Source organism: Amycolatopsis sp. NPDC049868, assembly GCF_044461365.1.
GTDB lineage: Bacteria > Actinomycetota > Actinomycetes > Mycobacteriales > Pseudonocardiaceae > Amycolatopsis.
In genome coordinates, this window is sequence record NZ_JBITKV010000001.1 from 355471 (window position 1) to 409841 (window position 54371).

Genomic DNA, 54371 nt, shown 5'->3' on the forward strand with positions numbered 1-54371 from the left:
TTGCACATAACATGCCGCTGTCTCCCCCCCCCGGCGCGCGCCCCGGCCAGCAGGCGGCGGCGGGGGGGCGGGGGGGGGGGCCCCCCCCCACCCCCCCCCCCCCCCCCCCCCACGACCAGCTCAGCCCACCAGCTTCCGCAGCTCTCCCACCAACGCCCGCAACGCCTTCCCCCGGTGCGAAGCTTCGTCCTTTTCGGACGGTTCCAGCTCCGCCGAAGTCCGCGTCTCCCCCTCCGGCACGAAGATCGGGTCATACCCGAATCCGTTGGCGCCACGGCGTTCCCGGATCAGCGAACCGCGCCATTCCCCGCGCACCACGGTTTCGTCGCCGCCGGGGACGACCAACGCGGCCGCGCAGACGAAAGCGGCACCCATACGCTCGTCGGGGGTGTCGGACAGCTGCGCCAGCACGAGATCCAGGTTCGCCTCGTCGTCGCCGTGCTTTCCCGACCAGCGTGCCGAGAGCACGCCCGGCATGCCGTTGAGCGCGTCGACGGTGATGCCCGAATCGTCGGCGATCGCCGGGAGACCGGTCGCGGCGGCCGCGTCCTGAGCCTTCGCGAGCGCGTTGCCTTCGAAGTCCGGGGCGGTTTCGGGTGCTTCGGGGAACTCGGGGACGTCGGCGAGGCCGATGACCTCGACGCCCTCGATCCCCTCCGCCACCAAGATGCGCCGGAGCTCACCGAGCTTCTTCGCGTTACGGGTGGCGAGGAGCAGCTTGGTCACTTGGCACCCTTCTTCTTGTCGGGGCGCGGCTCGGGCAGTTCGCCGGGATACGGCAGCGCGAGCGCTTCGGTCTGCAGCCGGGTCAGTTCCTCACAGCCCGCCAGCGCCACGTCCAGCATGGTGTCCAAAGTGGACCGCGCGAAGGTGGCGCCCTCGCCGGTGCCCTGCACCTCGATCAGGGTGCCCGCGTCGGTGGCGACGACGTTCATGTCGACCTCCGCGCGCGAGTCCTCTTCGTAGGGCAGGTCGAGGCGCACCCGGCCGTCGACGACGCCCACGCTCACCGCGGCCACCGAAGACGAAAGCGGCTGCGGATCGGCGAGGCGGCCCGCCGCGCCGAGCCAGGTGACGGCGTCGGCGAGGGCGACGTAGCCGCCGGTCACCGCGGCGGTGCGGGTGCCGCCGTCGGCCTGGATGACGTCGCAGTCGATGACGATCGTGTTCTCCCCCAACGCCGCCAGGTCGATGCAGGCGCGCAGGGACCGGCCGATCAGCCGGGAGATCTCGTGCGTGCGGCCGCCGACGCGGCCCTTGATGGATTCGCGGTCGCTGCGGGTGTTGGTCGCCGACGGCAGCATCGCGTACTCGGCAGTGACCCAGCCGAGGCCGGAACCGGCCCGCCAGCGGGGGACGCCTTCGGTGACGCTCGCCGCGCACAGCACCCGGGTGTCGCCGAATTCGATCAACACCGATCCCGCGGGCCACCGCTGAAAGCCGCGGGTGATCTTGATGTCGCGAAGCTGGTCGTCGTTCCTGCCGTCTTTTCTCGCCACGGCCGCCACTCTAGAACCCCGCGTCAGAGGTCGTAGACGGCGCCCTGCTCGACCAGCTCGGCCGCGGGGAACGCGACGGCCGCCTCGGCGAGGACGGCGTCGCGGTCGGTCCATGGCGCGACATGGGTGAGCAGCAGCCGCCCCGCCCCGGCCTTGCGTCCCAGCTCGCCCGCTTCCTTGCCGGACAGGTGGACGCCGGACGGCCGGTCGGGCGAGTCGGTCCACGACGCTTCGGAGAGCAGGACGTCGACGCCGCCGGCGAGATCGGTCAGGGTGTCGCAGACGCCCGTGTCACCGGTGTAGGCGAGGGTTTTGCCGCCGTACGCGAACCGCAGGCCGAACGCCGGGGTCGGGTGGTCGACGGGGACCGCGGTGACTTCGAACGGCCCGATCTCCATGGGCTCCGGACGCAGCGCCGCGAAGGCGAAGACGTCGGAAAGATCGGTGGTCGCCCGCTCCTCCTCGTTCGCGGCATACGCGTGGGCGAGCCGCTCGTGCACATCCGACGGCCCGTACACCGGGAGCCGCCGCGGCCTCGCCGGATACGGCAACGCCGGATGGTAGCGGCGCAGCACGGTGAGCGCGCTGACGTCGGCGCAATGATCGGGGTGGAGGTGCGAAAGGATCAGCGCGTCCAGGTCGAACGGGTCGCGCATGGCCTGCAGCCTGGCGAGCGTCCCGTTGCCGAGTTCGAGCCCCAGGACGAACCCGTCCGCCTCCAGCAGGTAGCCGGACGCGGCGGCGTCGGGCCCGGGGATGCTGCCGGAGCAGCCGAGGATCGTGAGACGCACTGTGACACCTTAAGCACGGAATCGGCGATTTTAGGCGCTGGTGGGAGCCAGCACACCCGGAGCGAAGCCCATGAACCGCTGAGCGAGTCTGGTGAACGGCTCGGCGGATCCGGTGGCGACGAACTCGTGCCGCGGCGGGGTGTCGCGCTCGGCGAGGAGATCGGTCTCGGTGAGGACGCGCACGAGGTCACGCGCGGTCTCCTCGGCGCTGGACACCAGCGTGACGTCCTGGCCCATGACGATCTGCAGCACTCCGGACAGCAACGGGTAGTGCGTGCAGCCCATGACCAGCGTGTCGACCTGCGCGTCCAGCAGTGGTTCCAGATAGCCCTGCGCGAGCCCGAGCACCTGGCGCCCGGTGGTGATCCCGCGTTCGACGAAGTCCACGAACCGCGGGCACGCGACGCTGGTGATCTCGACGTCCTGCGCGGCGTTGAAGGCGTCGTCGTAGGCGCGGGACCGGACGGTGCCCTCGGTGCCGATCACACCGATGCGCCCGGAACGCGTGGCGGACACGGCCCGTCGCGCGGCCGGGAGCACGACTTCGATCACGGGGACGTCGTAGCGCTCCCTCGCGTCGCGGAGACAGGCGGCGGAGGCGGTGTTGCAGGCGATGACCAGCGCCTTCACCCCGCCTTCGACGATGTCGTCCAGCGCTTCCAGCGCGTACCGGCGTGCCGTCGCGATGGGAAGCGGACCGTACGGGTTGCGGGCGGTGTCACCGACGTAGCGCAGCTGCTCACCGGGCAACTGCTCCAGGATCGCCCTGGCGACGGTGAGCCCGCCCACTCCGGAATCGAAGACGCCGATCGGGGCGTCGGCGCTCGGCTTGGTCACACGGCGAGGCTACCGGGGCCGGTCGCTTTCCTGGCCTGGGACCTGTCGGCCCGCGCCATCAGCCAGGCGGCGAAGACACCGGACAACGCACCGAACAGGTGCCCCTGCCAGGAGACGTTCGGATCACCCGGCAGCAGGCCCCAGAGCATCCCGCTCCAGATGCCCAGCAGCACCACGGCCACCAGGATCTGCCCGAGTGCACGGTTGAAGATGCCCCTGACCAGCAGGAACGCGAGCCAGCCGAAGGCGACGCCGGACGCTCCGACGGTCACCGTGCCGCTCGGTGCGATCAGCCAGACGCCGAGTCCGGAGAGCACCCAGATGATCGCGGTGACCAGCACCCACCGGCCGATGCCCGCGGACATGGCGAGGAAGGCGAACACCAGTACCGGAACGGTGTTGGAGAACAGGTGCCCCCAGCCCGCGTGCAGCAAGGGCGCCCAGAGCACTCCGTCGAGATCGGAGACGTCACGAGCGACGATGCCCCCGCTCTGGTCGAGGTCGGCGGGCAGCACGACGTCGACCAGCTCGACCAGATAGAGCAGCGCGGTGAAGGCGAGCGCCACGATCGCGGCGGCCCTCGGGTTCGGCGGCAGGACGCGTTTGGCCGGATCCGTACCGGACGACTCGCTCGCCGGGACCGGCTGGGGAGGCAATGTGGTCACCTCCCCAGGCTACGACGCGGATCGGCGAGATCGCCTCCGTGAGAAACCCTGATTTGTCGGTGGTGCCCGCTACGGTCGATCACATGGGGTTCCCTTCTTCCGAGCACGTGGACGTGCCCGCCTACCTCGCGCGACTCGGCCTCGAACACGAGCCGCCGAGCCTCGACGCCCTTTTCCGCCTGCACGCGGCCCATGTGGAACGCGTGCCCTACGAAGATTTCGAAGTCCAGCTCGGCCGGGTGACCTCGCTGGATCCGGCGGTGTCGTTCGCCCGGATCGCCGCCGGCCGCGGTGGCTACTGCTATCACCTCAACGGCGCGTTCTCGGCCCTGCTGCGGGCGCTCGGCTACCAGGTCACCCGCCATCCGAGCGGAGCGCAGATGGCGGACACGGAGGCCGGGATCCACCTCAACCACCTGGCGCTGACGGTGACCGGGCTGCCGGAAGCACCTGACGTCGCCTGGTTGGTCGACGTCGGGCTCGGGGACGGCATCCACGAGCCGCTCCCGCTGCGTGAGGGCGAGTACAAACAGGGCTCGCTGGTGTTCCGGATACGGCCCTCGGAGATCACCCCCGGCGGCTGGCGGTTCGACCACGACCCGCAGGGCAGTTTCGTCGGGATGGATTTCGCGCCGGAGGCGGCCGTGATGGCCGACTTCGCCGAAAAACACGTCGAGCTGTCGACCGCGGAGGACTCCGGATTCGTCCGCACGCTGGTGGTGCAGCGGCGCGACGCCGACGGCGTGGACTCGCTGCGCGCCCTGACCCTGACCGGTCTGCCGGGCGGCAGAACGGTGCTGGAATCACCGGCCGAGTGGTGGACGGCCATCGAGGACGTCTTCGGTGTGCCTCGCGGCGGATTCACCGGTGAAGAACAGGACAGGCTGTGGCGGCAGGCCGTCGGCCAGCACGAACGTCACACCGCGGGAGGGAGTGAGGTGTCGCCCAGCGCGTAGTCCACGGCCGCTTCGGCGTGCAGCCTCGTCGTGGGGAAGGTGGGCACCGCGCTGTCTCCGGGCCCGACGAGCAGTTCGATCTCGGTGCAGCCGTAGATCACGCCTTCCGCGCCTGCCTCGACGAGCCTCGCGATGACCTCGCGGTACCGCTCGCGGGAGTCCTCGGTGACCACGCCATGGACGAGCTCGTCGTAGATGACCCGGTGCACCGTCTCGCGGTCGTTCTCGTCCGGCACGAGCACGTCGAGGCCGTGTGCGGCGAGGCGTTCGCGATAGAACGGCTGGGCCATGGTGAAACCGGTGCCCAGGAGCCCGACGCGCTTGATGCCGTCGGCCTTGATCGCGACGGCCGTGGTGTCGGCGAGATGCAGGAGCGGGACACCCAGACCGTCGGTGAGCCGGTCGGCGACCTTGTGCATCGTGTTGGTGCAGAGGACGACGAAGTCCGCTCCGGCGGCTTCGAGAGCGCGTGCGGCGCGGTTCAGCTCCTGTCCGGCGTCGTCCCAGCGGCCCTCGGCCTGCATCGCTTCGATTTCGGCGAAGTCCACGGAGTACAGCACGGTGCGCGCGGAGTGATACCCGCCGCGCAGCTCACGGACGCGCTCGTTCACCAGCCGGTAGTACTCGGCCGACGATTCCCAGCTCATCCCGCCCAGCAACCCGATGGTCTTCATGCCCGCCATCGTGCCAGCGCCGGACCGCCTCGGTTTTGAGGTACTCCCCGAATGTCATGAAAGGGTCGTTCAGGACGTTTTTCGTCCTGAACGACCCTTTCATGACATCCGGCTGGACCCGCCCGAACGCTATGAACGGTCCGTTCCTTGCAAAATTTGCAAGGAACGGACCGTTCATAGCGCGCGAAAGGGGGGTCAGGCCCAGAGCTGCCCGTCGAGCCGCTGAGCCGCTTCGTCGAGCGAGCCGGAGTACGCGCCCGTCGAGAGGTACTTCCACCCAGCGTCGGCGACCACGAAAGCCACATCGGCCGGCTTCCCCGCGGCGGCGGCCTTCTCGGCGACGGCCAGCGCGGCGTGCAGCACGGCACCGGTCGAGATCCCCGCGAAGATTCCTTCGTGCTCCAGCAGCTCACGTGTCCGGCGAAGCGCGTCGTACGCGCCGACGGAGTACCGGCCGTTGAGCACACTCGCGTCGTAAAGCTCCGGGACGAAGCCTTCGTCGAGGTTCCGCAGGCCGTAAACCAGCTCGCCGTAGCGCGGTTCGGCCGCGATGATCTGCACGTCCGGCTTCGCCTCGTGCAGGTAGCGCCCGACGCCGACCAGCGTGCCGGTGGTGCCGAGACCACCGACGAAATGCGTCAGCGTCGGCAGGTCCTTGAGCAGTTCGGGCCCGGTGCCGCGGTAGTGCGCGTCGACGTTCGCCGGGTTGCCGTACTGGTAGAGCATGACCCAGTCCGGGTTGGCCTCGGCGAGCTCCTTCGCCCGGCGCACGGCCTCGTTGGACCCGCCGGCGGCCGAGGAGAAGACGATCCGCGCGCCGTACGCCTGCAGCAGCTGCTTGCGCTCGGAGGAGGTGTTCTCCGGCATCACGCACACCAGGCCGTAGCCCTTGAGCTTCGCGGCCATCGCGAGCGCGATCCCGGTGTTGCCCGACGTCGGCTCCAGGATCGTGGAGCCACGCCGGAGGGTGCCGTCACGCTCGGCGGCCTCGATCATCGCCAGCGCGGGACGATCCTTGATCGAACCGGTCGGGTTGCGGTCCTCCAGCTTCGCCCACAACCGCACGTCGTGGGTGGGCGAAAGCCGGGGAAGGCCGACCAGCGGGGTGCCGCCGAGCGCGTCGAGCAGCGACTCGAAGCGAGCCATCGATCAGCCACCGGCCACGGCGGGCAGGATGGTCAAGGTGTCGCCGTCCTTGACCTCGGCTTCGAGACCACCGGAGAAACGGACGTCCTCGTCGTTGACGTAGACGTTGACGAAGCGGTGCAGCTTCTCTTCCTTGACCAGGCGGGCCTTCAGGCCGCCGTGGCGGGACTCGATGTCGTCGATCACCTCGAGCACGGTCTTGCCGGTCGCCTCGACGGACTTCTCGCCGCCGGTGTGCGTACGCAGGATGGTCGGGATGGACACGGTCACGGCCATGGTTTCTACCTCCGGTGGGTTCTCTGCAACGCAGACGTTCGGGCCGGTCCGGGTTATTCCCGGACGGGCGGGTTCAGCCGATGATCTCGACGCGCTCCTCGGTGATCTCCCCGTCCACGATCCGGTACGACCGGAACTGATGCGAATCGGGGTCCTTGGTGGAAACGAGCACGTAGTGCGCGTCGGGTTCCGAGGCGTACGAGACATCGGTGCGGGACGGATAGGCGTCGGTCGCGGTGTGCGAGTGGTAGATGACCACCGGCACCTCGTCGTTGGCGTCCATCTCGCGGTAGAGCTTGAGCAGATCACCCGAGTCGAATTCGTAGAACGTGGGCGAGCGCGCCGCGTTCAGCATCGGGATGTACCGCTCGGGGCTGTCCGATCCCTCGGGACCGGCAATCACCCCGCACGCCTCATCGGGATGGTCACGACGGGCATGGGCGACGATCTCGTCGACGAGTTCACGGCGGATCCGGAGCACGTCGCCCATCTTAGGTGCTGGACAGAGCCGGTCCATACTCTGAGATTGCCGCCACTCGGCACCTCGGCCGGTCAGGAGAAGGCTTCGGGCCAGACATCCCGGTACGCGCGCATGTCCCCCGCCGAAGTGGCGGAGAGCACACCGTGCACCATCGCCCGCCCGAACACCCGCGCGGCCGCCGAGCACAACGTGTCCAGCACCATCGCGCGCCGCGCCGCCGCGACGGGACCCGCGCCGCCGGGAAGCTCCCGGTCGCCGGTCGCCAGCGCGAACACCGTGTCGCCGTCGAACATCGTGTGCGCGGGCCGCACCGCCCTGGCGAGGCCGTCCTGAGCGGCCACCGCGAGCCGTCGCGCCTCCGCCTTGGACAGCGCCGCGTCGACCGCGACCACGCCGATGGTCGTGTTGAGCCCCGAGGCCTTCGCCTCGACGTCACCGGGCCGGTCGGGCCAGCGGACGCCGAACTCGCCGTCGACCTCGTGATCCGCCGCGTAAGCGCGGCCGGTCGAGAGATCGACGGCCTCGCCGGCGGCGTTCACGGCGGCGACGACGCCGACGGTGAACTCCCCGACCTTCTCCGAGGCCGTCCCGATCCCGCCTTTGAGTGATCCCGCCTTCGCCCCGGCGCCCGCGCCGACGGTCCCCGACGGCACTGGGCCGTCCTTGGCCGCTTGGCACGCCGCGTAGCCGAAGGAGGCGTCCGGACGGTTGCCCCAGTCACCGCGCGGCAGGTCGAACAACACCGCGGCCGGCACGATCGGCACCACCTCGTACGGCTGGGTTCCCACCGGGATGCCCTGGTTCCGCTCGGCGAGCCAGCGCATGACGCCGTCCGCGGCGGCCAGGCCGTACGCGCTCCCGCCGGACAGGCAGATCGCGTTGACGTGCTGGACCAGGTTCTCCGGCTCCAGCAGGTTGGTCTCCCGCGTGCCGGGTGCGCCGCCGCGCTGGTCGACGGCCCCGACCGCACCGCCGGGCACCAGCACGACCGTCGTCCCGGTCGCCCAGCCGTCGCCGACCCGCTCGTGGTGCCCGACCAGCACGCCGGGAACGTCGGTGATCATGAGGTCAGCGACTGGATGAGAGTCTCCTGGACCCAGGTCAGCCAGTGGTAGACGCCGAGATGCGGCGCGCGCGGATCGTCCTCGGGCAGTTCGTCGGGCATGTCCTCGGTGACGTCGAGCGCGGTGCCCAGAGCCAGCCGGACGTCGTTGAGCGCGCCCAGCCACGCGTCGGCCTGCTCGAAGGTCAGCCGCACGTTCCCGCCGTCACGCGGCAGGGTGTCCAGCACGATCTTCGCGACGCCGACCTTCTTGTCCAGCAGCTCGGGCTCGTGGATCGACCGCATCGCGGCGGCCGAGTCGATGTCCTCGCGGGTCGGGTTGTCCGGGTCGAGCTTGTGGAAGTCCGGCAGCAGCCGCGAAAGGACCGGGTCGTCCGGCGATTCGGTCGGGCCGGTGCGGATCCCGGTCAGCTCGGCGAGCTCGTCCTGCGGCGCCTCCTCGGCGCGCGCGGTGAGCATGTCCTCCAGCTGGCTGACCAGGCCGCGCAGCACCGCGGCCTCCTGCTGCTCGAACCCGGCGACGATGGTCTCGCCCTTGCGGCGCCATCCGTTCATGAAGGCTGCTCCATGGTCGCCCAGAGGCCGGCGGCGTGGAGTTTCGCGACGTCGGTCTCCACTTTCTCCTTGGAACCTGAGGACACGATCGCCTTGCCCTTCTGGTGCACGTCGAGCATCAGTTTCGTCGCGTGATCCCGGCTGTAACCGAACAGCTTCTGGAACACGTACGTCACGTACGACATGAGGTTCACCGGATCGTTCCAGACGACCGTCCGCCAGGGTTTGTCCTCAGAGACGATTTCTACTCCCTGTGGATCAACCTGCGTCTGCTCGGATGCGACAGGCGTGGACATGCACTCCATGGTGTCACGGGCCCGATCCGGTACGGGCTGGCAGGTCCGGCCATGTGGGTGAATAGGCTGGTGCCATGGGTTTCCCCGAGGCGGCCTCTGGCGCCAGCACCGCGCTGCTCACCGACCATTACGAGCTGACCATGCTGGCCAGCGCCCTGTCCGACGGGACGGCGGACCGCCCGTGCGTCTTCGAGGTCTTCGCGCGTCGCCTGCCCGACGGCCGCCGCTACGGCGTCGTCGCGGGCACCGGCCGGGTCCTCGACGCGATCGCGGACTTCCGGTTCACCGACGCCGAGCTGAGCCAGCTGGAAGCAACGGCCGTGGTCGACGACGCCACCCTTTCGTGGCTCGCGGACTACTCCTTCTCGGGGAACATCCACGGTTACCCCGAGGGCGAGCTGTACTTCCCCGGCTCACCGATCCTGACCGTCACCGGTTCCTTCGGCGAGGCCGTCGTGCTGGAGACGCTGATCCTCTCGATCCTCAACCACGACAGCGCGATCGCGTCCGCGGCGGCGCGGATGTCGGGCGCCGCGCACGGCAGGCCGATCATCGAGATGGGCGGCCGCCGCACGCACGAGTACGCCGCCGTCGCCGCCGCGCGGGCCGCGTACCTCGCCGGGTTCGCCACGACCTCCAACCTCGAAGCCGGGCGCCGCTACGGCATCCCGACGCGGGGCACGGTCGCCCACGCGTTCATGTTGCTGCACGACAGCGAAGAGCAGGCGTTCCGCGCGCAGGTGGACAAGATGGGCGCCGACACGACGCTCCTGGTGGACACCTACGACATCACCAAGGGCATCGAGACGGCCGTCCGGGTGGCGGGCATTGAGCTCGGCGCGATCCGCATCGACTCCGGCGACGTGGGCCCGCTGGCGCGCAAGGCCCGCGAGCAGCTGGACGCCCTCGGCGCCAAGGACACCCGCATCGTGGTGTCGGGCGACCTCGACGAACACGCGATCGCGGCGCTGCGCGCGGAACCCGTCGACGCGTATGGCGTCGGGACCTCGGTCGTCACCGGTTCCGGCGCGCCGACCGCGGGAATGGTCTACAAGCTCGTCGAGGTCGACGGCAAACCGGTCGCCAAGCGCAGCGCGCACAAGGAATCCCGCGGCGGACGGAAATCCGCGCTGCGACGGCACCGCGAGACCGGCACCGCCGTCGAAGAGGTGATCTGGACGGCCGCCTCGGCGTCTTCGCAGGTCCCAGAACAGGGACCGAACGACCACGAATTGCAGATTCCGCTGGTCCGGGACGGCCGGACGGTGGATGATTTGCCCACGCTGGACGACGCGCGCCAGCGGCTTCGGCGGGCGCTGGTGAGCCTTCCGTGGGAAGGCCTCAAGCTCTCGCACGGGGAGCCCGCCATCCCGACCGTATTCGTCTAAAGAGAACTCAGGAGCAATCACATGGGGACCGCTTTGATCGTGGTCGATGTGCAGAACGACTTCTGCGAGGGCGGGTCGCTCGGCCTGCCCGGTGGCGCCGCCGCCGCCGAAGCGATCTCCAAGCAGGCCGCGGAGGGTGGCTACGCGCACGTCGTCGCCACTCGCGACTACCACATCGACCCGGGCGCCCACTTCAGCGAGACGCCGGACTTCAAGGACAGCTGGCCGCGTCACTGCGTCGCGGGCACCTCCGGCGCGTCGTTCCACCCCGCGCTCGACGTGGTCCCGATCAGCGAGGTCTTCTCCAAGGGCGAGTACAGCGCCGCGTACTCCGGCTTCGAGGGCAACGCGCGCGACGGCAAAACGCTCGACGCGTGGCTGAAGGAGCATGACGTCACCGAGGTCGACGTCGTCGGCATCGCGACCGACTTCTGCGTCCGCGCGACGGCGCTCGACGCGGCGAAGGCGGGCTTCACCGTGCGGGTGCTGCTCGACCTCACGGTCGGCGGTTCGCAGCCGACGGTCGACGCCGCGCTCAAGGATTTCGACGAGGCGGGCGTGACCTACACCGGGAAGGCGCCGGTCCCCGCCGCATGATCCAGCACGACCTCCAGGACACCTTGATCGAAAACCGGCTCGTCGCGATCCTGCGGGCCGCGGACGCGAGCCGGTTCGCCGATGCCGCGACGGTGCTGCACGCGGCGGGCGTGCGGGTACTCGAAGCGGCGTTGACCACGCCGGGCGCCACGGACGCCATCGCGACCATCCGGAAGAAGCTCGGCGACGACGCGCACGTCGGCGCCGGGAGCGTGCGCGAGGTGTCCGATGTGGACAAGGCGGCGGACGCCGGTGCGACGTTCCTGGTCACGCCGACGGTGAATCCGCTGGTCATGGAGCGCTCGCACGAACGCGGGCTGCCGGTGATCTGCGGCGCGCTGACCCCGACCGAGATCGACCAGGCGTGGCGTCTCGGCGCGGCGGCGGTGAAGGTGTTCCCGATCGCGGCCGTCGGCGGGATCGCCTACCTGCGGGCGATCCGGGCGCCGATGCCGGACATCCCGCTCGTCCCCACGGGCGGCGTTCACCTGGCCGAAGTCTCGAAGTACCTCGAGTCGGGCTCGATCGCCGTCGCGGCCGCCACGCCGCTGGTCGGTGACGCGCTCGTTTCGGGCGGCTCGCTGACGGATCTGGCGACCCGGGCGAGCGAGTTCGTCGCTGCGGCCGCGAAGTACGTCTCGCGCACCTGACGCATTTAGTCCTCTGAATGCGGTACTTGCGTGTGCAAGGACCGCATTCAGAGGACGAAACGCGGGTCAGGGCTTCTTCTTGCCGTACGGGTCGCAGCGCGCGGTCCCGAGGTAGATGTCGCCCTTCGCCGGTCCGCCGCCCTGCGGGAACAGCTTGATGTGCAGCATGTGCGTCACGAGGCTCCCGTCGGGCGGCGTCGGCGTGACGGTCTCGTTGACCGTGAGCGACGCCAGCGCCGTCCCGCCCTTGCCGCCGGCGATGGTCAGCCGGTAGTTCTGCGGGATGTTCTCCGGCAGCGTGAACCCGCTGACGTCGCCGAACTCGATGTAGCCGAGGCTGCCGTCCTCGGTGGTGCTGCATTTCGCCATGAACGTGCGGACCTTGATCACCGGGCCGCCGAACCGTTTGAGCAGGGTGGTCTCGAAGCGCCGCCCGGCCGCCTCGCCGATGGCCGCCTCGCCGTTCCGGCCGCAGCGCGACTCACCGCCGCCGAACCTGGCGAAATCGCCGGTGGCCCCGCCCTGGGTCTTCGCGCTCAACGGGCCGTCGACGTCGCACGGCGCCAGCTCGCCGGTGACCACGTGTTCGTCGCCGATCTCCACGTCGAGCGAACCGACCGACGCGGACGCCGTCGCGGGCGCGGGATCGGCCGACGCGATCGCCGGTCCCCCCGTCACCAGCGCCCCGGTCAGCATCGTCACCGACAACAGCCTCGAAACGGGTTTCTTCATATCCGGCAGCCTCCACCAACCCTCTGTCCCGTGCAGGGTCATGCCACCCGGTCGAGTGGATCGTGAGGTGCCCGACATTCGGTCCGCGTCCCGTCTTCTGACGTTAACCTCGGTTCACATTCGTGTACTCATAGGAGGTCTGAGTGTCTTCGCTATCCGTGACCGGCACCCGTCCGGTTCTCGCCGACCTCGTTCCCGGCGCACTGGTCCGTGACGCGGTCCTGGTCGCCGGTGGTGCCGCCCTGACCGGCGCGGCCGCGCAGATCCTGATCCCGGTGCCCGGCTCGCCGGTGCCGATGACCGGCCAGACGTTCGCCGCCCTGCTGGTCGGCGCCGCGCTCGGCTGGAAGCGCGGCGCGCTGTCGATGGCGCTGTACCTCGCCGTCGGCGCGGCCGGGTTCGGCTGGTTCCAGAACGGTTCTTCGGGCCTGTTCGGCGCCAGCGCCGGCTACATCGTCGGCTTCGTGCTCGCGGGCGCCCTGGTGGGCGCGCTCGCCGGGCGCGGCGGGGATCGCACGCCGCTGCGCACGGCGGGGACGATGGTGCTCGGCAACCTGGCCATCTACTCGGTCGGTGTGCCGTGGCTGATGGCGTCGACCGGTTTCGGCCTGTCGACCGCGCTCGAAAAGGGTGTCGTGCCGTTCCTGATCGGGGACGCGCTGAAGATCGCCGTCGCCGCGGCGCTGCTTCCGGGCACCTGGGCGCTGGTCTCTCGCTTCCGCAAGGAGTCGTGACCGGTCCTTTCACTGCCCCACGAGCCGCCATGAACGGTCCGTTCCTTGCAAATTCTGCAAGGAACGGACCGTTCATGGCACGGGGCGGACGATCTTGACGGTGCCCCCGGCTATCGTCTTGTCCCGTGCCCTCCCGTGCTGATTTCCCCGGTGTCCTCGAACTCCTGACCCACGCGGTCGAGTCCGTCGGCGGTGCCGAGCGCGAGGGCCAGGTCAAGATGGCGGACGCCGTCGGCCGCGCCATCCGCACCGGCGAGCACCTGGCCGTCCAGGCGGGCACCGGCACCGGGAAGTCGTTGGCCTATCTCGTTCCCGCGATCCGGCACGCGGTCGAGAAGGAGGCCACGGTCGTGGTCTCCACGGCCACCATCGCGCTGCAGCGCCAGCTCGTCGACAGGGATCTCCCCCGGCTGGCGAAGGCGCTCAAGAAGCCCCTCGGCCGCGAGCCCACCTTCGCGATCCTCAAGGGCCGCCGTAACTACCTCTGCCTCCACCGGCTCGATTCCGGCGCCCCGGACGAGCCGGAAGACCAGCAGCTGTTCGACCCGTTCGCCGTCTCCCGGCTGGGCAAGGAGGTCACGCGGCTGCGGGAATGGTCGTCCGACACCGAAACCGGTGATCGCGACGAGCTGGTCCCCGGCGTTTCGGACCAGGCGTGGCGCCAGGTGTCCGTCACCGCCAAGGAATGCCTGGGCGCGTCGCGCTGCCCCATCGGCACGGACTGCTTCGCCGAGCGGTCCCGCGCCGAGGCGGGCAAGGCCGACGTCGTGATCACCAACCACGCCCTGCTGGCGATCGACGCGCTGCAGGGTTATCAGGTGCTGCCCGAGCACGATCTGGTGATCATCGACGAGGCACACGACCTGGTGGACCGCGTGACCTCCGTGGCGACCGGGGAGCTGACCAGCGGCATGGTCTCCGCCGCCGCCCGGCGCTGCGGGAAACTGGTCGACGACGAGGTGGCCGATCAGCTGCTGGAGGCGAGCGACGGCCTGGCCCTCATCCTCGACGACATGCCCTCGGGCCGCATGGACTCGCTGCCGCAGGCCCTCACCGGCGCGATCCCCGCGGTCCGCGACGCCGCGCACCGCTGCCTCACCTCGCTCGGCAAGGACCGCAAGGAAGACGTCGACGAGGCCACGGCCCGCAAGCTGGCGCGGTCGCTGCTCGAAGAGGTCCACGACACCGCCGTCCGGCTGATCGAGGCCTTCGACGACGATCAGGCGCATCAGCGTGACGTCGTCTGGCTGACCGGGGACCGCTTCTCCACGAACCCGCGCCCGCCCGCGCTGAAGGTCGCTCCGCTGGGGGTGGCCGGTCTGCTGCGGGAGCGCGTCTTCAACCAGCACACGACCGTCCTCACCTCGGCGACGCTGACCTTGGGCGGCACGTTCGACACCATGGCCCGGCAGTGGGGTCTCCCGCCCGGCGGGGCCAGGGTCGAGAAGGCACCGGGCGCGGCGACGGACAAGGCCGCCCCCACCGACAGTGACGACGCCGACGGCCCGAAGTGGACCGGCCTCGACGTCGGCTCCCCGTTCGACCACAAACGCAACGGCATCCTCTACCTGGCCAAACACCTGCCGCCGCCGGGAAGGGACGGGTTGCAGCCCTCGACCATGGACGAGCTGGCCGAGCTGATCGAGGCCGCGGGCGGGCGCACGCTCGGCCTGTTCTCCTCGATGCGCGCGGCGAAGCAGGCCACCGAGGAGATGCGGGAGCGGCTCGACCTGCCGATCCTCTGCCAGGGAGACGACGCCACCGGCCTGCTCGTGCAGAAGTTCTCCGAGGACGCCCGCACCTGTCTGTTCGGCACGCTGTCGCTGTGGCAGGGCGTCGACGTGCCCGGTCCGTCGCTCCAGCTCGTCGTGGTCGACCGGATCCCGTTCCCCCGCCCGGACGATCCGGTCTCGTCGGCGCGGCAGCGGGCCGTGGAAGCCAGGGGCGGCAACGGGTTCCTCACCGTCGCGGCCACGCACGCCGCGCTGCTGCTCGCGCAGGGCACCGGACGGCTGCACCGTTCGGTCACCGATCGCGGTGTCGTGGCGATCCTGGATTCGCGGCTGGCCACCGCCCGCTACGGCGGATTCCTGCGCGCCTCGCTGCCGCCGTTCTGGCCGACCATGGACCCGAAGGTCGCCCGCGACGCGCTGCGCCGCCTCGACGCGGCCGCCCCGGCCTGAGTGGCCTGGAACACGGCCGAGTACCGTTAACGGAACGCCGAAGACAGGGAGAACCGGTTGTCCCAGGAGTCGCCCAACGCACAATCCCGGACCGTCAGCGTCGATGACACCGGAGTGCGGCGCCAGCTCGCGGACGGCAGCGAGGAAGCCGTCACGTGGTCCGAGCTGTCCGCGGTGGTGGTCAGAGTGATCCCTGAAGGCCCGTGGAAGGAAGACGTCTTCTTCATGCTCGCCGGCGCCGACGGGAAGGGCACCGCGATCCCCAGCGGCGACCCGGCCGCCGACGCGCTGATCGAGCGGCTGCAGACGCTGCCCGGCTTCGACAACGAGAAGTTCATCGAGGCCATGACCACCGACGCCGACGAGGCGTACGTGGTCTGGAGCGCCGAAGGCCACGCCGCCAAACACTGAGCCAAGTGCTATGAACGGTCCGTTCCTTGCAAAATTTGCAAGGAACGGACCGTTCATAGCATCCGGGGGGGGGCTACTCGACCGGGAAGCTTTCCGTGACCGGGATGCCCTTCTTCAGCGTCCGGCTCACCGTGCACAGCCGCTCGATGGCGCGATCCACAGCCGCCGCGAGCGCCTCTCGATCCTCAGCGGGCAGAGACGACACGTCGACGTCGAAAGCCACGTGGACGGCGTCGAGCTCCGAAGCACCTTCGCGCCGGTCCGCGGTCACGCCGACCCGGAACTTCGAGTCCTCCCCGATCCGGCGCGTGATGAGGTTCTCGGCGGTGACGGCCGAACAGCCCGCCGCCGCGATCTGCAGCAGTTCGGCGGGTGAGAAAGCGCCCTCGGCGCCCTTGCGGCCGATCACGACCTCGGCACCGCGTTCGTTGCGGCCGATGAAGCGGTGCTCGCCGTCGCGCTGGACTTCCAAAGACACGGTTTTCCCTTTCAGAGTGGCGGCAGCCTCGGGGCGATCCCGCCGGCGAGCCGTTCCGCGGCCGGGCACATCTCCTCCGGCCGCTTGACCTTGTCCGCGACGTAGATCTCCACCGTCTCGATCATGGCACGACCGTCGCCGGTGAAGCCCCGATGCGGGATCTCGGCCTGACAAGCCTTCCATTCGGGCGAGACCTCGACGAAGGCTTCCCGCGATCCGAGAACGACGCGCCTCCCGTCGTCTTCGAACGGCGCCCGCTCCCGTTCGAACCGGATCGTCACCTCCGTCTCGCGGTGATTCCAGTAGCACTCCCAGTTGCCGAACACCGGATCCGCCGTCGCCGGGCCGCCCACGATCGCTCGCGGCAGGTCCCCGCCCAGCGTGCAGGCGTCGAGACTCCCGAGCGAACCGGCGGGGAAGGGGGCGGGACGCCGCTCGACCGGCTCCCGGTTCAGCACACTCACCGCGTGCGTGGCCACCGGATCGACGTAGTCGCACAGATGCGCGTGCCAGTTCTTGACATGCCGGGCGTGCACCCACACCTGGTTGCCGTCCGGCAGCGGGATACCCCGCGCGCATTTGTCTTCGGAGTCGCTCGGCACCTCGCGCACGATCAGCTGCCCCGGCAACGGCTTGTCCAGCAACGGTGACGTCGGCGTCGTCAGTTCGAGCCGGATGTCGACGATGTCCTCGTCGTCGGGGCTCAGGCGCAGCCGGACACCGCACGCGTTGAAGTTGCCGCCGGCGCTGTCCAATTCCGGGGTCCCGAGATGGTTCAGCACGGACGGATCCATCAGCGCACACGGATCTGCCGTCCGCCGGTCCCCGATCAGCTCGGACGGCGGGCCCGCCGCGATCGACGCGGGCTCCCTGGTGGCGAAGAGCAGTCCCCCGATCAGCACCAGCACCGCCGCGACGGCACCGATCGCCACCGCGCGCCTGGTCACGCGGAACCGCCGTGTCCGTACGGGACCATCGACGTCCGCGACCGCGGACAGCAGTTCGGCGGCGCGGACGGCGTTCGGCCGTCCGGCGGGTTTGCGCCGCAGCAGTTCCGTCAGCGCGGGCGCCAGCTGTCCGGCCCGGCGGATCGGCTCCAAGCTGTACGACGACGCGCGCCGGAGCTGGACGAACGGTCCCACGCTCGCGTCTCCCCATACCGACGTGCCTTCGACGGCGGCGAACAGGGTCGCGCCGAGCGAGAACACGTCCGCCGCGGCGCCCGCCTGCCGCCCTTCGGCCATCTCGGGCGCGACATAGCCGGGAGTGCCGACGTCGAGGCCGCCGCCGGTGCGGGTCACCTCCGCCCATTGCGCGATGCCCAGGTCGGTGAGTTTGGCGGTGCCGTCGTCGGCCACCAGGACGTTGCCCGGTTTGAGGTCGCGGTGGACCATGCCCTTCTCGTGCATCGCCGCGAGCGCCGCGGCGAGCTGGACACCGATCTTGGCCACCTTGCCGGGCGGCAGCGGCCCGTCGGAGTCGATGACGTCGGCGAGGCTGCGCGAGGGCAGGTACTCCATCACGAGCCAGCGATCGTCACCGTCGATCACGGCATCGAAGACGGTGACCACGTTCGGATGATGCAGGCCCGCGCCGATCCGCGCCTCGCGCCGGATTTGACCGCTGTCCCCGGCCTGCGAACGTTTGAGGGCGACGACCCGCCCGAGGTCCAGATCGGTGGCACGCCAGACCACGCCCATACCCCCGGCGCCTATCCGCTCCTCCAAGCGATAGCGCCCGGCGATCAGCCGGTCACCCATGCGGGGAGTATAGGAGGCTAACCCCTTTGGGCTATGACCGTGACGGTTCCGGGATCCACTTCGGTGAACCCGGCGTCCCGGACCGCGACGACCCCGTCACGGCGCCACGAGCCTTCGGGATCCTCGACCGGGCAGAGTGCCTTCCAGGTCGCGACCGGCGGAGTCCGCACCGAACACCGGAACCCGGTCCCGGCCCACGCGGCCAGTTCGGTTTCGTCCAGCAATGAGGCCAGGATCATCGTCGCGTGCCCGACCTGGGCCGCGCCCTTGCCGACGGTCATCGAGACCTCGGGATTCAGCAGCAACCGCGGGAGGCCGTCCGGCGCGGGCCCCGGCTCGTCGGCGGGGAGCTCGCTCCCGGAGATCTGCAGCCGCGAGACCTCTTTCGGAGCCTCCACGACACGGCCGGGCAGCAACGCCCGCGCCTCGGCTCCGTCGACCTCGATCGTGATCCCCGGCAGCTCCTGGACCGCTTGCCAGTGCGCACCGCGCGCCCGCCGGGCGACCTTGCGGATCCGGCCGTCGACCCATGCCTTGAGCGGGTCGTGCCAGTCGCCTCCCGGCAGCGCGCGTTCATCGAGACAGACCGCCACCGCGGCCGCCGCGGCGGCCTCCAGCAACGCGGTCCGGGACGGCGGTTCGGCCCGTTCCATCCGCAGGATCACCGGCATGGCGCGGACCTCGGCGGGATCCTCGTCAGAGGTGTCCACCGTGTCTTCGGCGGGCAGCCCCAGCCAGTACGCATAGCGCGCGGCCAGCGGCTCCAGCACGCTCATGGCCGGGAAAGCTCGAGACCGTCGGCCGCGTCGGCCGCCTCGATCTCGGCCCTGGTGACACCGAGCAGGAACAGCACGGCGTCGAGGTACGGGTGGGAAAGCGCGGTATCGGCGACCTCACGCAGCGCGGGCTTGGCGTTGAAGGCGACACCCATCCCGGCGACCGACAGCATGTCGATGTCGTTCGCCCCGTCACCGACCGCGACGCACTGCTCCAGCGAGATCTCGTACTCCTCGGCGAAGCGGCGCAGCGCCGTCGCCTTGCCCGCCCGATCGACGATGTCGCCGACCACCCGGCCGGTGAGCTTGCCGTCGATCACTTCGAGTTCGTTCGCCGCCGCGAAGTCGAGGCCGAGGTCGTCCACGAGGGACTCGATGATCTTGGTGAACCCGCCCGAGACGACCCCGCAGCGGAAGCCCATCCGCTTAAGCGTGCGGATGGTCGTGCGCGCGCCCGGGGTGAGCTCGATGGACGCGGCGACCTCGTCGAGCACCGTTTCCGGCAGCCCTTCCAGCAGCGCGACGCGGCGCTCCAAAGACTCGCCGAAGTTCAGCTCGCCGCGCATCGCGGCCTCGGTGATCTCGCGGACCTGCGGTTCGACCCCGGCGTGCGCGCCGAGCATCTCGATGACCTCGCCCTGGATGAGCGTGGAATCGACGTCGAAGACGACCAGGCGCTTGGCGCGGCGGGCAAGCCCGGCCCGCTCGACCGAGATGTCGATCCCGGCCTCGACGGCGGCGTCCGCGAGCGCGGTGCGCAGCGCGGCGTCGGCCTCCGGGGTGTCCTGGGCGAGCGAGGCGTACAGCTCCAGCCCGGTCACCGGGTAGTCGGCGACGCTGCGGATCGAGTCGATGTTGACGTCCAGCGCGGCGAGCCGGCGCGCGACGTCGGAGAAGGCCCGCGCGGTCACCGGACGGCCGAGCATCAGCAGGACATGCGTCGAGTCCTTCTGGCCGATGGCGAACGGGTCGGCGCCGATGGCCGAGCCGATCTTCACCTCGACCTCCATCCCGACCGACGCCATCGCCTGCTCGACGTACTCCTGCAGGCCCTCGGGGTCGCGGTAGACCCCGGCGAGCACGCCGAGCACCAGCTGGCCGCGGATGACGACCTGCTCGACGTCCAGGACGTCCACGTCGTGGCGCGACAGCACGGCGAACAGCACCGAGGACACACCCGGTTTGTCGGGTCCGGTGGTGGTGATGAGAACTGGTGTCTGCGTCACGGGGGTCAGTCTCCCTCAGCCGGACATAAAAAAGGCGCGTGCCTTGCCCCTGTGTGAGGCAAGGCACGCGCCATTTCCGCTTATCGGGTCACTTCTCGCTGGAGTTGTCCTCGGAGTGGTCACCCGGCATGGCCGCCTCGGTGAGCACCTGGGACGGCGCCCGGTGGGTGTTGACCTTCTGCTTCCCGAAGAAGCCGATCTCACCCTCCTTGTGGATGCGCTCCATCATGTGCGGGTAGTGCAGCTCGAACGCCGGACGCTCGGACCGGATCCGCGGCAGCTCGGTGAAGTTGTGCCGCGGCGGCGGGCAGGAGGTCGCCCATTCGAGCGAGTTGCCGTAGCCCCACGGGTCGTCCACCGTGACGATCTCGCCGTACCGGTAGCTCTTGAAGACGTTCCAGATGAACGGCAGCGTCGAGGCACCGAGGATGTACGCGCCGATCGTGGAGATCGTGTTCAGCGTCGTGAACCCGTCGGACTGCAGGTAGTCCGCGTACCGGCGCGGCATGCCTTCGGCGCCGAGCCAGTGCTGCACCAGGAACGTGGCGTGGAAGCCGATGAACGTGGTCCAGAAGTGCCACTTGCCGAGCTTCTCGTCCATCATGCGGCCGGTGATCTTCGGGAACCAGAAGTAGATCCCGGCGAACGTGGCGAACACGATCGTGCCGTAGAGCACGTAGTGGAAGTGCGCGACGACGAAGTAGCTGTCGGACACGTGGAAGTCGATCGCCGGCGCGGCCAGCATGATGCCGGTCAGACCGCCGAAGAGGAACGTGACGATGAAGCCCATCGAGAAGATCATCGGCGTCTCGAAGGACAGCTGGCCCTTCCACATCGTGCCGATCCAGTTGAAGAACTTCACGCCGGTCGGGACCGCGATCAGGAAGGTCATGAAGGAGAAGAACGGCAGCAGCACGGCGCCGGTCGCGTACATGTGGTGCGCCCACACGGCCACCGACAGCGCGGCGATCGCCAGCGTCGCCCAGACCAGGCCCTTGTAGCCGAAGATCGGCTTGCGGCTGAAGACCGGGAAGATCTCCGACACGATCCCGAAGAACGGTAGCGCGACGATATAGACCTCTGGATGGCCGAAGAACCAGAACAGGTGCTGCCAGAGGATCACGCCGCCGTTCGCGGGGTCGAACACGTGCGCCCCGAGATGCCGGTCCGCCAGCAGCCCCATCAGGGCCGCGGTCAGGATCGGGAACGCCAGCAGGATCAGGATGCTGGTGACCAGGATGTTCCAGGTGAAGATCGGCATCCGGTACATCGTCATACCGGGGGCGCGCAGGCAGACCACCGTGGTGATCATGTTGACGCCACCGAGGATGGTGCCGAGACCGGACACGACCAGACCGGAGATCCACAGGTCGGCGCCGACGCCGGGCGAGTGGATGGCGTCCGACAGCGGGGTGTAGGCGAACCAGCCGAAGTCGGCGGCGCCACCCGGGGTCAGGAAGCCGGACAGCACGATCAGGCCGCCGAACAGGTACAGCCAGTACGAGAACGCGTTCAGCCGGGGGAACGCGACGTCGGGCGAACCGATCTGCAGCGGCAGGATGAAGTTCGCGAAGCCGAAGAGGATCGGCGTCGCGTACAGCAGCAGCATGATCGTGCCGTGCATGGTGAACAGCTGGTTGTACTGCTCCTGCGAAAGGAACTGCTGCCCGGGACGCGCCAGCTCGGAGCGGATCAGCATCGCCATCGCGCCGCCCACCATGAAGAAGGCGAACGACGTGACCAGGTACATGATGCCGATTTGCTTGTGGTCCGTCGTGCGGAACAACCGCAGCAGGTACGAACCCTTAACCGACTCGCGCGCGGGATACGGGCGCGTGGCGATCGGCTTGGGGGCTACGGCCGTCACTCCTGCCTCCAACACTCAAACCTTGTGGTGGTCAATGTTCTGCCGTCGGCCGGGTTCTGCGACCCAATCCGGCGGCTAGTGGGGATCGTAGCCCTCACTACCGACAGTCGCGCGCACCGGCTGGCAAGATCGCGCCGTGACCGACGAACACACGCGGGCGGGAGTGGCCGCGGCGATCGCCGTCGGTGACCGGTACGGGCTCCCGACCGGCCACCCCGAGGTCCTGCATTTCAAGTCGAACGTGCTGGTGAGGCTGGGTCCGGTGGTGGCGAGGGTGCCCGGTACGACACGGCTCGCCCGGTCCTCGCCCGAGGACTGGCTCGCGCGCGACGTCGAGCTGTCGAGGTACCTCACGGAACGTGATGTGCTCGTCGTCTCACCGACCACGGATCCCCCGGCGGGACCGCATTTCGCCGACGGGCTCCCGGTCACTCTCTGGCACTACACGCCGCATGAACCGGGGCACACGCTCTCGCCGCGCGAGGTCGCGCTTTCCCTCTCCCGGGTGCACGCCGCGCTCGCGGACTATCCCGGTGAGCTACCCGAACTCGGACCCGTCCGTGAACTCCGGACGCTGCTCGACCGGCACGGCGCCGTCATGGGCCCCGCGCTGCCCCGGTTGTACGACGAACTAGAACGGGTCGCGGCGGCGCTTCCGGACGGCGAAGCCCGGCCGCTGCACGGAGACGCCCATCGGGGGAACGTCGTCGCGACCGCGGCCGGGCCGTGCTGGCTCGACTTCGAGGACACCTGGCGCGGGCCGCTCGGCTGGGACCTCGGCGTGCTTTACGCCCAGGCCGGGCGCGCGACTCTGGACGCGTACCCGCTGGACGTGACGCCTTCGTCGCTGGAGCCCTTCGTCGCGTTGCGGCGGTTGTTCGAGGTCCCGTGGCGCTTCGTGATCGCACGGCGGTTCCCGGAGCGGCTCGGCGAGGCGGAAGCGGCGCTGGAGCGCTACTTCTCCTCCCGCGTTCAGTCCTCTTGATGCGGCGGTTCGCGTTGGCCGGGGTGGTACCTACTGGCCGTGTTGCGTGATCAGATGGACGACACACGTGATCGGAGGGACGACACGCGTGATTGGCGGGCTTGGCCGTGTGCCGTCCATCCAGTCACGCGAGGTCACTCACGACCCACCGGGCTCAGACGGCCTCCATCAGGAGCTGAGCCGCCACGTCGACGCCGTCCGTCCGCACCTCACCGCCGACCCGCGCGGCCCGCGAGGCGACTTCGGGGCGAAGCACCTCGCCGAGAGCGAGTGTCAGCGCTTCGGCGGAGGGCTCCCCCGTGATCGACGTCCCCACCCCGAGATCCCGGACGCGCTGCGCGAAGTAGGGCTGGTCGAACGTCTGCGGGACGAGCACCTGCGGCACCCCGGCCCTGGTCGCCGCCGTGGTCGTGCCGGCGCCGCCGTGCTGCACGACGGCCGCGACCCGCGGGAACAGCGCCTGCTGGTTGACGTCCCCGATCGCGATGCAGTCGGGTTCGTCGTCGATCAGCGCCAGTTCGGTCCAGCCGCGGAACACGATCGCCCGCCGCCCGTGCGCCCTCGCCGCTTCGATCATCGCCTTCGCGATCTCCTCCGGGGCGCGGATGCTCCCGAATCCGAAGTAGACCGGCGGTTCCCCGTCGTCGAGGAACGCCTCCAGTTCCGGCGACAGCGGGCTGTGGTCCGGCAGGAGCCAGGCGCCGGTCTGGTGGACGTCCAGCGCAGACGGACCCCGCCACGGCGCCAGCACCGGATCGGCGGCCAGCCATGGGCGCTCGGTGAAGATATGCCCGCGCACGTCGTCGACCGGTGACAGGCCCAGCAGTTTCCGCTGCGCGTCGAGTACGCCGCCCCATTGCCCGTTCCACCGTTCCGCGTCGTCGGCCCACAAGGCCGGGATGTCGGCGTCGGGATTCTTCGGCGCCCATCCCGGGAAAACGGGCGGACGATGGTGCAGCGAAGGCAGCGTTATCGGGCAGTAAGCGGTGAAGAAATAAGGAATTCCTTTCCGCTCGGCCACCGAATGGGCGGCGATGTTCAACGCCATTCCCGCGACGACGGCGTCGCAGCCCTCGGCCGCCTCCGGCATCGTCTCGAACTGGTTCACCACCATCGCCTCGGCCATCGCGCGCCGCCCTTCCGGCGTGGCCATCGCCTTGGTCATGGCGGAATCCGGCTTCGCCGTCGACCGCAGCTCCGGCCCCAACGGCGCGAAGGAGATCCCGAGACCTTCGGCCCAGTCACGGAAATCCGGCGGCGCGCAAAGCCGGACTTCCTGGCCGAGTTCCCGCAATCGCACCGCCAGTGCCACCAGCGGCTGCACCTCGCCCCTCGTCCCGATAGTGGACAGGAGTACACGCATGGGAATCCCCCTTCGGCAAAAAACGTGAAGGCACGAATTGTGGACCGGGAATGGGGGCTTGCCGCAAGCCCCGGGGTCCGCTATACCTTTGAAGGGGCGAGGGGAACCTTTTCTTACGCGGGATACCAGCCCAAGATCGCTTCGACGACTCCGGCCGGATCCTCCAGCGGCGTCAGATGTCCCGCCTCCGGCAGCACCACCAATGTCGCTTCCGGCAGCGTTTCCACCAGGGTGTTCGCCGCTTCCAACGGGGTCAGGCCGTCCTCTTCGCCGACCACGACCAGCGCCGGGACGTCCGCCGAGCGCAGCGTTTCGAGCGAATCGGGCCGGGCCGCCATCGCGCGCGCCGCCCACGCGATCCCGGACGGCGGCTGGGTCGTGATCAGCTCGCGAAGCCGTTCGACCACTTCAGGGCGCGCCTTCTCGGCGAGCAATCCCGGCGTGACGGCTTCGGGCATCCAGCCGGTGCCTTCCGATTCGACCCGGGCCGCGACGTCGTATCGGGCCTGCACGGCCTCGGGGGTGTCGGCGGTCGCCTTCGTGTCGATGAACACGAGCCCGCCCACGCGTTCCGGCGCGAGGCGCAGCACGGCCATCGTCAGGTAGCCGCCCATCGAGCAGCCGCCGAGGACGACCTTGTCGAGCCCGAGCCGGTCGAGCAGCGCGACCACGTCGCGGGCGGCGTCGTCCAGATCCGGCTCCCGGTCCGTTTCCGGCAGCGGGCTGCGACCGAGACCACGCTGGTCGGGGGTGATCAGCCGCAGGCGTTCCGAGAGCGGCGCGCGGACCGCGTCCCACATGCGGGCGTCGACGGGGAAAGCGTGCAGCAGTACCAGCGGGAGAGCGTTCATGGCGATAATTCTGTCGCACCCGGACGCTACCGTCGGATCCGTGCTGACAGAGATCAAGACGGAGAGGCTGCTGCTGCGGAGGCTGCGCGAGGCGGATCGCGAGAACATCGTCGCGCTGCAGGCCGATCCGGAGACGAACAGGTTCAACCCGGAGCCGCACACCGTCGAGGGTGCGAACGAGCTTTACGACGCCTGGCTGAAGCAGTGGGCCGAGCACGGGTTCGGTTATCTCATCGTGTCCGCTTCGGACGATCCGGAGACGATCCTCGGTTTCGGCGGCGTCCGGTATCACGAATGGAACGGCGAGCGCGTGCTGAACCTCGCGTACCGCTTCTGGCCGTTCACCTGGGGCAAGGGCTACGCGACGGAGATGGCGGCCGCCGTCGTCGACTGGGCGGAGCGGGAGATCCCCGACGTCCCGGTGATCGCCAACATCATGGCGTCCAACAAACCGTCGATCCGGGTCGCCGAACGGCTCGGTTTCACGGTCCACACGGAGGAGGAATTCGCGGGAGAACCTTCATTGCACCTGCGGCGCTGAAGCTCACCAGCGGCCAGGGCGGCGCCGGGACCGCGCGCCCCAGCACGCCTTGTGCCAATGGCGGCGGTCGGCGACCCCGCCGGTGTCGTCGGCGGGCCACGCGACCAGATGCGGGGTCCCCTGCCGGATCTCGTGGTCGCAGCCGGGACAGCGGTAGTCCTTGGTGGCCTGCGCGCCGGGCACGGTGCGCACCAGCCACTCGCCGTCGGAGGCGGATTCGGAGCGCGCCCAGCCGGTCGACGCGCCGAGGTCGGGGCGTCCACCGCGTTCGGGCCGGTTACGTCGTGGCACGCCAGAAACGGTATACGGCGGACCCCGTCAGCCGCCGAAGCAGGCGCGCAGGGTCACACAGGTTCCGCCCTCCGCCGGATCACGCGTGACGGCGGCCGGATCACGCGTGACGGCGGCCGGATCACGCGTGACGGCGGCCGGAACACACCACGCTAGCCACCGAAGTAGGCGCCCGGCGTCACACCGACCGCGCGGCGGAACGCGGCGACGAAAGCGCTCGGCGAGGAGTAGCCGATCCGGCGGGAGACCGCGGTCAGCGGCATACCCTCGGCCAGCAGCGGCAGGGACGCGCGCAGGCGGGCCTGGACCCGCCACGCGCCGAACGTCGTGCGGCACTCGGTGAGGAACAGCCGCGCGAGGGTGCGTTCGCTCGCGCCCGCGTGACGGGCGAAATCCGCGAGGCCGCGGCGATCCGCCGGATCGGCGATCACCGCTCGCGCGACGGCCAGCGCACGTCCGTCGGACGGCATGGGCACGGTGATCGGCACGACGTCCACCGGTTCGAGCAGGTCGAAGGCGACGGCCTCGGCCCGGCGGCGCGCGTCGTCGCCGAGGTCGGCCGCGCCGAGGTGTTCCAGCAGTTCGCGCAGCAGCGGACGGACGGCGACGAGCGTCGGTTCGGGCCAGCGCACCGGACTTCGGTCCCGGGCGGCGTAGATCCCCCGCAACACGGTTTGCGCGGTGGCACCGGTCCGGTGAACGACCCCGGCCGGGATCCAGAGGGCCCTCGTCGGCGGCAGTACCCAGTGCCGCTCGCCGACGTTCACGTTCAGGATCCCCCGCGCCGCCCAGGCGAGCTGGTGGCCGTCGTGTTCGTGCCACGGGAGCCAGGTGCCCGCCGGCAGATCCATCTCGCCCAGCACCATCGCCGTGGACATCGGCGGCAGGAGTCCGATATTCGACATCGGTTGGCAGCCTATCGCCTACCGGTCACCGTTAACTTCGGATTCATGCCGATGAACCTGGTGCACCGCAAACTCTGCAGTTCCGCGCTGTGGGCGAAGGCCGTCGCCGCCGAGATGCCGGGCAGCGTCGCGGGCTTCGACCTCGGCGACTCCGTCCTGGAGATCGGCCCCGGCTTCGGCGCGACCACTCGCGCGCTCGTCGGGCTCGTCCCCCGGCTCACGGCCATCGAGATCGACGAGGCGTCGGCGGACCTCCTCAAGCGGGAGTTCGACGGCCGGGTGCGGATCGTCCAGGGCGACGGAGCGGCTATGCCCTTCGAGGACGGCGAGTTCTCCGCGGTCGTCTGCTTCACGATGCTCCACCACGTGCCGACGACGGCGTTGCAGGATTCGATCTTCGCCGAGGCGTTCCGCGTGCTCCGCCCCGGCGGTGTCCTGCGCGCGATCGACAGCCTGGAGAGCTTTCCGTTCCGCCTCCTCCACCTCGGCGACACGATGAACACGCTCGACCCGGTCTCGCTCTGGCCCCGGCTCACCGACGCCGGGTTCACCGACATCAAGGTCGACCACGTACCGAAGCGGAGCGTGAAGTTCTCGGCCCGGAAGCCGGCCTAGGCCGTGTCCTGTAAGTCTGTTCGATGGGCTTCGTGATCCAGGTGGTTCCTGACGGTGCGGGCGGATCGGCCTCGTACCGGGTCGTACTCGGCCGCATCCACCCGTGCCGTCAGGGACCGCCTGGGCGCGAAGACCGCGAACAAGACTTGCAGGACACGGCCTAGCCGCGCGCGAGGACCAACGGGACGAGTTGCTCGGCTGGGGTGAGCGAGCCGTGCTGGCCGACCAAGGAGGACTCGACGGCCTCCGCCAGTTCCCGCACGAGCCCGAAACGCCCCTTCGCCGCCGCGACCACGTCGCCGATACGCGGGCGGACCCGGTCGGAGACCGGCCCGAACCAGCCCGCCTCGACGGCCTCGTCGCGCGGGAGGATCCACGCCCGGTCGCCGATCACCTCGCGCCAGGCCGCCAGGACGTCGGCCTCCGCGCCCGGTTCGCAGTAGACGTGCCGTGCCCGGACCTCGCCCCCGATGGCCCGGACGCCACCGAGCAGCGCGGGTGTCTCGTCGATGTCGAGCGCGCCCTCGACGGTCACCATGCCGTGGTCGGCCACGACGGCGAGGAGCGCACCCGGCGGCAGACCGTCCACAAGGGACTCGACCAGCCGGTCGACGTGCCGCAGCTGCATCCGCCACGGCGCCGAGCCGGGTCCGTAGACGTGGCCCAGCATGTCGAGCTCGCTGTGATAGCCCCAGCAGAACGCGGGCCGCGCTTCGAGGCAGTGCAGGACGCAGGCGGCCAGGTCGCCGAGCGCGTGGACACCCACATAGCGCGCGCCGGACTGCGTCGCCCGGGTGAGCGCGGTGTCGGCGAACTTCGCCGAAGACACCACGCTGGTCGTGATCCCGGCGGCCGCGGCGCGTTCGAACGTCGTCGGCAGCGGCTGCACCTCGCGCGGCGGCAGGGCCCCGCGGAGATCGCCGCCGTCCACATGGCTGCTCCAGCGAAGCGCGTTCAGGACGCCGGTGCCCGGCACCTCGAAGCTGTACCCGACCAGGCCGTGCTCCCCCGACGCCAGCCCGGTGCCGATCGCGCCGAGACCGGCCGCCGTCGTCGCCGGGAAACCGACCCGCAGCGGCGACTTCGCCAGCTGGGTGAGCACGGGGGCGTCGGCGGCGTGCTCGGCCAGCAGTTCCCAGCCGAGACCGTCGATGAGCAGGACACAGGCGCTCGACGCCTCCGCCAGGCTCAGCGAATTGGCGAACTCCTCGGCGCCGAGGGCGGAGAGCACGGACGGGACGACTTGGCCGAGGTGCGGCACATGCGCCGCGACAGGCAGTTCCACCCGGCCAGCTTGCCATCCCGGAGGCGGAAAGGAGATGGGATAATGGCGAAATGCCGACTTACGCCTACCGCTGCCGCGAATGCTCCGGAACCTTCGAACTGCTGCGGCCGATGAGCGAGTCCGGTGCGCCCGCGCCGTGCCCGGAGGGCCACCAGGACACCGTCAAGCTGCTGACGACCGTCGCGCTGACCGGGTCGGCCTCCGGCCCGGCCCCTGTTCCCGCAGGTGGAGGCGGTTGTTGCGGCGGAGGTTGCTGCAGCTGACCCACCCGTTCGGGTGGCGCAACGTGTGATCGCCCGAATGGCGGGTATCCCCCTCCCACCAGCCTGGAAGCTCCAGTGGTGGGAAGGGAGAAAGTCCAGTGGCCACATCAGCACTGGCGGCCGTCGACTTCGGTCAGGGCGTGTCGAGCGCCTGGAGTTCGGTCGCCACCTTCGTCCCGAAACTGCTCGCGTTCCTGGTCATCCTGTTCATCGGCTGGCTGATCGCCAAGGCGCTCTCGAAGGCCGTGAGCATGGTGCTCGAGAAGGTCGGGTTCAACCGGCTCCTCGAACGCGGAGGCTTCAAACAGATGCTCGCGCGCAGCCAGTTCGACGCGTCGGGCATCATCAGCAAGATCGTCTACTACGCGATCCTGCTGATCGCCCTGCAGTTCGCGTTCGGCGTGTTCGGCCCGAACCCGGTGAGCGCCCTGCTCAACGACATCGTCGCGTGGCTGCCGCGCGCCATCGTCGCGATCGTCATCGTGGTGATCGCCGGTGCGGTCGCCAAGGCGGTCAAGGACCTGATCGGCAACGCCCTCGGCGGGGTGTCCTACGGCAAGGTGCTCGCCACCATCGCCTCGGTGTTCATCTGGGGCCTCGGCGCGATCGCCGCGCTGAACCAGATCGGCGTGGCCACCGCGGTCACGATGCCGGTGCTGATCACCGTGCTCGCCACGGTCGGCGGCATCGCCGTCGTCGGTGTCGGCGGTGGTCTCATCAAGCCGATGCAGCAGCGCTGGGAGACCTGGCTCGGCCGGGCCGAGGCGGAGATCCCCGCCGCGAAGGCGCAGGCCGAGGCCTACCAGCGCGGTCGCGAGGACGCCGGCCGCTCGGGTGAGATGCCGACGGAGCGGACCGCGGTCCACCAGCCGGTGCCCGCCGGGCAGCACGCCGGAGACCCGAACATGCCGACGCGGCATCAGCAGTTCCCGCCCAGCCAGGGTCAGGTGCCGCAGCACCAGGATCCCGGCCAGCGGCCCCCCGGTGGAAACATGCCCCCACCGCCGGAGTACCGCTGACCTTCCACGGGAGCGGGTGGGGCGGCCGGCCGCCCTACCCGTTCCCGGTCGGCTGGGTCCGCCGGTCGTCCATCGTGGCGGCCAGCGAACACACGCCGACCAGCCGCGCGGTCAGCCAGTCGCTGGTGGTCCACGCGGTCAGATCGGCCGGAGCCCGGAACGTCCAGCCCTTGGCCTTCGCCTCGTCGAGCAGCCCGCGCGTGTAGCCGGCGAGGAGGACGACCCCCGCGACCGTCGCCGAGCCTTCGACCCCGACCGCGAGGATGTCCCGCACCGCGGCGGAGTGCTGGTCGAAGACGGCCGACAGCCCGGGCACGGCCGCCGCGGCGGCGAGCCCGGCCACACCGATCTGCTGGTGCAGCCGGGAAAGCGTGCTACGAGCCGAAGATTCCACCCAGGACGAGACCAGATCTTTCACCCGACCAGGTTAACCAGGCCGGACGATTTGTCGACATCCCGGTGATGACGATCGCAGAACTGCGCCTGTTGGCGGAGCTGAGATTTGGCGCCTTCAGCACCCGCCGCGGCCTGGAAAGACCAGGCCGCGTCCTGCCGACGTCGATCGCGGACGCGGGTTCACCAACAAGAACTCAGCACGCCTTGAGTGCCTGATCCAGGTCGTGCCACAGGTCCTCGACGTCCTCCAGCCCCACCGACATGCGGATGAGCCGGTCGGTGACCCCCGCGCCGCGCCGGTCGTCCTCGGCGACGATCCGGTGGCTGATCGAGGCGGGATGCTGGATGAGCGAATCCACACTGCCGAGGCTGACGGCCGGGGTGATCAGCCGGACCGCGCCGATGAGCGCGTGCGGGTCGCCGTCGACCTCGAAGGCGATCAGCGGACCACCGACGGCCGGGTAGTGGACGGCGCTCACGTTCGCGTGCGCGCGAAGCCGCTCGACGAGTTCGGCGGCCGTCGCGGACGCGGCGTTGACGCGCAGCGGAAGGGTCGAGAGGCCGCGAAGCAGCATGTACCCGGCAAGCGGGTGCAGCACGCCTCCGGTGGCGAAACGGATCTGCCGCAACATGCCCGCGTCTTCGGCGCCGCAGGCGACCACGCCGCCCATGACGTCGCCGTGCCCACCGAGGAATTTGGTCGCGCTGTGCAGGACGAACCGGGCACCGTGCCGCCCCGGCCGCTGGAGCACGGGGGTCGCGAAGGTGTTGTCGACCAGCACCGGGACCTCGCCCGCGGCACGCACGATCTCGGCGATGTCGACCTCGCGCAGGGTCGGGTTCGCGGGGGTTTCGAGCAGCACCAGCCCGGTGTCGGGGCGCAGTGCCGAGGCGACGTCCGCCGGATCGGCCCAGGTCACCTCGGTGCCGAGCAGCCCGGACGTGAGCATGTGGTCGGTGCAGCCGTAGACCGGCCGGACGGCTACGACGTGCCGCTTGCCCTGCGCCACCGCGGCGAGCAACGAGGCCGAAACCGCGGCCATACCGGTGGCGAACGCGACGGCGTCCTCGAACCCTTCGAGTTCGGCCAGGGCCTTCTCGAAGCGCTCGACGGTCGGGTTGCTCAGCCGCCCGTAGACCGGGAGCCCGGACAGCGAGCCCGTGGCGGCGAACTCGTCGATGCGGCCCGCCTCCTCGACGCTGTCCCGCGACGGGTAGGTCGTGGACAGGTCGAGCGGAGCGGCGTGGACGCCGAGGTCCGTGAGATCGTCACGGCCGGCGTGGACAGCTCGGGTGCGCAGCGTTGCGGTCATACCCCAGATGGTGCGATTTTCTCCGAAACGACCGCAATATCCTCGGATATCATTCGCTGATGTCGGATTCCGTCGAACTGAGCACGGTTGATCTTCGAATTCTGCGGCTCTTGCAGAACGACGCCCGGATCTCGAACAAGGATCTGGCGGCCGAGGTCGGCGTCGCGCCCTCGACCTGTCTCGACCGAGTCAACCGGCTGCGCGAACTCGGGGTGATCATCGGCCAGCGCGCCGAGGTGGACGCGGCCAAGCTCGGCCGCCCGCTCGAAGCACTCCTGTTCGTCCAGGTCCGCCCGCACCGGCGCGCGCTGGTCGATTCGTTCGTCGAGCATCTGCTGGCGCTGCCCGAGGTCCGCGCCGTGTACCACCTGACCGGCCCGGACGATTTCCTCGCGCATGTCGCCACCGCTTCGGCGACCGAGCTGCAGCGGCTGGTGCTCGACGAACTGACCGCCCGCGACGAGGTCGCCCGGGTGCACACGAACCTGGTCTTCCAGCACTGGAGCGGGGGACCTTTGCTACCACCCGGCTGATCAGGCGATGCGGACCTTGAACGGATGCCGCGGATCGGCAGGGCAGGTGAAGATGTTCAGCACCCCCTGGCCGCCGAACGCCCAGCCCGCCGGTTCGTCCTCGGCGACCTCGCATCCGCAGCCGGCCTCGTGCTCCTCGGTGGCCAGCGCGATCGTCTGTCTCAGCTCGGCACCGCACTCCCGGCAACCCAGATCGACGCGATCGGCCGCGTGCCAGGCCGTCCAGCCGCCGATCTTCGCGTAGTGGTCCAGCTCGGGCCAGCCCTCGGGGTCTTCGCTCGCGCCTTCGGGGATGCCGAGCGCGGCGCGGGTCTCCGGCGGGAAATCGCAGAGCCGGGGCAGCTCGTCGATCGAGCACGGTTCGAAGACGCACGGTTCCGGCAGGTAGGCGGCTTCGGCGCCCTCGGGTGCGGGCGGCGGGTCCGCGATGTCGCCCACCTCGCCGGAATCGCGCCACACCAGCCGGACCGCGGGGCCGCGGTGGAACGGGTTGTCGTGCTCCAGCGGGCAGAACAGGATCTGCAGGACGTCGGTGCCCTCTGGGAAGGGCAGCTCCGGGAAGTCGTCGCGGAAGAACTGCGCCGCGCCGACCATCGCCGGGACCGGCTCGTCGAGCGGATGCCCGCCCGGCCACGCGTCGTCGGACGCGTCGGGGTCCGGCGGCCAGGTCACCGGGCACTCCGGCCATGGCTCGTCCGACGGCCAGAGCAGCGGGCCGCCGAAGTGGCTTTCGTCCGGACGGGGCATTCCCGGCGCGGGATGCAGCCGGATGGCCGTCCGGACCAGGTCGTTCAGACCGGGGATGGGCACCCCGTCGTATGTGAGCTGACGCACTCCCGGGAGCTTAGAGGTCCGGCAGCGGATCTTCAGGTTTTCCCCGCATGATCTCGGCATCCGCGGCGTGCACGACGGAGATGTACTCGTCGTCGATCTCGTAGTCGACGCCGTTGAACTTGAACCACGGGACGGTCGAGGTGTCGACCGGCCCGATCCGATGGTTCCGCAGCGTCGTCGAGACGACGCGTTTCGGCATCTTCCGGCTCAGATACCCGGTGGTCATGATCGTGATCGTCTTGCGGGTCACCGCGAAGAACACTCCGGGGTTGGTGCTGCCGAAGACGTCGGCTGGGAACACGTAGTGGATCTCGTCGTCCGGATCGAGGAGTTCCTTGATCCGTTTCCTGACCCCCGCGGAAACCGGCATGGCACCCAAGTTACCGGGCCGAGTAGTCCTTGAAACCCTTCCCCGTCTTCCGGCCGAGCCGTCCGGCGGTCACGAGGTGCTCCAGCAGCGGCGCGGGCGCGAAACCCTCTTCCCGGAACTCGTTGTACAGAGTCCGCTGGATCGCCAGCGAAACGTCCAGCCCGACGACGTCGAGCAGCTCGAACGGACCCATCGGCAGCCCGCAGCCCACCTTCATCGCGGTGTCGATGTCGTCGGCCTCCGCGTAGTGCGCCTCGAGCATCTTCACCGCGTCGTTCAGGTACGGGAACAGCAGCGCGTTCACGATGAACCCGGCCCGGTCGCCACAGTGCACGGGGTGCTTGCCCACGGCCGCGCAGACGGCGTCGACGGTCGCGATCACGTCGGGAGCGGTGGCGATGGTGGAGACGACCTCGACGAGTTTCATCACCGGCGCCGGGTTGAAGAAGTGCACGCCGACCACGTCGGAAGGGCGCGAGGTGGCGGCCGCGCATTCGATGACCGGCAGCGAGGACGTGGTCGTCGCCAGGACCGCGCCCGGCTTCACGACGTCGTCGAGCGCGGCGAAAACGGCCTGCTTGACGGCCAGGTCTTCGGCCACCGCCTCGACGACGAGATCGACGTCGGCCAGTTCCTCGAACTCCACCGCCGGCGAGATCCGGCCGAGCGCGGCGGCGGCGTCCTCCTCGGACAGCCTGCCCTTGACGACGGCCTTGTCCAGCGACTTCTTCACCCGCGCGACCGACGCCGCGGCCTTCTCCGCGCTCCGTGCCCGCAGGATGACCTCGTAACCACGTTTCGCGAACACCTCGACGATGCCCGTCGCCATGGTCCCGGTCCCGACGACACCGACCTTGCGCACCTCACGGGTTGTCGTGGTGTCCACTGTGGACGCCGTGACCGCGTCGGTCACCGTCGGCGAATCGGGCTCGTCGTAGGTGTAGAAACCCTGGCCCGTCTTCCGGCCGAGCAGCCCGGCGGTGATCATCTGCTTCAGCAGCGGCGCCGGCGCGTGCAGCCGGTTGCGCGACTGGTGGTACATCGTGTCGAGGATCTCGTAAGCGGTGTCCAGCCCGATGAGGTCGAGCAAAGCCAAGGGCCCCATGGGATATCCGCAGCCGAACCGCATCGCCGCGTCGAGGTCCTCACGGGTGGCGTAGCGCTGCTCGTACATCCGCACGGCGTGGTTGAGGTACCCGAAGAGCAGGGCGTTGGCGATGAACCCGGCGCGGTCGCCGATCACCACCGGGGTCTTGCCGAGCCGTTCGGCGAACGCGACGACGTCGGTGACCACGTCGGGTTCGGTGACAACGGTGCGGACGACCTCGACCAGCTTGAGGATCGGCGCCGGGTTGAAGAAGTGCATCCCGACGACCTTGCCCGGTCGCGCGGTGTGCACGCCGATCTCGGTGATCGACAGCGATGAGGTGTTCGAGACGAAGATCGTCTCCGGGCCGGTGATCTTGTCCAGCTGCGCGAACACGTCGGATTTCGCTTCGAGGTTCTCCGGGATCGCCTCGATCACCAGATCCACATCGGACAGTTCCGCCAGCGAGGTGGTGTACCGGATCCGGTCCAGGAGCGCGCTCCGGCCGGCCGCGTCGAGCTTGCCGCCGGACACCGCCCGTTCGGTCGAATGCTCCAGGTGACCCCGGCCGCGGTGGACGCCGTCGTCGTCGATCTCCACCGCGACGACCGATACGCCGCTCCGCGCGAGCACCTCGGCGATCCCGGCACCCATGGTGCCGAGACCGATGACTCCCACACTCGAGATTTCCCGCGCCACAACCGGCCTCCGGAGGTTACTCGCTGGTAGTTTCCCCGATCGTGCCATGCCGGGACGCGGAAAGCAGCGGCTGTCACCCTCCGAATCGAGTAAGTGTCACTCGGGGACGAGGGCTCCAGGACGCTTTTCCCTCCCGCCCCGGATGCAATGAACGGTCCTTTCCTTGCAAAATTCGCAAGGAAAGGACCGTTCCTGGCACGGGCGACGGGGTGGGAGAAGCGCCTAGCGCGTGAAGGCCCCCTTCCCTCGGCTGAGCCGAGGGAAGGGGGCCTTCACGCGCTACGAGCCTCAGCTCATTCGCCGAAGTTCTGGTCGACGAGGTCCTTGACCTTGGTGAGCGCTTCGTCGGCCTGCGCGCCCTTCGCACGGACCTCGATCCGGTCACCCTGACGCGCGCCGAGCGCCATCAGCGCGAGCACGCTGTTGGCGTCCGCGGTCTCGCCGCCCAGCCGCACGGTGACCTGCGCGTCCAGCCCCGCGATACTGCGGACCAGTACCGCGGCGGGCCGCGCGTGCAGCCCGACGTCGTTCCGCAGCGTGAGTTCGACGCTGGTCTCGCCGTCCTGCGCGCCTTCGTCGAACGTCAGGTCCGGGGGTGCTCCCGCCGAGGCGGCCGCTTCGGCGACGGCCCGGCGATCCGCCCCGCCCTGCGCCGCGACGGCGGCGGCGATCGCGCCTTCGACCAGCGGCGCGTCCACGACGACCGCGGCCGACGGGTCGGCGAGCGATTCGACCGCCAGTTCCGCGGTCATCTGCGCGCTGCCGAGGTCGTACAGCAGGACGACACCCGATCCCGAATCCGCGCGCTGTGTCGCGGCGACGACCTCGTCGTAGTCCGTGCCGATCCCGCCATCGGCCAGGCCACCCGCCGCCGCGATGGTGACGTCCGGCGCCATCTGCACGGCGAGTTCCGCGAGCCCTTCGGCGAGTTTGGCGCTGTGGGAGACGAGCACGATTCCGACAATCACTTGGCGGCCTCCGCGAACGCGCGCAACAGCAGTGCCGTCGAACGGGCACCGGGATCCATATGCCCGATCGCCCGCTCGCCGAGGTACGACGCCCGGCCCTTGCGCGGGACGAGCTCCACAGTGGACTCGGCGCCCTTGTCCGCGGCGTCCGCCGCCGCGGAAAGGAGCGCAGCGATGTCGGAGCCGGCCGCTTCCTCGGCCGCGGAGACGGCGGGGATCAGGGCGTCGACCATGGTCGCGTCTCCCCCGACGGCCTTGCCACGGGCCTGCACTCCTTCGAGCGCCGCGCGCAGGGCCTCGACCAGCAGCGGGCCGTCCACTTCGGCCGCGTCGCCCAGCTTGACCGACGCGCGCAGGAAAGCCGTGCCGTACAACGGGCCCGCCGCGCCGCCGACCTTCGAGATCAGCGTCGTGGCGGCGAGCTTCGCGACCCCGGCGGGGGTTTCGGGGACGGCGGAGTCCAAAGCGGACACGATGGCGGTGAACCCCCGGTCCATGTTCTCGCCGTGGTCGGCGTCGCCGATCGCGCGGTCGAGTTCGATCAGCTCGACCCGATGCTCGGCGATCACCACGGCCGCCGCCCGCAAGGCGGCGGCGAGCGTCTCGGCGGTGCAGGCCATCAGACTCCCCACCTCAGGGCCGGGGTGTTCACCGGCGCGTCCCACAACTCGGTCAGCTCGTCGTCCAGTTTCAGCAACGTCAGGCTCATCCCCTGCATCTCGAGGCTGGTGATGTACGGCCCCACCAGCCGCCGTTCGACCACGATCCCACGCTCGGCCAGCAGCCGCTCGGCGATCCCGTGGGCGAGGTACAGCTCGACCAGCGGGGTCCCGCCCATCGAGTTCGTGAACAGCAGGACCTTGTCCCCCTCGGCGAAGGGCAGGTCCGTGACCACCGCTTCGACCATGCGCGCGACGAGTTCGTCGGCCGTCACCACCGCGGTCCGCTCGATACCCGGCTCGCCGTGGATGCCGATGCCGAACTCGATCTCGTCGTCGGCGAGGTCGAAACTCGGCTCGCCCGCGTGCGGCACGGTCGGCGCGGTGAGCGCGACGCCGATCGACCGGACTTGGCCGATAACCTTGCGTGCCAAGGCCTCCACCGCGTCGAGCGTGTCTCCCCGTTCGGCGGCGGCACCGGTGATCTTCTCCAGCAGCACCGTGCCGCCGACCCCACGACGGCCGGCGGTGTAGGTCGAGTCCTTGACCGCGACGTCGTCGTCGATGACCACGCTGCGCACGTCCAGCCCTTCGGCGGCGGCGAGTTCCGCGGCGGTCTCGAAATTGAGTACGTCCCCGGTGTAGTTCTTCACGATCAGCAGCGCGCCCGCGTCCCCGGTGGTGGCCTTGACCGCGGCTTCCACGGCGTCCGGCGTCGGCGAGGTGAACACCGCGCCCGGGACGGCGGCGGCGAGCATGCCCTGTCCGACGAAGCCGCCGTGCAGCGGTTCGTGTCCCGAACCGCCGCCGGAGATCACCGCGACCTTGCCCGCCAGTGGCGCGTCCACGCGCACCACGATCGCCGGGTCGTCCTCGACGCGCAGGACGTCCGCATGCGCCGCGGCGAGTCCGCGCAACGATTCCGCGACCACCGTCTTCGGGTCGTTGATGATCTTCTTCAAGGGTGGCCTCCGGCACGTCGGCGGGTGGGGTGTCCCCTTCCTACCTCTCCCGGCCGGATGCCGCCAGCGTCAGGGCTTCGGCAGCTTGGAGATCACCGATTTGGCGATCTTCGCGGCCTTCCCGCACGACGCCGCTTCATCCTTCTTCTCGTCGTAGTTCTTGTAGATGACGCTGACGATTTCGACCTCGTCATCGACCCACGGCTTGTGCTTCCACTCGATCTTGCACTCGGCGTCGCTACCGCTGCCGACCTTCTGGTACACGCTGACGCCGTCGATGTCGACCTTCTTGTTCCCGTCGCGTTCCTCCGGCGGAAGGCCGCGGCGGAAGCCGATCGAGACCCGCGGGTTGCTACCCGGTGTCCAGTCGCAGGAGTGGAAACTGGTCAGGGTGGTCGCGCCGTGCGGCACCACCTCGTTGAGGACGGCGGTGTCGGCGGCGGTGCACGGATCGACCGCGGTGAGCGTGCCCGCGCTCGCCGGGTACTTCGCCGGTGACGCGTGCAGGCTCTTCACGGCCTTCGCGGCCACCGCACGGCCTGTCGCGCACGGGTCGCCGCCGTCGTAGGTGACCGAGAAGCTGATCCCGCGCTCGGGCTTGCGCAGGGTCATGATGCCGACGTCGCAGCTCTTCCCGTCCTTGTCCTTCCGCTCGATCTGCGGCAGCCCGTCGACCGCCGAAACGGTGACGCCGTTGATCGAGGAGTAGGTCGACGCGCCGATCTCGACCCTGACCGTGAGTTCCTTGCCTCCGGCGTCCACGGCCTTCGCCCGGCAGGTGCCGAACGAGCTGAGATTCGCCGTCGGGTCCTCCGGCGTGCCGAGCCCGCCCATCACTTCCTTGCTCACCAGCCCGCACGGGTCGATCGTGCGCAGCACCGCGGGGGTGACCGCCGGATCGTTGATGTCCCCGTCGGGCACCGAGCCGGAACCGGAGCCGGCTTCGGCGGCGACGGTGGTGCGGGCGAAGTTGGACTTGCCGAGGTTCTGACCGCAGGCCGAGAGCACGCCCAGTGCGGCGACCAGGGCCAGCACGGACGCGATCCGGCGACGTCGAGCGTTGAGCAGCACGAGATGCACGGTAGCCGGAGCCCTTCGCCGCTGTCCGGACAACCCGGCTATTCGCCGCCCTCGCCCTCGGTACTGGGCGGCACCACGATGGGCCGCAGCTTCGCCCACAGCATGAACAACGCCGCGAACACCAGCATGCCGATACCCGCCCACAGGTTGATGTTGACGCCGGCGGCCTTGGCCAGCTCCTCCTCGGTGGTGAAGCCGATACCCATGATCGTGAGCACCAGCCCGTAACCGCCGATGAGCAGGGCGATGATCAGCCGGATGTCGAACACGCCGGCCTTCTTGGGAGCTTGCGAAGCAGCCATCTCCGGCCTCCTAGAAGATGATGTTGAGCACGATGGTCAGGATCAGCACGATGCCCGCGAGCAGGCCCGGCTTGCGGTACCAGCCCGCGTCGTCGCCGGTCTCGTCGTGCTTCAGCGACTCCTTCGGGGTGAGGGAGTAGACGAGGCCGACCAGCTGGGCCTCCGGCTTCGGCGCGGTGGCGAGCGAGACCCCGACGCTGACCGCGATGTCGACGACGAACGCCGTACCGGCGGCCACGAAGCTGATGCCCTGCCCGGTGAGCCCGAGGACCCCGGCCTGCGACAGCAGCCACACGGTGATCGCCGAGGCGGTACCGGACACCAGGCCGACCCAGCCCGCGGTCGGTGTCATCCGCTTCCAGAACATGCCGAGGATGAAGGTGGCGAACAGCGGCGCGTTGAAGAAGGAGAACAGGTCCTGCAGGTAGGTCAGGATGTTCCCGGAGTTCGACGCGATGAACGCGGTACCGATCGCGAGCACGGTGCCGACGGCGGTGACCAGGCGGCCGAGCCGCAGGTAGTAGCCGTCCGACTCGTTCTTCTTCACGTACGACTGCCAGATGTCGTAGGTGAACACGGTGTTGAACGAGCTCAGGTTCGCGGCCATCCCGGCCATGAACGAGGCGAGCAGACCGGCGAGCGCGACGCCGAGCATGCCGTTGGGCAGCAGGTCGCGCATCAGCAGCAGGATGGCGTTGTTCGCGGTCACGCCGCTCGGCGCGTCGCCGCCGTCGAGCAGGACCTGCTTGTCCTGGACGTACTCGGAAACGGTGACCGCGGCGATCATGCCGGGGATGATGACGATGAACGGGACCAGCATCTTCGGGAAGGCGCCGATGATCGGCGTCCGCCGCGCGGCGGACATGCTCTTCGACGCCATCGCGCGCTGGACCTCGACGAAGTTCGTGGTCCAGTAGCCGAAGGACAGCACGAAACCGAGACCGAAGACGAGACCGAGGACCGACAGGAAGCTGTTGCCGAAGCCGGTGAGGTTGTCGCCCGGCCACGAATGCAGCTGCGCGTCGCCGCCGGGGCTCGCGGTGACCTTGTCGACCAGGCCCTGCCAGCCGCCGACCTTGACCAGGCCGACGATGGTCAGCGGCAGCAGCGCCGCGACGATCACGAAGAACTGCAGGACCTCGTTGTAGATCGCGGCGGAAAGGCCGCCGAGCGCGGTGTAGGAGAGCACGACCGCGGCCGCGACGATGATCGACACCCACAACGGCCAGCCGAGCAGGAGGTTCACCACGCTGGCGAGCAGGAACAGGTTCGCGCCCGCGATGAGGATCTGCGCGCTCGCGAAGCTGATGCCGTTGACCAGGTGGGCGGGTTTGCCGAACCGGCGGAGCATGAACTCCGGGACACTGCGGACCTTCGAGCCGTAGTAGAACGGCATCATCACGATGCCGAGGAACAGCATCGCCGGGATCGCGCCGATCCAGAAGTAGTGCACGGTCGGCAGGCCGTAGAGCACACCGTTGGCCGACATGCCCATGATCTCGACCGCGCCGAGGTTCGCCGAGATGAAGGCGAGACCGGTGACCCAGGCGGGCAGCGACCGGCCGGAGAGGAAGAAGTCGAGGCTGCTCGAGACCGACCTTCGCGCCATGTACCCGATGCCGAGCACCAGCGCGAAATAGAAGGCGAGCAGGACGTAGTCGATCGGACTTGCGTCGAGCCGCAGGTTCGCATCGGCCAGCACGTGCAACCGACCCACCTCCATAGTGAAAATGTCCACGAGAAACGCCGGTATCGCGTCAATCGCGGACCATACTGCATGGATTCAGGAACGGCAGTGCGGGTGGGTGACGACCGCCCCGAAGTGTCTGTTTCAGGGCGGTTCTTGACAATTCCTGTCCGGTCGCGGGAAGCGCCGGCGAGGGCGATCAGGGGCGTTTCACCTTTTCCCCGTCCGCGCCCAGTGCGATGTAGACGTCGATCCACTGACGATCGATGTCGGTGACGTCGTTGCCGTCGCAGTACGGTTTGGCCCCGTTCGCGGTGTAGTAGCGGAGCAGGGCGAGGGCGTCGTCGGTGCGCCGGAGCGAGTCGTCGGTGTAGCGGGGGCCCGGCGGCCGCGGCTGATGCTTCATACAGGTCAACTCGGCCGGGACGCCGTCGGTGGTCTCGTCGTCGAAACGAGGTCCGGCGTCGGGAGCCGTCTCGGAGCACGCCACGACGACCGCGAGGAAGACCAGCGTGCTCAGTGCGGCTCCGCGCAGCCGGCGCGGAACCCTTTCGGTGGGCAGATTACGCATGGGGTGGCCGCCTTTCCGGTCGTGTTCCCGCCGTCGCGGGCTCATCCGGCACCGCCGAGGTTCGCCAGCGTGGTCCGTGCCGTCCGCGCGTCGGTCAAGGAGAAGTTCGGGTTGATGCGCAGGGCTTCGGCGAGCGCCTTGACGGCTTCAGCGGGCCTGCCGAGCGCGGCGAGGATCATGCCGCGGTGATAGGCGAACGAGGCGCTGCGCCAGCCGGTGCTCGCCGCGCGGTCGGCGAAGGTGAGGGCTTCGGCGTTCCGGCCGTTGAGGTGCAGCGCCCACGCCATGGCGTCCGCGACGAACACGGGCTGCCTGCGCTCCCACTCCGCCTGCGCGAACCGGAGGGCCTGCGCGGCATCGCCTCGGTCCGCGGCGACCAAGGAAGCTTCGAGGTCGACGTTCGCTCCGGAGGCGACTTCGAGACGCCGCTGCTCTTCGAAGAGCTCGTACTGACGCGCGGCGGATTCCGGTGCCCCGGCCGATGACAGCAGCAGGGCGTACTCGCGCAGGTTACCCACGTTCGGCTGACGGGCCACGAGGTCCTGATAGCCGGCGAGCGCTTCGGTGATCTTCCCGCGTGCCGCCGCGACCTTGGCCTTTCCTTGCTGTAGCGAGGTTTCCTGCGGCGCCGCGCGCAGGCCCGCCTCGAAGTGCAGCTGCGCGGTGTCGAGATCCCCGTTGTCGAAGGCGAGTTCGCCGAGGAGGTTGCGGCAGAACGCGACGTCACTGGGATCGACGGCGTCCGCCAGCGCGCGATCGAGCGCGTGCCTGGCATCGTCGACCCGGCCGTGTATTTCGAACTCGTAGGCGGCGCGGGTGAACGAGGCGACGCCCGGCTTCAGGTCGAGCATCCGCTGCAACGCGGCGGTGGCCGCGGCGGTGTCCCCGAGCTGGGTGTAGGCGTCGTTGAGTACACCGTGGATCTCGGCGTTGTCCGGAAGCGCGGCCCTGGCCTTCTCACCCCAATCGCGAGCGCCGGTGAAGTCGTGCCGCGCGTTGGCGAGCGCGCCCATACCCGCCAAGGCAATCCCGTTGCCGTCGGGCTGTTGCCCCAACGACTTCCGCAACGCCTCTTCGGCCTTCGGGAAGTAGGCCGGGTCGGCTTTGACCCTGGCCACCTCGACATAGGCGGCGCCGAGTTCGGCCCAGGTCTGCGGATCCTGCTCCTGCTTCGCGAGCTTGGCTTCCGCTGTCCGGATCGCCCTGTCGAGAGTGCTCACGCCACCCTGCGGCCCTCCACTGTGGACCGGGTCCGGTGGCAGGAACGTGGCGACACCGACGATGAGCAGGCTCGCGCCGAAGACCGCCAGGAGCGCGAACCGGCGAGTGCGCTTCCCGAATCGGGTACCTGTCGTGCTTTCGGGGACGTCGTGGGACATCGGGTCCGCCTTCCGCGGAGATGGGGGTGGTGGCCACCGCCGGGGGTCAGCGGCGGCCACCGGGGAGGGGGATCAACGGACGGTCGAGTTGACCGCCTTGTTGTTCGGCAGGGCGACGTACGGGAACACGGCGCCGAACGGGACGTCGTTCCGGTCCACCCGGTCTCCCGCCGCGAGCGCCTTGACGATGCCGCTGACCGCCGCGCCTTCCAGCGCCTGGACGCTGATGTCGAGCGCGTCGTCGGCGAGCCTCCGGCCGTTCGGGAATCCCTGGAGGTCGCCGCCGAGGACACCGAGCCGGTTGGGCTGCGCGGTGACCGGGATCGACGTGTTCAGCCGCAGCTGCTCCGACGGCGCGAACCGGGCCGGATCGACGTCGGCGTTGTTGAGCTGCGAGTTGAGATCCAGGTTGATCCGGTCACCGGATTTCGTGGTGATCCCGGTCAGGAAGATCTCCGTCAGATCGTCGCGGGGTTTGGCGGGTGCGGGGATGCCGTAGAACCGCTGGATGAGGTCCGGCACCTCCGGGTTGGTCACCCTGTTCACCAGCGCGGGCACCGTCCGGTCCTGCTCCGGCAGGAGCGAGTTGAACCGGTCCTTCAGCCCGGCGGGCACGACGACCTCGTTCACCAGCGGGTTGCCGAGGCGCGAAACCTGGACGTCGGCGCCGATCGCTCGCTCCGCACCGGGAGTGCGCAGCGTGATCGTCTTGCGTTCGGTGTCGCTCCAGACCCCGATCACCGGATTCCTGGCCGGATTGCCCCCGAGCGTCAGCGCGCTCTTGGGCACCTGCAACGCCACGGTGTTCACGTTGTAGCCGGCCAGCGTGTCCTGTCCGACCTCGGAGAGGTTCCTCCCGTAGAGCAGGTCGAAGACCCGCAGGTCCAGGAAGAACGGGTCGTCGGCCTGCCCGGCGAACGTCTGCCCGCCACCGGGGACCGCGGTGATCGCCTGATTCCGGAGCACGCCGTAGTTCGGCATCGACGCCGGGCCGACGTTCGACGGCGCGACCCTCCCGTTGGTGACCAGGTTCGTGGTCCGTCCGGTCCCCCGGTCGATCAGCGACAGCGTGTAGAACTGGCGGAACAACAGGTCCTCGTCGTCCAGCGAGGTGACCGGATCGTCGTTGTAGAGGAAGGTGTTGTTCCCCCGCCGGTCGTCGGTGCGGAAGGTCCACCGATAGGTCAGGTCCGCTTTCGCGTCGCCGTTGTTGTCGATGTTGATGTCGTGGTTGGCGTCCGTGGCCCACGGGTAGAACGTCGGTCCCCCATTGGGCTCCTCGAGCGGATACCAGTTCGCGATCAGGGTCACCGTGTCCGGCTTGTCAGGGCTGACGAACGCGTACACGTCGGTGTTGTCCACGGCCGGGTCGCCCGAGATCAGCGGGGCTTCCCGGTGGCTGGAGGCCGACGCCGGGGCGGCGAGGGCGCTCGCGAGCACCGTCGCCCCGGCCATGAAGACCGAGACAGTCGCCCGCCGGCGGCGAGCGAGATGGGATGTAGCCATTTCATTCCCCTTTCACCGGAAGCCGATGGTGCACGCCGTCGTCAGTGGGGATGTTGTGGAAGTGTTGTGGGCACGGGAAAAGGGCACGAAAAAGGGCCGCTCCCGGCGCTTCCGCCGAGAACGGCCCTCTCCCGTGACCGGTGGGGGTTACCGGTCCGTGGGCAGGCCCACTTCGCCGTCCTCCTTGATCAACCGGGCGAGGACGTCGTCCGGCATGTACGTGCGGTGCGGGTAACCCTGCCCCCACGAGTTGAGGAACGGCACGGCGCCGAGTTCGTCGGCACGCGGGTTGCCGAGTACCTCGTGCACCTCGTCGACCGACTTCGCCCAGCGATAGGCCTGGAGGCCGTTCTTGACGTCGGGCGTGTAGGCGGCCCGCTTGACGTGATCGTCGTCGGCGTAGGTCTCCGACCACGGGACGTGCCCCAGTTCGAGCAGGACCTCGGCCGCCGCGCGGACGGACGTGCCGTTGTTGTCCCCGGGATTGGTCTCGCCCCATTCGTCACGCAGCTTCGACTGGTCCCACAGCCACCGCGCGGCGTAGAGGTCGCCGTTGAACATCGTCATGCAGCGCGACCAGCCGAAGCCGACGCACGCGCCTTCCTTGCCCTGGTCGTAGAAGGCGTACTGGGTTTCGCCGTCGGTCGACTCACCGGGTTCGAGGCAGACGCAATGCCCGCCGCGGATCCTGGTGAGCGATTTCGCGCCACCCTTCGCGACGAAGAACTCGCCGGACTTCTCGTCCTTTTCCGGTACGTCGAATTCCTTGTACCAGTTGACACCGATGACGACCGGTGACCGGGTGGGCCGGTCCTCGGCGGCCAGCGCGGTCAGCGGATAGCGCTCGACGTGGCGCCAGTCGTCCGGGACGAACCGGCCGAGCCGGCCGTCCGCCGGGTCACTACCGATCGGGCGATAACGCATGGGATCCTCCTATCCCTCATCCCACCGGAATACCGCCGGCGAGTTCACTACGGCACAATCTTTTCCAGGAACCGCCGCGCGGCCTCCCGCCCGCTTTCGAAGAGGCGCTTCTTCTCCTCTTCGCCGAGCCCGAAGTCGACGGCGGAAACCCCGGTCGTGTCGACGTACACCGTCCGCCGGTTCACACCCTCCTCGTGCAACCGGTAACGATTCCAGTCCGACAGCAGGGTTTCGAGCGAACCGATGGCGATCCGCAACGCGCTCTTCACCGGTTTGTCCCTGCCGCCCACCGGTTCCCCGGAAAGCTTCACGCCCCAGGTCGGCCACCGCGGCTTCTTCGTGTCGGTCCGGTCGAAGACGGTGATCGGGAAGTTCGACAGCAGTCCACCGTCGACCCAGGTGACGGTGCCCTCGGGACGGACGTCGAACTGCACCGGCCGGAAGTACAGCGGGATCGACATGGACGCGCGGACCGCGTCGACGATCTTCTCCGAGCCGGGATCACGGCCGTACTGGGAATAGTCCCAAGGCAGCCGGACGAGCACGCGGCGAGTCAGGTCGCTGACGTGGACGACGAGGGAATACCGTTGGTACGGAAGCAAAGTACTTTCCGGATCCTCGATGGCGAGATCGGCGAAGGTGCGCACGCCGACGTCTTCCAGCAACGGCGTGAGCCATTCCGCGAGATAGTCGCCGGAGTGCATCCCGTCGTGCAGGAGCAGATCCACGCCGTCGCCGATCGGGCCGGCGATCTTGTCGAGCAGGGACTGATCCTGGAAGCGGCGGCAGTCCAGGTCGTTCATCACCGCTTCCAGACCGCCGAGATCCTTCCCGGCCTTCTGATAAGCGGCGACCAGTGTCGCCACGATCGCACCGGCGCTCGTCCCGGCGATCCGGGGAAACGAATAACCGGCTTCGTGCAACTCCAGCACCGCACCCAGCAACCCGATGCCTTTGACGCCGCCGCCTTCCAGCACCAGATCGACATACTTCGGAGAATCAGCCATGGCACTTCACCTCTGCACCCGCGACCGCCGCATGTCGGCGGTACCCCTCGCGGAAATCGAGTGTGGCACAGCGTGAGACCGAGGAATCCGGCGTTCACCCGAATGGCCCGGAAGTAGCTGGTTCTTTTGCGAAAGAACGCGAGTTCGTTAATTTCCCGCCGCCCTTTCGGGCATTCTGTGGCGCGAGAAAGAATGCAGATACGACAACCGAGGACTCGATTTGATATCGGCTGTTCAGTGCCCTGGAAGGCAGCGGCGCCGCGTAACACTCCGTGAACCGTGCACGACTTCGCGGCATGAAGCACGTCGCGATGATCTTCACAGTGGCTCTGCTCGGCGGGTTCTCCGCGGGATGCACGGAGAGCCCCACCGCCACCTCCACGGCGACCGCCAGCTCGTCGTCGACGACGAGCTCCACCACACCGGCCCTGCCGACCAGCACGAGCAAGAGTTCGCCGAGCCCGACGACATCGACTCCGCCGAGCGAGTATCCGAAGTTCGTGCCGAAGTCCAAGGTCGACAAGCGGTACACGCAGTACGTCGACGGCGACAAGATGGTGATGCTGGCTCCCGGCGTCTACGCCGAACCTTCACCGGACGGGGTCCTCGGCACACTGGAGGACTACAGCTCCTACTTGGGCAACTGCACTGCGATCAAGCGCTATTCCGAAACCCACCCTGGCGGACACACCTGCTGGTGATCAGTGAGCCTGAAGTACATGAAGGCCCCCTTCCTTGCGCTAGACGCAAGGAAGGGGGCCTTCATGTACTCACGAGCCCCTCAGAACAGGCGGAACTCGTCCGACTCGATGCCGCGCAGCGCGTCGTAGTCCAGCGTGAGGCACCGGATCCCCCGGTCCTCGGCCAGTACCCGCGCCTGCGGTTTGATGATCTGCGCCGCGAACACGCCCTGCACCGGCGCCAGCAGCGGGTCGCGGTTGAGCAGTTCGAGGTACCGCGTCAGCTGCTCGACGCCGTCGATCTCGCCGCGCCGTTTGATCTCGACGGCGACACTGGCCCCGTCGGCGTCGCGGGCCATGATGTCGACCGGGCCGATCGCGGTCGGGAACTCCCGCCGCACGAGGGTGTAGCCATCGCCGAGGGTCTTGATGTGCTCGGCGAGCAGTTCCTGCAGGTGCGCCTCGACGCCGTCCTTCTGCAGGCCCGGTTCCGCGCCGAGTTCCTGGGCGTGGTCGTGGAAGATCTCGTCGATCGTGATGACGAGCTTCTCCCCCTGCTTGTTCTCGACGATCCACAGCTTGCCGTCCTCGATCAGCCAGCACGGCGGGCTCATCCAGTTCAGCGGCTTGTAGGCACGGTCGTCCGAGTGCACGGACACCGAGCCGTCGGCCTTCACGAGCAGCAGCCGGGTGGCCATCGGCAGATGGGCGGTCAGACGGCCGGCGTAGTCGACCTGGCAGCGAGCGATCACTAGGCGCACTCCGCGAGGGTAGGACAAGCACGGCGATACTGTGCGCATGGACCCCGTTCAGCGTGTCAGCTCGCGTGAGGTGTATCGGAACAACTGGATGACCGTGCGCGAGGACGACGTCCGGCGGCTCGATGGTTCCGAGGGGATCTACGCGGTCGTCGACAAACCCACCTGCGCCGTGGTGATCCCCTTCGACGGGGCCAGGCTTCACCTGGTCGAGCAGTTCCGCTACCCGCTCGGGCTGCGGCGCTGGGAGTTCCCGATGGGCACCGCCCCCGACCTGGCCGACGTCCCGCCGCTCGAACTCGCCGCCCGCGAACTACGCGAGGAGACCGGCCTGATCGCGGGGTCGATGGCCGAACTCGGCGTGACGGACGTCGCCGCCGGGATGTCGAGCCAGCGCGGGCGCGTGTTCCTGGCCACCGATCTCACGCAGAGTGAAGCCCAGCGCGAGATCGAAGAGCAGGACATGCGGACGGCGTGGTTCGACCTCGACGAGTTCGAGAAGATGATCGCCGCGGGTGACATCACCGATGCGCAGACGCTGGCCGCCTACACGCTCCTGCTCATGCGCGAACGCGCGCTCTGAACTCAGTCCGGCCACACCGGGGAGCGCTTCTCCAGGAACGCGGCCATCCCCTCACGGGCACCGGGCAGCTGCGAGGCCGAAGCCATCACCTCCAGCGCCAGCGCGTAGGCGTCGGCCTCGGGCCGGTCCAGCTGCGCGTAGAGGGTCTGCTTGCCCATCGCCTTGCTCGCCCGGCTGCCCCGCGTCGCACGTCCCAGCAGCGAAGCGACGGCTTCGTCCAGCGAGTCGTCCGGGACCACGCGGTTCACCAGGCCCCAGTCCAACGCGGTCGCGGCGTCGACGACGTCGCCGGTGAGCGCCAGTTCCATCAGCCGTTTCCGCCCGATCGCGCGGGCCACCGGCACCGCGGGTGTGTGGCAGAACCAGCCGCCCTTGCCGCCGGGCAGGGCGAACCCGGCGGATTCCGCGGCGACGGCGAGGTCGCACGACGCCACCAGCTGGCAGCCCGCCGCGGTCGCGAGCCCGTGCACCCGCGCGACGACGACCTGCGGTACGGACTGCATCGTGCCCATCAGGTCCGTGCACAGCCGCAGCAGCTCGCGCACCCCCATCAGGTCGCGGGCGGCGACGTCGCCGAAGTCGTGTCCCGCCGAGAACACCGGCCCGGCGCCTGCCAGGACGATCCCGGTGGCGTCCGTGTCCCCTGCCTCGCGGAACGCCGCGAGCAGCTCGGCGAGGTGATCGGCGGACAGCGAGTTCCGCCGCGCGGCGCGGTTCATGGTGATCGTGACGGTGTCGCCGTCCCGCTTCACGAGGATGTGCTCGTACTCGGCCATGCTTCGACGGTAACCGACCGGAACGTCCGGCGATACGAATCGGGCCCGACACCGACGTCGGCCCGGAGCCTTCGCCGCAGGTTGGCGGCGGTGCCGAGGCCGGACCGCTGCGCGACCCGCTCGACCGGGAGCTCGGTGGTCTCCAGCAGCCGCCGCGCGAGCCGCACCCGCTGCGCGCGCAGCCAGCGTCCCGGCGTGACACCGGTCGCCGCCGCGAACTCGCGATGGAAGGTCCGCTCGCTGAGCCCGGCGTGACCGACGAGGTCGTCGACGCCGATGTCGTCGGCGATGCGCTCCAGCGCCCAGTCCATTGTGGACGAAACACTCGGCCGCGACGGCTTGGGCGGCAACGGGTTGTCGACATACTGCCGCTGGCCGCCTTCCCGCGCCGGCGGCATCACGAGCCGCCGGGCGAGCGCGGCCGCGATCTCGGCGCCGTGGTCGCGGCGCACCAGATGCAGGCAGAGATCCAGTCCGCCGACGACCCCTGCGGACGTCAGGACGTCACCCTCGTCGGTGAACAGGACGTCCCGCTGGACGACCGCGTCGCGAGCGGCGGTTTCGAGGTCGTCCAGCAGCCGCCAGTGCGTGGTGACGGACCGGCCGTCGAGCAGCCCGGCCGCCGCGAGGGTGAAGGCGCCGGAGCACAGCGACGCCACGGTGATCCCGGCCCGGTGCGCCTTGCGCAGCGCGGCGACGGCGGCCGCGGGCACCTCGGCGTGCGGATCGACCCGGCCGGGCACGAGGACGAGATCGCAGCCCGCCAGCCCGCTCAGCCCATGGGTCGCCTCGACCTGGCCGAACGGGTGGATGGCGACCCTGCCGCGGCCGGGCGCGCAGAGCCGGACCTCGAAGGGCCCGATGCCGCTGTCGGTCCGGTCCACGCCCCAGACCTCGCCGATCACGCCCAGGTCGAAGGACCGGCTGCCCGGCAGGAGGAGCACACCCACGGTTCGCATGGCAGAAAAGTACCGCATCGCGCGTCTTCTGCCACTCCCTTGGCCGCCGCGTGTGGGACGAAACTCGAAGCCATGACCACTGAGAACAAGGCCCTGCTCGTGATCGACGTCCAGCGCGGCTTCGACAAACCCGTCTGGGGCCCTCGCAACAATCCCGGCGCGGAGGCCAACATCAAGGCGCTCGCCGACGCATGGCAGGAGCGCGGGCTGCCGATCGTGCTGGTGCACCACGACTCCGTGAAACCGGGCTCGTCGCTGCGGCCCGGGCAGGAGGGCAACCACTTCAAGCCGGAACTCGACGGCGTGCGTGCGGATCTGGTGTTCGGCAAGAAGGTCAACTCGGCCTTCCACGGCGACATCGATCTCGACGGCTGGCTGAAGACCCGCGGCATCACCTCGTTCGTGCTCGCCGGCATCCAGACGAACTTCTGCTGCGAGACCACCGCGCGCGTCGGCGGGAACCTCGGCTACGACGTGACTTTCGCGCTCGACGCCACCTTCACCTTCGACCTCGCCGGGCCGGACGGCGGCGTCCTGACCGCGGACGAGCTGTACCGGGCGACCGCGACGAACCTGCACGGAGGCGGCTTCGCCACGGTCACCTCGACGAAGGAGATCTTGAGCGCACTCCAGTGAGCCGACCTCACGCCCGGTCGATCACCGCCTTGAGGAACCGCCGCGTCCGGTCGTGCTCCGGATCGTTGAACAGCTTGTCCGGCGCGGCGTCCTCCAGCACCTGCCCCTGGTCGAACATCATCACCCGATCCGAAACGTCCCGCGCGAACTGCATTTCGTGCGTGACACAGAGGATCGTGATGTCGGTGGACGTCGCGATCTCGCGCAGCACGCGCAGGACGTCGGCCACCAGTTCCGGGTCGAGCGCCGAAGTCACCTCGTCCAGCAGCAGCACGTCCGGCCGCATCGCGAGCGCGCGGGCGATCGCGACGCGCTGCTGCTGGCCACCGGAAAGCCGGGTGGGGTGCGCGTCCTTCTTGTCGGCGAGCCCCACCATCTCCAGCAGTTCGACGGCCCGCGCCTCGGCCTCGTCCCGCGAGACGCCGAGGGAGTGGATCGGCGCCTCGGTGATGTTGCGCAGCACGTTCATGTTCGGGAACAGGTTGAACTGCTGGAACACCATGCCGATCCGCTTGCGCGCCTCCCGCAGGTACTTCTCGTCCGCGGGCACCAGCTTTTCGCCGCGCTTCATGTGACTCAGGTAGTCACCACAGACCTCGATGGTGCCGCCGTCGACCTTCTCCAGCGTCATCAACAGCCGCAGGATCGTCGTCTTCCCGGACCCGCTCGGCCCGATCAGCGAGACGAACTCCCCCGGCGCGACGGTGAAATCGAGGTCCTGCAACACGACGTGGTCCCCGAAGGACTTGACCACCTGCGAGAACCGGATCATCGGGGAATCAACTGTGGGCGGCACGTCGCTCCAACCTTCTCACCAGAATCGACGCCGGCAGGCTCACCAGCAGGAACAGCACCCCGGCCAGGGTGTACGGCTCGGTGACGCGGAACGTGTCGGCGCCGACCTCCTTCGCCCTCGCCAGGACGTCGACGACGCCGATCGCCAGCAGCAGCGGGGTTTCCTTGAACATCGAGATCGTGTAGTTGCCGAGCGCGGGCAGCACCCGCGGCACCGCTTGCGGCAGGACCACCGCGGTCCACACGCGCGACCTCGGCAGGTTCAGCGCGGTCGAGGCCTCCCACTGTCCTTTCGGGACAGCTTCGATACCGGCGCGGTAGACCTCGGCGGCGTAGGTCGCGTAGTGCACGCCGAGCGCGATGACACCGGTGGCGAACGGGGACAAGGTCATCCCGCCCACCGGCTGGATCACGTAGTAGAGCACGAACACCTGGATCAGCAAGGGTGTACTGCGGACGAACTCGATGAACAGCAGGACCGCTTGGGACAGCACGGGAATCCCCGTCCGGCGGATCAGCGCGAACACCAGGCCGAGCGCGTACGCGACCACCGAGGCCAGCAGGGTGATCTCGACGGTGACGAGAAGCCCTTCCAGCAGAAGGGGAACCGATTTCGCGGCGGATTCCCAGCTCCAGCCCATCACACACCTCCCGCGGTGGCCGTCATCTTGACCGGGACCCGGCCGAGGCGCCGCGCGGCGATCCGTTCCAGCAGCCGCATGCCGCTGGTGATCAGCAACGCGAGCAGGAGATAGAGCACGAGTTCGGTGCCGTAGATCCAGCCCAGTTCGGCGCCGAACACCGGCCGCAGCAGCTCACCTTGACGCGCCATCTCCGGGACGGCGATGAACGACAGCAGCGCGGTGCTCTTCAGCAACTGGATGAAGAGATTGTTGAACGGTGGCAGCATTTCCGCGAACGCCTGCGGCAGGATCACCCGCCGCATCCGCTGGGCGGGTGTCAGGTTGAGCGCGACGGCACCTTCGAACTGCGCGCGGGGGACCGAATTCACCGCACCACGGACGATTTCCGCGCCGTAGGCCCCGTGGTTGAGCCCCAGCACCAGGATTCCGGCGAACATCGGCACCAGCTGGAAGCCGACCAGCACCGGGAGCACGAAGTACAACCAGAACAGCTGGACGACTTCCGAAGTACCACGGAAGATCTCGACGTAGACACGGGAAATCCCCCGCACCGTCCGGGACGGCGAGCCCAGCGCGAGCCCGGCGATCAGGGAGAGCACCACGGTGAGCACGATCCCGCCGATGGCGGCGGTGACGGTCGCTGTCAGTCCACTGAGGACGGTCGTGGTGATATGCGATACCGACGACGACATGACGTCAGCCCCGTCACACCGCGCAGAGTTTCTCGGTGGTGACGTCGGCCTTCGGCAGGTTGTCGGCCGAGAACCCGAACGGCGTCACGATCTTGGTCCATTCACCGCTGTCCTGCAGCTTCTTGAGCTCGGCGTTGAAGGCCTCGCGCAACGGGTTGTCGTCCTTGCGGAAGACGAACGCGCCGGCGGAGACGACCGGCTTGCCGTCCTTGATCGGGTCGAAGCCCGGCGTCACTTCCGCCGCGGCACCCGGGCTCTTCGCCAGGACGTCCTTGAGGGAGATGTCGGTGAGCGCGGCGCAGTAGACCCGGCCGTCGGTGACCGCGCGGAGCATGTTGTCCTGGGAGTCGAGGGTGACGATCTGGTCCTCGGCGACGCCGGAGTCGGTGGCGTACCCCTTCTCCACGGCCGCCGAGAGCACGGCGACCTTGACCTTCTTGGCCGCGATGTCCTCGAACTTCAGTACCTGCTGCGGGTTTCCCTTGGGTACCAGCAAAGCGGTGAGCGCCGAGTAGTCGGGGATCGAGAAGGCCGCCGCGTCGCACCGTTCCTTCTTGATGTTCATCCCGGCCGCGACGATGTCGTACTTCCTGGCGTTGAGCGCGGGGATCAGCTGGTCGAAGGAGACCGCTTCGGCTTCCACGTTGTCGATGCCCATGGCCTTGAAGACGGCGCGGGCGACCTCGGGCGCCTCGCCGGTGACCTTGCCGCTCTGGTCCGTGAAGCCGTACGGCGCTTCGTTCGCGATCCCGATCTTGATCTTCTTCGCGTCCTTGGCCGCCTGCAGCGCGTCCCCGGAAGACGTCGACGTGCACGCGGACAACAGCACCGGGCCGCCGATCGTCACCGCTCCCAGTACCGCGGACCGCCGGAAGAACTCTCGCCTCGACCACTCGCCGTGCACCATCGCGGCACCTCGTTTCGATTAATCGGTTTAGTCGAAACGTAGGTGGGTACCCATCGGCGAGCAGTGTGAGCGGGTGACGAACCACCCGCTGTTACGGTACCGAGATTTACGGTGACTTTAGGTGTTCAGACCGTGGCGCTCCCGTACCAATCCGACAATCCCGTCCATGATGTCGGTGAGTTCGTAGTCCTTCGGCGTGAACACCCTCGCGATTCCCCGCTCCAGCAGGAGCTTCTCGTCGTCGGGCGGGATGATGCCGCCGACGATGACCGGGATGTCGCCCGCACCCGCGGCCCGCAGCCCGTCCACGACCTGCGGCACGACCTCGAGATGCGAACCCGAGAGCACCGAAAGCCCGACCACGTGCACGCCCTCCTGGACGGCGGCCGCGACGATCTGTTCCGGCGTGAGCCGGATGCCCTGGTAAACGACCTCGAAGCCGACGTCACGCGCTCGCACGGCCACCTGCTCGGCGCCGTTGGAATGCCCGTCGAGACCGGGTTTG

At 69.2% G+C, this 54371-nt stretch carries 63 protein-coding genes (1 of these 63 running past the window's edge); 16 read left to right on the forward strand and 47 right to left on the reverse strand.

Going from position 1 to position 54371, the window contains the following annotated elements; translation table 11 throughout:
• Window positions 1-120: 120 nt before the first annotated feature.
• The 5 genes from rdgB to ACIBTM_RS01835 are packed head-to-tail and all read right to left on the reverse strand — an operon-like array spanning window position 121 to window position 3792.
• The gene (gene rdgB / locus ACIBTM_RS01815; RefSeq protein ID WP_360131965.1) at window positions 121-726 is read right to left on the reverse strand and encodes an RdgB/HAM1 family non-canonical purine NTP pyrophosphatase; all 606 of its coding nucleotides are present in this window, start codon (window positions 724-726) and stop codon (window positions 121-123) included.
• Entirely contained in the window at window positions 723-1499 is a 777-nt protein-coding gene (rph, locus tag ACIBTM_RS01820) for a ribonuclease PH (protein WP_037342521.1), read from the reverse strand. Before rph ends, rdgB begins: the two co-directional genes overlap by 4 nt.
• Before the next feature lie 23 nt (window positions 1500-1522).
• A complete protein-coding gene (locus ACIBTM_RS01825) occupies window positions 1523-2290 on the reverse strand; it encodes an MBL fold metallo-hydrolase (protein WP_395874581.1) in 768 nt (255 codons plus the stop codon).
• A gap of 30 nt (window positions 2291-2320) precedes the next feature.
• Window positions 2321-3127, reverse strand: coding sequence for a glutamate racemase (murI, locus tag ACIBTM_RS01830; RefSeq protein ID WP_395874583.1), 807 nt, complete (start codon window positions 3125-3127; stop codon window positions 2321-2323).
• Entirely contained in the window at window positions 3124-3792 is a 669-nt protein-coding gene (locus ACIBTM_RS01835) for a rhomboid family intramembrane serine protease (protein ID WP_395874585.1), read from the reverse strand. The genes murI and ACIBTM_RS01835 overlap by 4 nt, the downstream gene beginning before the upstream one ends.
• An 83-nt stretch (window positions 3793-3875) precedes the next feature.
• Between ACIBTM_RS01835 and ACIBTM_RS01840 the strand changes: the two genes are divergently transcribed.
• Window positions 3876-4748 carry an arylamine N-acetyltransferase gene (locus ACIBTM_RS01840; protein ID WP_395874587.1) on the forward strand — a complete coding sequence of 291 codons (873 nt, stop codon included), beginning with the start codon at window positions 3876-3878 and terminating at the stop codon, window positions 4746-4748.
• On the opposite strand, the gene ACIBTM_RS01845 is transcribed toward ACIBTM_RS01840, so the two are convergent.
• From ACIBTM_RS01845 to clpS, 7 genes are all read right to left on the reverse strand, one after another.
• The gene (locus ACIBTM_RS01845) at window positions 4709-5422 is read right to left on the reverse strand and encodes an aspartate/glutamate racemase family protein (protein WP_395874589.1); all 714 of its coding nucleotides are present in this window, start codon (window positions 5420-5422) and stop codon (window positions 4709-4711) included. The two genes, ACIBTM_RS01840 and ACIBTM_RS01845, sit on opposite strands and share 40 nt — an antisense overlap.
• Window positions 5423-5617: 195 nt before the next feature.
• Window positions 5618-6568, reverse strand: a complete 951-nt coding sequence (locus ACIBTM_RS01850) for a PLP-dependent cysteine synthase family protein (RefSeq protein WP_395874591.1) — start codon at window positions 6566-6568, stop codon at window positions 5618-5620.
• A 3-nt stretch (window positions 6569-6571) separates the two neighbouring features.
• Entirely contained in the window at window positions 6572-6844 is a 273-nt protein-coding gene (locus ACIBTM_RS01855) for a MoaD/ThiS family protein (RefSeq protein ID WP_005165659.1), read from the reverse strand.
• A gap of 73 nt (window positions 6845-6917) precedes the next feature.
• On the reverse strand, window positions 6918-7334 hold the full coding sequence (locus ACIBTM_RS01860) for a Mov34/MPN/PAD-1 family protein (protein WP_395874593.1): 417 nt from the start codon (window positions 7332-7334) through the stop codon (window positions 6918-6920).
• A 62-nt stretch (window positions 7335-7396) separates the two neighbouring features.
• The gene (locus ACIBTM_RS01865) at window positions 7397-8389 is read right to left on the reverse strand and encodes a P1 family peptidase (protein ID WP_395874595.1); all 993 of its coding nucleotides are present in this window, start codon (window positions 8387-8389) and stop codon (window positions 7397-7399) included.
• Window positions 8386-8943: a DUF2017 domain-containing protein gene (locus tag ACIBTM_RS01870; RefSeq protein WP_007028265.1), complete on the reverse strand. Its 558-nt coding sequence runs from the start codon at window positions 8941-8943 to the stop codon at window positions 8386-8388. Before ACIBTM_RS01870 ends, ACIBTM_RS01865 begins: the two co-directional genes overlap by 4 nt.
• Entirely contained in the window at window positions 8940-9239 is a 300-nt protein-coding gene (gene clpS, locus ACIBTM_RS01875; protein ID WP_063277132.1) for an ATP-dependent Clp protease adapter ClpS, read from the reverse strand. The genes ACIBTM_RS01870 and clpS overlap by 4 nt, the downstream gene beginning before the upstream one ends.
• A 74-nt stretch (window positions 9240-9313) precedes the next feature.
• Here clpS and ACIBTM_RS01880 point away from each other — a divergent pair, with 74 nt between their 5' ends.
• The 3 genes from ACIBTM_RS01880 to ACIBTM_RS01890 are packed head-to-tail and all read left to right on the forward strand — an operon-like array spanning window position 9314 to window position 11874.
• A complete protein-coding gene (locus ACIBTM_RS01880) occupies window positions 9314-10627 on the forward strand; it encodes a nicotinate phosphoribosyltransferase (protein WP_395874598.1) in 1314 nt (437 codons plus the stop codon).
• Between the two features lie 21 nt (window positions 10628-10648).
• Window positions 10649-11224: a nicotinamidase gene (locus ACIBTM_RS01885; RefSeq protein ID WP_395874600.1), complete on the forward strand. Its 576-nt coding sequence runs from the start codon at window positions 10649-10651 to the stop codon at window positions 11222-11224.
• The gene (locus ACIBTM_RS01890) at window positions 11221-11874 is read left to right on the forward strand and encodes a bifunctional 4-hydroxy-2-oxoglutarate aldolase/2-dehydro-3-deoxy-phosphogluconate aldolase (protein ID WP_395874602.1); all 654 of its coding nucleotides are present in this window, start codon (window positions 11221-11223) and stop codon (window positions 11872-11874) included. The genes ACIBTM_RS01885 and ACIBTM_RS01890 overlap by 4 nt, the downstream gene beginning before the upstream one ends.
• A 66-nt stretch (window positions 11875-11940) precedes the next feature.
• Here the strand turns inward: ACIBTM_RS01890 and ACIBTM_RS01895 are convergent, their stop codons facing one another.
• Window positions 11941-12606: a choice-of-anchor P family protein gene (locus ACIBTM_RS01895; protein ID WP_395874604.1), complete on the reverse strand. Its 666-nt coding sequence runs from the start codon at window positions 12604-12606 to the stop codon at window positions 11941-11943.
• A 143-nt stretch (window positions 12607-12749) separates the two neighbouring features.
• Between ACIBTM_RS01895 and ACIBTM_RS01900 the strand changes: the two genes are divergently transcribed.
• The 3 genes from ACIBTM_RS01900 (at window position 12750) to ACIBTM_RS01910 (ending at window position 15934) form a co-directional block, all read left to right on the forward strand.
• The gene (locus ACIBTM_RS01900) at window positions 12750-13340 is read left to right on the forward strand and encodes a biotin transporter BioY (protein WP_016336794.1); all 591 of its coding nucleotides are present in this window, start codon (window positions 12750-12752) and stop codon (window positions 13338-13340) included.
• 125 nt (window positions 13341-13465) lie between these two features.
• Window positions 13466-15523: an ATP-dependent DNA helicase gene (locus ACIBTM_RS01905; RefSeq protein WP_395874607.1), complete on the forward strand. Its 2058-nt coding sequence runs from the start codon at window positions 13466-13468 to the stop codon at window positions 15521-15523.
• Between the two features lie 57 nt (window positions 15524-15580).
• A complete protein-coding gene (locus ACIBTM_RS01910; protein ID WP_016336796.1) occupies window positions 15581-15934 on the forward strand; it encodes a hypothetical protein in 354 nt (117 codons plus the stop codon).
• 73 nt (window positions 15935-16007) lie between these two features.
• Here the strand turns inward: ACIBTM_RS01910 and ACIBTM_RS01915 are convergent, their stop codons facing one another.
• The 5 genes from ACIBTM_RS01915 to ctaD form a co-directional block, all read right to left on the reverse strand.
• A complete protein-coding gene (locus tag ACIBTM_RS01915; RefSeq protein ID WP_395874610.1) occupies window positions 16008-16412 on the reverse strand; it encodes an OsmC family protein in 405 nt (134 codons plus the stop codon).
• Between the two features lie 11 nt (window positions 16413-16423).
• Entirely contained in the window at window positions 16424-18172 is a 1749-nt protein-coding gene (locus ACIBTM_RS01920; RefSeq protein ID WP_395874612.1) for a serine/threonine-protein kinase, read from the reverse strand.
• Window positions 18173-18189: 17 nt separating this feature from the next.
• Window positions 18190-18948 carry a peptidyl-tRNA hydrolase gene (locus ACIBTM_RS01925; RefSeq protein WP_395874614.1) on the reverse strand — a complete coding sequence of 253 codons (759 nt, stop codon included), beginning with the start codon at window positions 18946-18948 and terminating at the stop codon, window positions 18190-18192.
• The gene (serB, locus tag ACIBTM_RS01930) at window positions 18945-20174 is read right to left on the reverse strand and encodes a phosphoserine phosphatase SerB (protein ID WP_395874616.1); all 1230 of its coding nucleotides are present in this window, start codon (window positions 20172-20174) and stop codon (window positions 18945-18947) included. The genes ACIBTM_RS01925 and serB overlap by 4 nt, the downstream gene beginning before the upstream one ends.
• Window positions 20175-20262: 88 nt before the next feature.
• Window positions 20263-22041 carry a cytochrome c oxidase subunit I gene (ctaD, locus tag ACIBTM_RS01935; RefSeq protein WP_395874618.1) on the reverse strand — a complete coding sequence of 593 codons (1779 nt, stop codon included), beginning with the start codon at window positions 22039-22041 and terminating at the stop codon, window positions 20263-20265.
• 136 nt (window positions 22042-22177) lie between these two features.
• Here ctaD and ACIBTM_RS01940 point away from each other — a divergent pair, with 136 nt between their 5' ends.
• Complete coding sequence (locus tag ACIBTM_RS01940) at window positions 22178-23026, forward strand: phosphotransferase (protein ID WP_395874620.1); 849 nt, start codon at window positions 22178-22180, stop codon at window positions 23024-23026.
• A gap of 154 nt (window positions 23027-23180) precedes the next feature.
• Here the strand turns inward: ACIBTM_RS01940 and ACIBTM_RS01945 are convergent, their stop codons facing one another.
• Together ACIBTM_RS01945 and ACIBTM_RS01950 are read right to left on the reverse strand one after the other, a co-directional pair.
• On the reverse strand, window positions 23181-24389 hold the full coding sequence (locus ACIBTM_RS01945; protein WP_395874622.1) for a glycosyltransferase: 1209 nt from the start codon (window positions 24387-24389) through the stop codon (window positions 23181-23183).
• A gap of 113 nt (window positions 24390-24502) precedes the next feature.
• Entirely contained in the window at window positions 24503-25240 is a 738-nt protein-coding gene (locus tag ACIBTM_RS01950; protein WP_395874624.1) for an alpha/beta fold hydrolase, read from the reverse strand.
• Here ACIBTM_RS01950 and ACIBTM_RS01955 point away from each other — a divergent pair.
• Window positions 25239-25781: a GNAT family N-acetyltransferase gene (locus ACIBTM_RS01955; RefSeq protein WP_395874626.1), complete on the forward strand. Its 543-nt coding sequence runs from the start codon at window positions 25239-25241 to the stop codon at window positions 25779-25781. The genes ACIBTM_RS01950 and ACIBTM_RS01955 overlap by 2 nt on opposite strands.
• 3 nt (window positions 25782-25784) lie before the next feature.
• On the opposite strand, the gene ACIBTM_RS01960 is transcribed toward ACIBTM_RS01955, so the two are convergent.
• Window positions 25785-26072 carry a hypothetical protein gene (locus ACIBTM_RS01960; protein WP_038522495.1) on the reverse strand — a complete coding sequence of 96 codons (288 nt, stop codon included), beginning with the start codon at window positions 26070-26072 and terminating at the stop codon, window positions 25785-25787.
• Window positions 26073-26224: 152 nt separating this feature from the next.
• Window positions 26225-26977 (reverse strand): AraC family transcriptional regulator, encoded by a 753-nt coding sequence (locus ACIBTM_RS01965; protein ID WP_395874628.1) that lies wholly within the window; start codon window positions 26975-26977, stop codon window positions 26225-26227.
• Between the two features lie 51 nt (window positions 26978-27028).
• On the opposite strand from ACIBTM_RS01965, the gene ACIBTM_RS01970 reads away from it, so the two are divergent.
• Complete coding sequence (locus tag ACIBTM_RS01970) at window positions 27029-27592, forward strand: class I SAM-dependent methyltransferase (RefSeq protein ID WP_395875769.1); 564 nt, start codon at window positions 27029-27031, stop codon at window positions 27590-27592.
• Window positions 27593-27752: 160 nt separating this feature from the next.
• Here the strand turns inward: ACIBTM_RS01970 and ACIBTM_RS01975 are convergent, their stop codons facing one another.
• Window positions 27753-28877 (reverse strand): alkaline phosphatase family protein, encoded by a 1125-nt coding sequence (locus ACIBTM_RS01975; RefSeq protein WP_395874630.1) that lies wholly within the window; start codon window positions 28875-28877, stop codon window positions 27753-27755.
• A gap of 50 nt (window positions 28878-28927) precedes the next feature.
• Here ACIBTM_RS01975 and ACIBTM_RS01980 point away from each other — a divergent pair, with 50 nt between their 5' ends.
• Together ACIBTM_RS01980 and ACIBTM_RS01985 are read left to right on the forward strand one after the other, a co-directional pair.
• The gene (locus tag ACIBTM_RS01980) at window positions 28928-29140 is read left to right on the forward strand and encodes an FmdB family zinc ribbon protein (RefSeq protein ID WP_395874632.1); all 213 of its coding nucleotides are present in this window, start codon (window positions 28928-28930) and stop codon (window positions 29138-29140) included.
• 98 nt (window positions 29141-29238) lie between these two features.
• The gene (locus ACIBTM_RS01985) at window positions 29239-30159 is read left to right on the forward strand and encodes a hypothetical protein (RefSeq protein WP_395874634.1); all 921 of its coding nucleotides are present in this window, start codon (window positions 29239-29241) and stop codon (window positions 30157-30159) included.
• Between the two features lie 34 nt (window positions 30160-30193).
• Here ACIBTM_RS01985 and ACIBTM_RS01990 read toward each other — a convergent pair whose 3' ends face one another.
• Entirely contained in the window at window positions 30194-30577 is a 384-nt protein-coding gene (locus ACIBTM_RS01990) for a DUF6401 family natural product biosynthesis protein (protein WP_395874636.1), read from the reverse strand.
• 172 nt (window positions 30578-30749) lie between these two features.
• On the reverse strand, window positions 30750-31868 hold the full coding sequence (locus tag ACIBTM_RS01995; protein WP_395874638.1) for a trans-sulfuration enzyme family protein: 1119 nt from the start codon (window positions 31866-31868) through the stop codon (window positions 30750-30752).
• Window positions 31869-31927: 59 nt separating this feature from the next.
• Here ACIBTM_RS01995 and ACIBTM_RS02000 point away from each other — a divergent pair, with 59 nt between their 5' ends.
• A complete protein-coding gene (locus ACIBTM_RS02000; protein ID WP_016336815.1) occupies window positions 31928-32401 on the forward strand; it encodes an Lrp/AsnC family transcriptional regulator in 474 nt (157 codons plus the stop codon).
• Here the strand turns inward: ACIBTM_RS02000 and ACIBTM_RS02005 are convergent, their stop codons facing one another.
• From ACIBTM_RS02005 to ACIBTM_RS02070, 14 genes are all read right to left on the reverse strand, one after another.
• Window positions 32402-33235, reverse strand: coding sequence for a hypothetical protein (locus tag ACIBTM_RS02005; protein ID WP_395874640.1), 834 nt, complete (start codon window positions 33233-33235; stop codon window positions 32402-32404). It lies immediately after the preceding gene.
• A 10-nt stretch (window positions 33236-33245) separates the two neighbouring features.
• Window positions 33246-33605 carry a hypothetical protein gene (locus tag ACIBTM_RS02010; RefSeq protein WP_395874642.1) on the reverse strand — a complete coding sequence of 120 codons (360 nt, stop codon included), beginning with the start codon at window positions 33603-33605 and terminating at the stop codon, window positions 33246-33248.
• Window positions 33606-33615: 10 nt separating this feature from the next.
• On the reverse strand, window positions 33616-35391 hold the full coding sequence (locus ACIBTM_RS02015) for a 3-hydroxyacyl-CoA dehydrogenase family protein (RefSeq protein WP_395874644.1): 1776 nt from the start codon (window positions 35389-35391) through the stop codon (window positions 33616-33618).
• A 293-nt stretch (window positions 35392-35684) separates the two neighbouring features.
• A complete protein-coding gene (gene dhaM, locus ACIBTM_RS02020; protein ID WP_395874646.1) occupies window positions 35685-36359 on the reverse strand; it encodes a dihydroxyacetone kinase phosphoryl donor subunit DhaM in 675 nt (224 codons plus the stop codon).
• Window positions 36356-36979: a dihydroxyacetone kinase subunit DhaL gene (gene dhaL / locus ACIBTM_RS02025; RefSeq protein WP_395874648.1), complete on the reverse strand. Its 624-nt coding sequence runs from the start codon at window positions 36977-36979 to the stop codon at window positions 36356-36358. The genes dhaM and dhaL overlap by 4 nt, the downstream gene beginning before the upstream one ends.
• Complete coding sequence (dhaK, locus tag ACIBTM_RS02030) at window positions 36979-37980, reverse strand: dihydroxyacetone kinase subunit DhaK (RefSeq protein WP_395874650.1); 1002 nt, start codon at window positions 37978-37980, stop codon at window positions 36979-36981. The genes dhaL and dhaK overlap by 1 nt, the downstream gene beginning before the upstream one ends.
• 69 nt (window positions 37981-38049) lie before the next feature.
• Window positions 38050-39051, reverse strand: a complete 1002-nt coding sequence (locus ACIBTM_RS02035; RefSeq protein WP_395874652.1) for a DUF3558 domain-containing protein — start codon at window positions 39049-39051, stop codon at window positions 38050-38052.
• Window positions 39052-39098: 47 nt separating this feature from the next.
• Complete coding sequence (locus ACIBTM_RS02040; RefSeq protein ID WP_395874654.1) at window positions 39099-39362, reverse strand: hypothetical protein; 264 nt, start codon at window positions 39360-39362, stop codon at window positions 39099-39101.
• A gap of 10 nt (window positions 39363-39372) precedes the next feature.
• Window positions 39373-41070, reverse strand: a complete 1698-nt coding sequence (locus tag ACIBTM_RS02045; protein WP_395875770.1) for a sodium:solute symporter family protein — start codon at window positions 41068-41070, stop codon at window positions 39373-39375.
• A 178-nt stretch (window positions 41071-41248) separates the two neighbouring features.
• On the reverse strand, window positions 41249-41620 hold the full coding sequence (locus tag ACIBTM_RS02050) for a hypothetical protein (protein ID WP_395874656.1): 372 nt from the start codon (window positions 41618-41620) through the stop codon (window positions 41249-41251).
• A 41-nt stretch (window positions 41621-41661) separates the two neighbouring features.
• Complete coding sequence (locus ACIBTM_RS02055; protein ID WP_395874658.1) at window positions 41662-42999, reverse strand: tetratricopeptide repeat protein; 1338 nt, start codon at window positions 42997-42999, stop codon at window positions 41662-41664.
• Window positions 43000-43071: 72 nt separating this feature from the next.
• A complete protein-coding gene (locus tag ACIBTM_RS02060) occupies window positions 43072-44505 on the reverse strand; it encodes a DUF4331 domain-containing protein (protein ID WP_395874660.1) in 1434 nt (477 codons plus the stop codon).
• 147 nt (window positions 44506-44652) lie between these two features.
• Window positions 44653-45429, reverse strand: a complete 777-nt coding sequence (locus tag ACIBTM_RS02065) for a hypothetical protein (protein ID WP_395874662.1) — start codon at window positions 45427-45429, stop codon at window positions 44653-44655.
• Between the two features lie 47 nt (window positions 45430-45476).
• Complete coding sequence (locus ACIBTM_RS02070; protein ID WP_395874664.1) at window positions 45477-46436, reverse strand: patatin-like phospholipase family protein; 960 nt, start codon at window positions 46434-46436, stop codon at window positions 45477-45479.
• A 311-nt stretch (window positions 46437-46747) separates the two neighbouring features.
• Between ACIBTM_RS02070 and ACIBTM_RS02075 the strand changes: the two genes are divergently transcribed.
• The gene (locus tag ACIBTM_RS02075; protein ID WP_395874666.1) at window positions 46748-47137 is read left to right on the forward strand and encodes a hypothetical protein; all 390 of its coding nucleotides are present in this window, start codon (window positions 46748-46750) and stop codon (window positions 47135-47137) included.
• 80 nt (window positions 47138-47217) lie between these two features.
• Here the strand turns inward: ACIBTM_RS02075 and nucS are convergent, their stop codons facing one another.
• On the reverse strand, window positions 47218-47877 hold the full coding sequence (gene nucS / locus ACIBTM_RS02080; protein WP_034308895.1) for an endonuclease NucS: 660 nt from the start codon (window positions 47875-47877) through the stop codon (window positions 47218-47220).
• 37 nt (window positions 47878-47914) lie between these two features.
• Between nucS and ACIBTM_RS02085 the strand changes: the two genes are divergently transcribed.
• A complete protein-coding gene (locus ACIBTM_RS02085; RefSeq protein ID WP_395874668.1) occupies window positions 47915-48457 on the forward strand; it encodes an NUDIX domain-containing protein in 543 nt (180 codons plus the stop codon).
• A gap of 2 nt (window positions 48458-48459) precedes the next feature.
• Here ACIBTM_RS02085 and ACIBTM_RS02090 read toward each other — a convergent pair whose 3' ends face one another.
• The gene (locus tag ACIBTM_RS02090) at window positions 48460-49233 is read right to left on the reverse strand and encodes an enoyl-CoA hydratase-related protein (RefSeq protein WP_037341443.1); all 774 of its coding nucleotides are present in this window, start codon (window positions 49231-49233) and stop codon (window positions 48460-48462) included.
• Entirely contained in the window at window positions 49206-50192 is a 987-nt protein-coding gene (locus ACIBTM_RS02095) for a GlxA family transcriptional regulator (RefSeq protein WP_395874670.1), read from the reverse strand. The genes ACIBTM_RS02090 and ACIBTM_RS02095 overlap by 28 nt, the downstream gene beginning before the upstream one ends.
• A 72-nt stretch (window positions 50193-50264) precedes the next feature.
• Between ACIBTM_RS02095 and ACIBTM_RS02100 the strand changes: the two genes are divergently transcribed.
• A complete protein-coding gene (locus ACIBTM_RS02100) occupies window positions 50265-50828 on the forward strand; it encodes a cysteine hydrolase family protein (protein WP_395874672.1) in 564 nt (187 codons plus the stop codon).
• Between the two features lie 7 nt (window positions 50829-50835).
• Here ACIBTM_RS02100 and ehuA read toward each other — a convergent pair whose 3' ends face one another.
• From ehuA to ACIBTM_RS02125, 5 genes are all read right to left on the reverse strand, one after another.
• Window positions 50836-51600: an ectoine/hydroxyectoine ABC transporter ATP-binding protein EhuA gene (gene ehuA, locus ACIBTM_RS02105; protein ID WP_395875771.1), complete on the reverse strand. Its 765-nt coding sequence runs from the start codon at window positions 51598-51600 to the stop codon at window positions 50836-50838.
• A gap of 7 nt (window positions 51601-51607) precedes the next feature.
• Window positions 51608-52264 (reverse strand): ectoine/hydroxyectoine ABC transporter permease subunit EhuD, encoded by a 657-nt coding sequence (gene ehuD / locus ACIBTM_RS02110; protein ID WP_395874674.1) that lies wholly within the window; start codon window positions 52262-52264, stop codon window positions 51608-51610.
• On the reverse strand, window positions 52264-52959 hold the full coding sequence (gene ehuC / locus ACIBTM_RS02115) for an ectoine/hydroxyectoine ABC transporter permease subunit EhuC (protein WP_395874677.1): 696 nt from the start codon (window positions 52957-52959) through the stop codon (window positions 52264-52266). Before ehuC ends, ehuD begins: the two co-directional genes overlap by 1 nt.
• Window positions 52960-52972: 13 nt before the next feature.
• Window positions 52973-53866 (reverse strand): ectoine/hydroxyectoine ABC transporter substrate-binding protein EhuB, encoded by an 894-nt coding sequence (ehuB, locus tag ACIBTM_RS02120; RefSeq protein ID WP_395874679.1) that lies wholly within the window; start codon window positions 53864-53866, stop codon window positions 52973-52975.
• Between the two features lie 117 nt (window positions 53867-53983).
• Window positions 53984-54371 carry the 3' end of a protein meaA gene (locus tag ACIBTM_RS02125; RefSeq protein WP_395874681.1) on the reverse strand. It continues 1634 nt past the right edge of the window, so only the last 388 of its 2022 coding nucleotides appear in the window; its start codon lies beyond the right edge, outside the window — the gene reads right to left on this strand; it ends in the stop codon at window positions 53984-53986.

Coding starts and splice junctions, on each gene's coding strand:
- ehuB (WP_395874679.1), bottom strand. CDS start 53,866: ATGGTGCACGGCGAGTGGTCGAGGCGAGAGTTCTTCCGGCGGTCCGCG.
- ACIBTM_RS01890 (WP_395874602.1), top strand. CDS start 11,221: ATGATCCAGCACGACCTCCAGGACACCTTGATCGAAAACCGGCTCGTC.
- ACIBTM_RS01880 (WP_395874598.1), top strand. CDS start 9,314: ATGGGTTTCCCCGAGGCGGCCTCTGGCGCCAGCACCGCGCTGCTCACC.
- ACIBTM_RS02075 (WP_395874666.1), top strand. CDS start 46,748: ATGATCTTCACAGTGGCTCTGCTCGGCGGGTTCTCCGCGGGATGCACG.
- ACIBTM_RS01955 (WP_395874626.1), top strand. CDS start 25,239: ATGGCGATAATTCTGTCGCACCCGGACGCTACCGTCGGATCCGTGCTG.
- ACIBTM_RS01920 (WP_395874612.1), bottom strand. CDS start 18,172: ATGGGTGACCGGCTGATCGCCGGGCGCTATCGCTTGGAGGAGCGGATA.
- ACIBTM_RS02090 (WP_037341443.1), bottom strand. CDS start 49,233: ATGGCCGAGTACGAGCACATCCTCGTGAAGCGGGACGGCGACACCGTC.
- ACIBTM_RS01925 (WP_395874614.1), bottom strand. CDS start 18,948: ATGAGCGTGCTGGAGCCGCTGGCCGCGCGCTATGCGTACTGGCTGGGG.
- ehuC (WP_395874677.1), bottom strand. CDS start 52,959: ATGTCGTCGTCGGTATCGCATATCACCACGACCGTCCTCAGTGGACTG.
- ACIBTM_RS01980 (WP_395874632.1), top strand. CDS start 28,928: ATGCCGACTTACGCCTACCGCTGCCGCGAATGCTCCGGAACCTTCGAA.
- ACIBTM_RS02095 (WP_395874670.1), bottom strand. CDS start 50,192: ATGCGAACCGTGGGTGTGCTCCTCCTGCCGGGCAGCCGGTCCTTCGAC.
- ACIBTM_RS02055 (WP_395874658.1), bottom strand. CDS start 42,999: ATGTCCCACGACGTCCCCGAAAGCACGACAGGTACCCGATTCGGGAAG.
- ACIBTM_RS01865 (WP_395874595.1), bottom strand. CDS start 8,389: ATGATCACCGACGTTCCCGGCGTGCTGGTCGGGCACCACGAGCGGGTC.
- ACIBTM_RS02000 (WP_016336815.1), top strand. CDS start 31,928: ATGTCGGATTCCGTCGAACTGAGCACGGTTGATCTTCGAATTCTGCGG.
- ACIBTM_RS01860 (WP_395874593.1), bottom strand. CDS start 7,334: ATGGGCGACGTGCTCCGGATCCGCCGTGAACTCGTCGACGAGATCGTC.
- ACIBTM_RS01870 (WP_007028265.1), bottom strand. CDS start 8,943: ATGAACGGATGGCGCCGCAAGGGCGAGACCATCGTCGCCGGGTTCGAG.
- ACIBTM_RS01995 (WP_395874638.1), bottom strand. CDS start 31,868: ATGACCGCAACGCTGCGCACCCGAGCTGTCCACGCCGGCCGTGACGAT.
- ACIBTM_RS02100 (WP_395874672.1), top strand. CDS start 50,265: ATGACCACTGAGAACAAGGCCCTGCTCGTGATCGACGTCCAGCGCGGC.
- ACIBTM_RS02040 (WP_395874654.1), bottom strand. CDS start 39,362: ATGGCTGCTTCGCAAGCTCCCAAGAAGGCCGGCGTGTTCGACATCCGG.
- ehuA (WP_395875771.1), bottom strand. CDS start 51,600: ATGATCCGGTTCTCGCAGGTGGTCAAGTCCTTCGGGGACCACGTCGTG.
- ACIBTM_RS02060 (WP_395874660.1), bottom strand. CDS start 44,505: ATGGCTACATCCCATCTCGCTCGCCGCCGGCGGGCGACTGTCTCGGTC.
- ACIBTM_RS01895 (WP_395874604.1), bottom strand. CDS start 12,606: ATGAAGAAACCCGTTTCGAGGCTGTTGTCGGTGACGATGCTGACCGGG.
- ehuD (WP_395874674.1), bottom strand. CDS start 52,264: ATGGGCTGGAGCTGGGAATCCGCCGCGAAATCGGTTCCCCTTCTGCTG.
- ACIBTM_RS01965 (WP_395874628.1), bottom strand. CDS start 26,977: ATGTCGAATATCGGACTCCTGCCGCCGATGTCCACGGCGATGGTGCTG.
- ACIBTM_RS01945 (WP_395874622.1), bottom strand. CDS start 24,389: ATGCGTGTACTCCTGTCCACTATCGGGACGAGGGGCGAGGTGCAGCCG.
- ACIBTM_RS02085 (WP_395874668.1), top strand. CDS start 47,915: ATGGACCCCGTTCAGCGTGTCAGCTCGCGTGAGGTGTATCGGAACAAC.
- ACIBTM_RS02050 (WP_395874656.1), bottom strand. CDS start 41,620: ATGCGTAATCTGCCCACCGAAAGGGTTCCGCGCCGGCTGCGCGGAGCC.
- ACIBTM_RS01855 (WP_005165659.1), bottom strand. CDS start 6,844: ATGGCCGTGACCGTGTCCATCCCGACCATCCTGCGTACGCACACCGGC.
- ACIBTM_RS01885 (WP_395874600.1), top strand. CDS start 10,649: ATGGGGACCGCTTTGATCGTGGTCGATGTGCAGAACGACTTCTGCGAG.
- ACIBTM_RS01970 (WP_395875769.1), top strand. CDS start 27,029: ATGAACCTGGTGCACCGCAAACTCTGCAGTTCCGCGCTGTGGGCGAAG.
- dhaL (WP_395874648.1), bottom strand. CDS start 36,979: ATGGCCTGCACCGCCGAGACGCTCGCCGCCGCCTTGCGGGCGGCGGCC.
- clpS (WP_063277132.1), bottom strand. CDS start 9,239: ATGTCCACGCCTGTCGCATCCGAGCAGACGCAGGTTGATCCACAGGGA.
- ACIBTM_RS01840 (WP_395874587.1), top strand. CDS start 3,876: ATGGGGTTCCCTTCTTCCGAGCACGTGGACGTGCCCGCCTACCTCGCG.
- ACIBTM_RS02065 (WP_395874662.1), bottom strand. CDS start 45,429: ATGCGTTATCGCCCGATCGGTAGTGACCCGGCGGACGGCCGGCTCGGC.
- ACIBTM_RS01845 (WP_395874589.1), bottom strand. CDS start 5,422: ATGAAGACCATCGGGTTGCTGGGCGGGATGAGCTGGGAATCGTCGGCC.
- ACIBTM_RS01850 (WP_395874591.1), bottom strand. CDS start 6,568: ATGGCTCGCTTCGAGTCGCTGCTCGACGCGCTCGGCGGCACCCCGCTG.
- ACIBTM_RS01950 (WP_395874624.1), bottom strand. CDS start 25,240: ATGAACGCTCTCCCGCTGGTACTGCTGCACGCTTTCCCCGTCGACGCC.
- ACIBTM_RS02010 (WP_395874642.1), bottom strand. CDS start 33,605: ATGCCGGTTTCCGCGGGGGTCAGGAAACGGATCAAGGAACTCCTCGAT.
- ACIBTM_RS02070 (WP_395874664.1), bottom strand. CDS start 46,436: ATGGCTGATTCTCCGAAGTATGTCGATCTGGTGCTGGAAGGCGGCGGC.